Origin of the sequence: Natrinema gari JCM 14663 (assembly GCF_000337175.1) — an archaeon.
In the GTDB taxonomy this organism is placed as follows: domain Archaea; phylum Halobacteriota; class Halobacteria; order Halobacteriales; family Natrialbaceae; genus Natrinema; species Natrinema gari.
Genome location: NZ_AOIJ01000032.1, coordinates 113,037 through 162,781 on the forward strand (window position 1 = coordinate 113,037; position 49,745 = coordinate 162,781).

Consider the following 49,745-nt stretch of genomic DNA (forward strand, 5'->3'; position numbering starts at 1 on the left):
CCAGTCCCTCGGACTGGGTCGTGGAACAACCCGTTCTGACCACGCTCGCGTTGATCAGCGTCGCGCTCGGATTCCTCGTCGTGCTCCCCTACTTGCAGTACGTCCTCTTCGGGATCGTCCTCGCGTACATCCTACTCCCCCTTCAGCGGCGACTCGAGGAGTACCTGCGGCCGACGGTCGCCGCGTCGATCACGATCATCGTCGCGGTTCTCGTCATTGTGCTGCCGCTCGTCTACATCCTCACCGTCGCACTCAGGCAGACGTCACAGCTCGTGACCGCCGTCCGGAACGGGGGCGTCGACCTCGAGATGGTCGAGCGGACGCTCGCCGAGCGCGGGTATTCGGTGAATCTTACCGGGCTGTACGAATCGTACCAGGACGCGATCACGAGCGGCGTGCAGGGATTGGCGACCGGGGTCCTCGATATCGTCGGCGGGTTGCCCGGCATCGCGATCGGAGTGACGATCACGCTGTTCGTCTGCTTTGCGCTGTTACGGGACGGGGAACAACTGGTCGAATGGCTGTACCGCGTCGTCCCGATCGACGACGCGATCCAGCGGGAACTGCTCGCGGAACTGGACCACCTCATGCAGGCGTCGGTCATCAGTAACGTCCTCGTGGCAGCGATTCAGGCCGTACTGCTCGGGGCCGGACTCGCGGTGCTGGGGATGCCCGCCGTCGTCCTGCTCACCGTTTTGACCTTCGTGCTCACGCTCCTCCCGCTGGTCGGCTCGTTCGGCGTCTGGCTTCCCGTCTCGATCTATCTGGTCGCGCTCAACCGGCCGGTCGCCGCGGTCGGGCTCACGCTCTATGGCCTGCTCGTCATGATTTCCGATACGTATCTTCGGCCCGCGCTCATCGGCCGGACGAGCGCGTTCAACTCGACGATCGCCGTCGTCGGTATCTTCGGCGGACTCATCACGTTCGGCGCTGTGGGGCTGTTCATCGGTCCCGTCGTCCTCGGCGGCGTGAAGGTCGTCCTCGATATCTTCGCTCGAGAACACACTGGCGGTCCCGGTCCCGAACCTGGAGCGGCGGGCGGGACCGGAACATCCGCCGACGCGTCGGACTCCGACGCCCCACCCGTGACCAGGGATGCCGAAACAGGGCCGCCACCTGACGGGACTGACGTTGACACCGACGGTGACGATACCGGCACCTGAGTCGGGTGATCGACGGGCGGCCGATCCGAGCCAGCACACCGGGGACGTGGCTGCTATCACTGGGCTGATCGGTTCCAGCCGGCAAGGCACTGCGCGTCGGCACCGAAACGGGTGCGTTCATTACCCCGTACCCGCTAGGGGCCAGTATCGTGTCTCGAATCGAACGCCGTCACCGACGCTGGTGGGATGCGGACCGATCGCTCGCTCGAGACCACTGTTAAGCATGCACGGATCACACGCCACGGGGAGCCCCTACGCTCCCTACACGGAGGAGGACCGGACGGCAATGCTCGAGACGGTCGGTGCGGAGGCCGTCGACGAACTCTTCGACATTCCGGCCGATGTCCAGTTCGACGGCCGGTTCGACATCGATGCGCGAACGGAACGGGAAACGAGACGACTGGTTCGCTCGATTTTGGACCGCAACGACGACGTGACGGAACTGCTCGGCCGCGGCCACTACGGCTACTACGTCCCGTCGCTGGTTGACCACCTTGCCGATCGGTCGGAGTTTCTCACGTCGTACACGCAGTACCAGCCCGAGATCTCACAGGGGTTCCTACAGGCCCTGTTCGAGTACCAGTCGCTGCTGGTCGAGTTGACCGGCCTCGGGGTCGCGAACTGCTCGATGTACGACGCCGCGACGGCCCTGGGCGAGGCCGCCACGCTGGCCGACCGCGTCCGCGACACCACGGGCCACCGCGTGCTCGTTCCCGAACTGCTGCGCGAGGAACGGCGAAGCACGCTCGAGAACTACGTCGCCGGCACCGACCTCGCGGTCGAGACCTACCCCGTAGCGGACGGGACCGTCGACCTCGCAGGCCTCACCGACCTCGTCGACGACGGCGTCGTCATGATCTACGCCGAGAGCCCGACCGTTCGCGGGACCATCGAGGAGGACCTCGCGGCCATCGGCGACCTCGCGGCCGACACCGAGGCCCTCTTCGTGCTCGGTTCCGACCCGGTCGCCCTCTCCCTGCTCGAGCGGCCCGTCGACGTCGGTGCGGACGTGGTCGTCGGCGACGCGAGCGTGCTCGGGCTGCCGACGAGCTACGGGATGGGGCTGGGACTGTTCGCGACGCGGGAAGACTACCTCCGCCAAGTCCCCGGCCGGCTGGTCGGGGCCAGCGAGGACGCGACAGACCGCCGGGCGTTCACCCTCACCCTGCAGACCCGCGAACAGCACATTCGCCGGGAGCGCGCGACGAGTAACATCTGTACGAATCAGGCCTGGGTGGCGCTTCGAACTGCCATGCACGCCGCCGTGCTCGGGCCGAGCGGGCTGGTCGAGCTCGCGGAACGGGACGTTCAGCGGGCACGGGACCTCGCGGCCCGTCTCGACGATTTTGTCGGCGTCATCGCATCGGTCCACGATCGCCACCACCTCCGGGAGTTCGTCGCCCGCGTCGACCGGCCCGCTCGAGCCGTCGCGGACGACCTCGAGAAGCGGGGCTTTGCGGTCCACGTCGTCGGCGATCACGAGATTCAGATCTGTATCGCCGGCGTCTGCGACGAGCGGATCGATGAGTTCGTTGCGGCGGTCGAGGAGGTGACACGATGAGCGGCGACCGACCCGATGTCTCCGACGACGGTGACGCCCCACAGTCGCGGTACGATCAGGCCCGATACGTCGAGAACGGCGAGTACGAACCGCTGCTCTCGGAGAAAGATCGGACGCGCGTCAAGATCGGCGGCGATGATGCCGATACCGACGGCTCGCCGCTTCCCGACGACCTCACCCGCGACTCCCTCGAACTCCCCGAACTCTCCGAACCGGAACTGGCCCGCCACTACACGCGCCTCTCCCAGATGATCTACGGGATCGACAGCGGCCCCTACCCGCTGGGCTCGTGTACGATGAAGTACAACCCCAAGTTCACCGAAGACGTGGCCACGTTGCCGGCGGCGGCCGTCCACCCCGACCGTACTGAGGCGTCCGTCCAGGGCACCCTTGAACTCCTCTATCGACTGCAGGACTATCTCGGCAGAATCGGCGGGATGGACGCCGTGACGCTCCAGCCGCCCGCGGGCGCGGCGGGCGAGTTCGTCGGCATTCGCGTCGCCGCGGCCTACCACGAGCACAACGACGAGGGCCACCGAGACGAGGTCATCGTCCCCGAGAGCGCCCACGGTACCAACTTCGCCAGCGCCGCCCTGGGCGGCTACGACGTCGTGTCGTTGCCCAGCGACGACGATGGCCGGGTCGATCTCGAGGCGCTCGAGGCCGCCCTCTCCGAGGACACCGCGGCGCTCATGCTGACCAACCCGAACACGCTCGGACTGTTCGAGCGTGATATCACGACGATCGCCGACATGGTCCACGAGGCGGGCGGACTGCTCTACTACGACGGCGCGAACCTCAACGCCTTGCTCGGCCGCGCCCGACCGGGCGACATGGGGTTCGACGTGATGCACTACAACGTCCACAAGACGTTCGCGACGCCCCACGGGGGCGGCGGGCCGGGTGCGGGTCCCGTCGGCGTCGTCTCCGACCTCGCGCCGTTCCTGCCCGCGCCCCGCGTCCGCGAGCGCGCCGCGGAATCGACGGCCGAGGACCCGGTCTACGAGCGCTTCGACCCCGAGCACACCATCGGCAAGGTTCACGGGTTCGACGGCAATTGGCTCGTGTTGCTCAAGGCCTTCGCCTACATCGCCCGCCTCGGTGACGAGGGGCTCGCGGACGCGAGCGCGTCGGCAGTGCTCAACGCGAACTACCTCGCCGAGCGGATCGAGTACGACGTCCCCTACGGCCCGTTCCACCACGAGTTCGTCGCCAGCGCCGGCGAACAGGACGCCGCCGACGTGGCCAAACGGATGCTCGACTACGGCGTCCACCCGCCGACGACGAAGTGGCCCGAGATCGTCCCCGAGGCGCTGATGACCGAACCGACCGAAGTCGAGAGCAAGGACACGCTCGATCGCCTCGCCGCCGCGTTCAACGCCGTCGCCGGCGAGGACGACGACGCCCTCGAGACCGCGCCGGAACGGACCACCGCCCGCCGGATCGACCAGACGACCGCCGCACGGACCCCGCGGCTGGCGTGGCAGGCGCTCGAGGACGACGCCTGATCGCGGAAGCGGCCACGCTCACCGCCATCCCCTGCCGTCGGACCGCTCGAGAGCGACACCCCGGGCGGCCCGTACTCGGAACACGTTACGCGTGAGTGGGATTCGAGCCCTCGGGAGCGATGCGCCGAAACACATGTAAACTGGTATCAGTTTCGATCGTGTTACTCAGCACAAATCTTTTTACGCTGCCCCGGTGTTTCCATCGACAATGTCTAGCCAATCAGACTCGGTCGACGACAGCCGAAGTGATGTCCTCCAGCGCCACCAGGAGACAGCCGATGCCGTCGTTCCCGAACGGACGGCCCTGTATATCGGCGGCGAATTCACGGAGCCAGCCGATGGCAAAACGTTCGCAACGACCGATCCGACGACGAATCAGGAACTCGCGTCGGTCGCCCGCGGCCGATCGGCGGACGTAGACCGTGCAGTCGAGGCCGCGTGGGACGGGTTCGAAACTGAGTGGTCGGGATACGACGCCGGGGACCGCCAGCGCGTACTGCTGGCGATCGCCGACGCGATCGAGGCACACGCCGACGAACTCGCCCAGTTAGAGACGCTCGATAACGGGAAACCGATCACGGAGGCGACGATCGACGTCCACTCCGCCGCGGAACAGTTCCGATACTTCGCGGGCATCGTCCGCGAGAACGGCGGCGAGACGATGACCGACGGCTCGAGGCACGGCCAGGTCATCGCGGAACCGTACGGCGTCGTCGGACAAGTCATCCCGTGGAACTTCCCGCTGTTGATGGCCTCGTGGAAGCTCGCACCGGCACTCGCTGCCGGTAACTGTTCGGTGTTGAAACCGGCCGAACAGACGCCGCTTTCCGCGCTGCGGCTCGCCGAATTGATCGACGACATCGTCCCGGACGGCGTCGTCAACGTCGTGACCGGGTTCGGTGAGGAAGCGGGCGAACCGCTGACCCGCCATTCCGACGTTCGGAAGGTCGCGTTCACCGGCTCGACGGCCGTCGGCAAACAGGTCATGAAAAACGCCGCCGAAAACGTCACCGACGTGACGCTCGAACTCGGCGGCAAAAGCCCCGTCGTCGTCTTCCCCGATGTCGATGTCTCGACGGCCGTCCAACTGGTCACCGCCGCGATCTTCTACAACACCGGCGAGTGTTGCGAGGCCGGCTCGCGGCTGTTCATTCACGACGACGTTGCCGACGATGTCCTCGAGGGCCTCGTCCAGGCGATCGACGACATGGAAATCGGGGACCCGTTGCGCGACGAGACGGATCTCGGCCCGAAGGTGTCTCGCGAACAAGTCGATCGAACCATCGACTACCTCGACGCGGCGCGGGACGCCGGCGGGGAGTTCCTCGCCGGCGGCGATCGCCCCGACGACGAGGTCCTATCCGAGGGCTGTTACGTCGAACCGACCCTCATCGAGGGACTCGATCACGATCACGCCGCGGTCCAAGAGGAGATTTTCGGCCCGGTTCTCGAGGTGTTCCGCTGGGACGACTACGAGACGATGATCGAGTTGGCAAACGACGTCGACTACGGGCTCGCCGGCGGCGTGATCACGGACGATCTCGCGCAAGCGAATGACGCGGCACGGGATATCGAAGCGGGGTACATCTGGGTTAACAGCTATCACGACCTTGTGCCCGGCCTCCCGTTCGGCGGCTACAAACAGTCCGGAATCGGCCGCGAGCTCAGTGCCGAGACGCTCGACCACTATCAGCAGACGAAAACGATCAATCTCTCTCTGTAACTAAGCGCGCGTCGTCTCCATCCCGTGAGTCCGAACGCGTCGAATCGCCGCCCCCGACGCGTTACGCCGTACTCGAGTCGACGGCGGTGCCGTTGTCGCCGATGCGGACGAACCCGTAGTCGCAGTCCGGACAGTGCCACTTGACCTTCTCGCCGAGGTGCAGCGTCGTACTGGCGGCGCGATAGAACGTCTTTTCGCCCCCGCAGTTCGGACACTCGTGCTCGAGTTCCAAAGCCATAGCCGAGGGTAGCGAGCGAAGCGAGTTTAACGTACTGGTTCCGACGGCGACGAGCGGGCGGTCGGGACGACTGCCCGTCACAGCACCGCAGGTGACAGGGAAGTTAAGTGGAGTCCGGCCGTCGATCCAGCTATGTCGATTTACACCGGCCGCGGCGACGACGGGGAGACCGACCTCCGGGACATGACTCGTGTCTCGAAGGCGAGCGCCCGCATCGAAGCCTACGGGACCGTCGACGAACTCAACGCCCTGCTCGGGACGGTTCGTCCGACCGCTCACGATGACATCAACGACCGACTGTCCGCGATCCAAAACCACCTCCACGTCGTGCAGGCGGATTTCGCGAACCCCGACCCCGACGAGGACGACCCCGCAATCCGCCCCGCCCACGTCGAAACCGTCGAGGACTGGATCGACGCGTACGACGAGGAACTCGAGCCGCTGACCGCCTTTATTCTGCCGACCGGCAGCGAACACGGCGCGGCGCTACACCACGCCCGTACCGTCTGTCGGCGCGCCGAACGCCGTGCGGTCGCGCTCGCAGCCGAGGAGCGGATCAACGAGGACGCGGTCCAGTACCTCAATCGGCTCTCGGACGGTCTGTTCACTTTCGCCCGCGTCGTCAACGCTCGCGACGGGGAGCCGGAGGAAGCTCCCGAGTACTAGCGCGACGGCTGCCGATTTCGACTGTGGATTCGCGGGCCCGTCCTCGAGCACTGCAGGACAGGCCCGCCGCGATCGTGCTCGATGGGTCGGCGACCGACCGGCCAACCGAGACCGGAAACCGGGAGTGTGCGACTCGAGACGGCACAGCGCGTAGCGCACGCACGCTCCGCTAGTCTATCGCGTGTCGGTTCCGGGGGCTCGACGTGTGCGATCCGCTCTCGTTACAGCCCGATATTCAACGCGTAGCCCCAGGGCTCACCGGCGAGGACGAACACGAGCAGAGCGGTGCCCAGCAGTTCGACGTTCTTCATGAAGTGGATCAGTTCGTCTTGTTGCTGGTCCTCGGGGACCGCCCAGAAGTCATGCATGAACGGGGTCACGAAGACGAAAAACACCGCGAGCATCCCCGCAGCGACGACGGGGTAGATGCCGAGTACGATCCCAAGGCCTCCGAGAACGAGCATCACGCCCGACGCGACCACGCCGAACCTTGCCGCGGGAACGCCCTTTGCCTCCGCGTAGCCGGCCATCGTATCCGTCGCCATGAAGTGATTCAGACCCTGGTAGACCAGCAGGCCACCGAAGAGCAGTCGGCCAACGAGCAGGACTCCCGCACCGAGACCGCTCTCGAACGCCATTAGTCGCTCACCTCCGGTCGCGAGGCGGTGGCGTCTCCTTCGGTCAGTTGGTGGAATCGATTCCGATCCGCGAATCGCAGTTGTAGTTGCATTACGTTATCTGGTACGTCCTTGAACCAGTTATACTCTCGCTAACGGGAGTGTTACCGGGTGAAAAGCGCGTTATTGGCGACCTCGTGCAGTGGACGTGACGCGAACTCGCGACGCGTTCGGCTTGGTCCGAACCCGGGTAGCCGCGGGCCGCTCGAGCGGGGCCGACGGCGAGCCGTGAAAGGAAGTCTTAAGTCGAAAGCACGGGAAGCACCTCGTGCGGGTTGGTGATCTAGTCCGGTTATGATACCTCCTTCACACGGAGGAAGTCGGCAGTTCGAATCTGCCCCAACCCACTACGCTCCTTCCGTCGCGTGAAGTAGTAAACCACCAGAGGGCAGTGTGTTCGTCTTGCACCCCTCCAGCAATTCACAAAGTCGCTTCCCAATTCTGTGTGGAATCGCAGTACGGCGTCCCGTTGCCCAATAAGTAGTCGGGGAGAATGCTATAACCCCGTCAAGAGGCAAAAACAACCGGCTCCCTATCCAAGTAAGCCTCATGTCAATGTACGGAACTCCCTCCGTCGGGGATATGTGACGGAATCGCTCAATGCTGGTGAGCCTCAAGATGCGACAGCAGACAGAGTGGATATGACTATCGAAGTACTGGATAAGCACTATAATCACGCAACAAAGAGTGAGAAGATGAAACGACAGGAGAAACACCTAATGGATATCTAATTCATTCTGTAGCCCCATCGTAGAACCCCCTTAGATACAACCAGATTTTGTCCACTGAATCTTCATTTATTCCATCTATATCTATCAGGTCCTCTTTTGTAAGTTCATCCAGGGTGTTTACTACTATTTGTTCAAGGATATTCAATGCAGTTACCTCTCCAACACGGTTTATCTCAATTAAACTCTCAAATAGCACCCGTTCGTCAAAGTCCATTCCCACTTCGACATCATCTATGCGTGTAGGGTGGTCAATTGGGCGTTTAGAAAGGGGCTGTCGATCAACTGCCTTACTGGCTTGATCTTCTAACAACCGTAGTTCAGTCTCTTCAAGTTGAAACTTTTGTTCCCCGACTGTTAGCCTCGTATATCCTTCTGATAGATTGCTTATATTTATTTTCAAACGCCCCGTTTTGTCTTCTCTATCAGAAATATCCACAGGACAATATAGCATCGATTGGTGATAGTATTTGGGATGATTAGAAATCAACTGAGCCAGTCACAAGGAATCTATGAGGTCTTCCCGAAGGTTTTGCTACATTGAGGGTGGGGGACATTAACGAGATCAGCTGCTACCAATTCGTATCCCAAGTCCGACGGGAGATCAAGGACGATACCTGACCAATGTGGCGATATTACGGGAGAACCATCTCGAACTTTACGAGGAGCTTCGAGCGGCAGTGTGAACCAGAATGAGCCGGCACATAGAGCGAAGAGGGACGAACAGCCGGCTCAATGAAGTAATCTCTACCGGTTAGAACATTGACCGGCGTATGCGAGCGCGTATTTAGTAACTCCGTCTGCGAAATTTCTGGCTGAGAGTCAGAGTTTTCGCTACACAATTTCACTGTGGAACAGCTGATGAGCAGACGTGAGCAAGAACAGCCAGAACCCGCCGAGTACCTCAGTCTCGTAAGTGGGATTCCTCGACGAGAACGAGCTGAAGTGACGGGAATGGAGCAAAGGGAACTTCGTCGTCCACCAGCTGTTCTAACGGAAGTGGTGTCTCTCGTTCGTCCCAGTACGGGAGATATCCGTCGAGTACATCGAGGGGTACAACAATGACGACATCATCGTCATCGGGGTATTTCGGTGTTCGGTCAGCCAACGTGTCGCCATCGTCGAACTCCCATTCTTCGGCGTCAATTCCGGGGATATTCATCACGACCAGCGCGATGGGCTCATCTGCTTCATCATCATGAACAATGTCCCCGTAGATGAAATCGCATTCATCGTCATCGAGGTCTTCCTCGGAATCCCTTCGGATGACGAGGTCTAGGGACCGTTGGGTTGGCTCATCCGAACCCGGTGGCGTCCATGGTTCTTCGTCGGTTCGTCCGTCCGGTGGTCCGCCAGTCTTTCTGGTCATAGGTAATTGGTGAGGTCCGATTGCCAGGTATTGAGTGCATCAACCCGCTTCTCCAAGACTTCTGGGAGATTCTCCCGCTGAGGATTCCCGCTATTGTCCTCGGTTCTTTTGCGGATGCCCCAGGAACCCGAACATGCCACAACTGATTTCGGGAGTTTCCGGAGTCTCCTCGGGGAATTACACCCGTTTACGAAGATTCGGTCCAAATCCAGGACCTCCTCTGCAGTTTCGACGTGATTGGCGAGTCGTCTTCCAGAGTTGTACTGGGTGGCATCAAACGCAACCGAAGCACCGAGTTCCTCGACGAGTTCACGACATCGCTCGAAGTGCCAGTCTTCCCACCCGAGAATCGTTGGGTAGAGTGGCATATCGATGCCGCGCTCATTGAGCAGGTCCTTCGCTGCTAACTGACGCTTCACGCCCTCGTCGATTTCCTTGACCAGCTCGCGTCGATCGAGGTCGGGGTACGTGAATCGGTCTCCGACGAATGCTCCCTGTGCGATGTCTTCAAGCTCCGCCAGTCTGTCTACCACGGTCGACGTCTCGCGTCCGAGGAGGTTCTTGTCGCTCTCGAACGTCGTGATGAACAGGTCTTGATCTGGGAGAAGAAACGCCCACCGTGGTTGATTCACGAACCACGATGAACGCCGGAACTTGCAGGCAACGAATGGGACGTACTCTGGATTCCGGGCAAACAGCCGCTGATGCACGTGATGGCTCGGGTGAATCTTTGCTCCGAAGTCGTGTGGAAACGGGTCGTCCGTCATGTGGTGTCATAGGTGCTGTCGTTTTTCGTGGCACCTACCCCCATATAGTAGACTTGCATAGAAAAGGTTTTTGCTGAAATTTGCACAAGGTGGGTTATTAGTAGAGCATAGTTACTCACTCCCCCATGTTTTGGTTCGCCTAGTCCACAGACCAGCTAAAGTGCCAAAGGATTATACTCCGGAAAAGACGAGTGGGCGCATATGGCCGAACAAGTCCACTATATTCCAGTTGGATTCGACTTTGAGCGGTTGATACACCCAATTTCGAAGGGAGAGATGGGCGCGAACCGAGTGGTCTTAGTCACTCATGATGGAGATCCAGACAATGATGACACCGAGGAGGCAGCCAGACTTGCAGGCAACATGGCGAACCAACTGGAACGTTCCTTCGACTTGCTTGATGTCGAAGTAGAGTCTATTGGGCTGGAGGTCGACGAGTTGTATAAGTACGAGCGCCTCTACCCGATGGCTTACGATCAGTTACTGGATGAATTAGAGGAGGGAAACGAGGTTTACGTGAATATCTCCTCTATGCCCCGGACGACTGCGTTCGCCTACGCGACTGCAGCTGACTCAATCATCGCCGAGTATCAACAGGAGGTGGAGGGAATCAGAGAGAGACTTCACACGTACTATGTCCCGCCAAAACGGTATCTTGTCCTCGATATGATTCAGAGACTGAGAGAGGCCAAGGGCCTTCTTGAGGATATGGGTGAGGATTTACGAGTTCATCCAGAGTACATCAAAATCCGGGAACTGCTTGATAAAATCGATGAGAACGGTGTGACAGAGGGTGTTCGAGACCTTAACGAGGGGATGCATATTGAGTTCCCATCTTCTCCGGGAAGTAACGTTGAAGATTTTGAGGGGGACGTCTTGCACTTTCTGGGGGCCGAAGGTACATTCTCGTCGACTTCGGAGCTTGCTGAACAAATGGCAGCGTATCTGAACGAAGAGTACAACGAGTCATTTCGGAGTAGAGTCCAATACAATGTCTCGAACTTGGAGGAGAAGGGATACGTTGATCGCGAGAAACATGGGAATCGGCTCGAAACGAAACTATCGAAGGTAGGTGAGATGTGGGTAGAAACCCATCATAGGTGAATAGGTACTCTGTACGAGGAGTTCTTGACGTAGAGGTACTTAGCAGTCCATCAATACATCGGGGGTGTTCATCCCTACCTGAGCCGCTGAAATCTACGGGTGTCGAGGATAGTGGAACAGGGAGTATGGAGGCCCAGAATAGCGCCACTCACACCCTACAGGAGAGTTCATAACGAATCAGCGGGGGAATTATCACGAAATTTCTGGACGCCGCGATTGCCCTGCTGTTGCCGCGAACGGCTACCTCGATACCTGTGGAACGTTGGATACTGGAAGCCGCTAATCTCTTTATAAGCAATAATGACGTAAGGCAGAGTCACCCCGACGCCGTACTGCGTTCTCGCAACATAACTTAGTAGGGGTTGTTGTGTGTATTGTTGGGTGTGTAGAACAGGGAGAGGACTCATTCATTGAGGGAGGATAGAGTAGCCACAACGTTCGTGGACAGGAGACACCGTCTATGGGTTCGGGCAGAGGGGGCGAGAGTGTTACGTTGGTTTCGGGGGGATGTCCACGTGGTCATACTCCGCGAAGTCGGGGTCCTCGACAATTCCCTTGAGGAACCGCCACGTTACCTCCGGCTTGAACGCTGAGCCATACTGTTCCTCGAACCATTCCCATGTCGGTTGCCAGCCGTACTGGAGATGGCGGCATGCAACACGAATCCGCTCGTTATGTATGAGTGTACCAATGCCATCCTGTTCGGCTTTCCGTTGGAGTGCTTCCGCTGTCGTCTGCGGATTTTCTCGAGCAGGCCAGATCGTCCGTGGTTCCTCGTTGGGAGTCGCGGACCTCAATGCAGTCGTCCCCTTCGAGCGGGCTACCGTGGAACCGGACGCGCCAACATTATACCCTTGCTCAGAGAGATAGTCAAGAGCGGTGTCACGCCCACCCTCATCGCTTGTGAGTGCGTGACCAAACTCGGTGGCTTCCCACGACGAGACGCTGAAGATTCGAGAACTTCCGCTTTTCCCGCCGATGAGGACGACCTTCTCACCGTGTTCGTAGTCCCACTTCCGGTAGTCCTTCTTCGACAACTGGAGCGGCGCGTGTACGTCCTGCTTCGTGAACTCGCCGTTACACCCGACAGCACCGTAGAAGTACGCCGGTATCATCGTCGCCCCACCACGCTTTTCCTCTCGGGCGAACGCCCCGCCTTTCACTCGAATTACTGCGACACTCCGGGGGTTCCCCGATGCGTGGGCATACGGGGAGAACTCCTGTGTGTTGTACATCGACCACTCTGGAACATCAGCGGGGTCGTCAGGATATTCATCAACGCGCTCGATGGAGGGAGTCTCGATCTCGCGCTCATCGCACTCCAGTTCCAGCACAGCCGCATCAAGGTCGAGATTCGGGTGAATCTCCGCGTGTGGCTCTACCGTTGGGGACTGTGCCGTTGGCGTTGTCACGCCACCTCGATGCACGAATACGTCGCGTAGTACCTCTGCGTAGGATGCTGGCAGCTCAGTACTCACGCTCGCGGCTTCTGAGATGATACGGTCGTGTTCCCACTCCGGTTCTATCTGTACCTTGGGGAGCGTCGAACTCTCGTGTGTCACGCTGGGGAGCCTGAACAACCGCTTCCGGTGGTAGAGTCCAACGTCCAACTCTGCACCCGTCTCCTCGCAGAACGTCTCTGCTCGCCCCTTGAGGCGTTCCCGTTGTTCCTCACCGTTCACGAAGCGGGGGAGGTGAACGTGGATAGAGCGATTCCCCGAGAAGTAGAGCGAACACTCGTGGAAGGGAACACCAAGCCAATCGTCGGTGAACTCCCGGAACCACTCGATAAGTGTCTGTGCGCTCTCCTCGTGGTACGCGTCAGACTCGATGTGGATAGGGTAGAGTACGCGGTCGTCGTCTTCGCACCCATCCTGTAGCTCCTTGCCGATGAAGCTTGTTCCGCTGACTTCGTATCCGCTCTCGAACTCGTCTTGCCGTTCGTACTCCTCGGGCGTCAGAAGGTACACCGGACTGGCGGTGTTCGCACCTTCAGGAACCGGCTCGAATATCGTCTTAAGTTTCGGAGCGCGAATCGGCCCCTTGTCTTCGGGGAAGCCGTACTGAACACAGGGAACCGCATCCCATTCGGCCGGAAGAGTCGTCGTGCTATACGCTGAGCTACGTGTGGTTGTCGGTCAATCATTGTAACAGCGAAGGCTCTCAGCGGTCGATTTGTTAGCTCATCCTCAATGCGCTGAAACACCCGAGAGAAACCGGACGGTCACGACTGGTCGTGGTGAGTCCCACGAGGATTTGCCTTCGCTCTAAAGACGGAATGCAGTGGGATAGAACTACCGACTTTCGACAGACGGCGTTGGGATTCAGCGTTCAAGAATTACGAATCTAAAGGGTGGTTTTCCACACTAGACTCCAGGGGCGAACCTCCGAAGTGTGCTGTAATCCGGCTTCAGTCCATCTTGAACATCTCCCGCCGTAGGTTTCGCTTCTCAGACTCGGTTCGAGCGTCGTAGTGTTCATCGAGGGTTTTTACTCCGACGTTCATCCGTTCGCTAATGAGTTCCTTACGGTGGCCTTCGTTGAGCCAGTGGGTGATAGCACCTCGCCGGATTGGATGAGGGCTGACGGAGCCGGGACACTGGGAGGCTGCTCGGTAATCCAGTGTGGCTTCGCACTCGTCTTGATCTCGTCCGTGGGGACAGTCTCCGGTATAGTGGCACGGACGGGTTAGACGGCGGATGTGCATCCGTAGGTTCGAACGAGTCATACGACCGTGACGGGATGCGAATATAGGCTCCCGGCCGTGATCGTCAGTCGTTCCTTTGTGGTTCATCTGGAGATAGTCGTCAAGGATCTCGGAAGCCCACGTATGGAGGTTGATCTCTCGATTGGCCTCAGATTCGTTTTTCAGCGGTGTTCCCTGATCGGGACGATGCTGCACCTCAATGTATTGTTCCTCTGGATAGTAGTCATCCACGTCAAGGGAGCGGGCAGTACCAAGCCGTATTCCAGTATCCCATAAGATCGCGAACAGCGCGTGACGGAGCGTAGCGTACTCGAACTGGTTGAGATAGTTGCGGATCATCTCCGCTTCCTCTGCATCGAGCTTGTCGGATCGAACCTTATCGTCCGGTTCATTGAGGACCATATCCTCGACGACCCATGACTCAATGAGTCCCATCGACTTGCACCACTTGAGGAATGCTCGGAGGGTGCTGAGTTCGTTGTAGAGGGTCATCTCGCTGATACCGTCGTTCCGACGGACAGACTTGAAGTCGGAAATGTGGAAGCCGTCGATCTCGCAGATGTTCTCGAGGTTATCGTCTTCGCAGAACTCGAGGAAGCGGGAGAGCGACGAGCTGTAGTTGTAGTAAGTCGAGTCAGCCCACTCTGGTTTCATTTCGGAGAGGAATCGATTCACGGCCCGTTCGGGTTTCATCTGGGTTCGGCGTTCGGACATGGTTATCTTGCGGAACGCCGTGGGCTGATTCACAGAACCGGGTAGAGAGACCTCCACTCTGCGGTTGCGAGCGGAGCGAGCGAGGAAGTCGGCAGTTCGAATCTGCCCCAACCCACTCGCTCACTTCGTTGGCAAGACCCCACGGACACTGGAGGAACGGTTATACCGAAATCCAGTAGTGGTGTCCTGGATTCCACCAGGTTCCTCGTCGGGAGTCGTCGCCGTTGTGCGGTGCTACTGGAATCGGAACTGGGGAGGTCTATGGGTGGACGTTTCCCGGCGGGAAAAGCGAGTGAACGGAGCAGTGGCTGAACGTTATTTTCAAGACAGTACCTAAGGATGGATGGTTGCTTCGGAACAGAGACAACAGTAATCTATCCACGGACTCGCAGTCAAGATGGCCGTCCATTTCGTTTTCGCCACCGTAGTAGGGCCGCGAGTAGCGACTCACGACGATCGCTACCTGCCCGGGAAGGAACTCGAGAACTGCTCGCCGGTCGGGCTCACGGTAGCGATTCGCACTTGGTGTGGCGTGCTAGCGCACATCGTTGGCGAAGAAGTGCGACTGGTTACTCGTCGCCGAACCGCTCCCGAACCTCGAGCGCCGCGTCTTCGCCGTAGCGATCCACGAGCGGGCAGCAAGCGTCGCCGAGCGCCCGCATGCACTGTCCGGCGGAGGGGTACGCGAGGCGGTCGGCGACGGTCTCCCACGTTTGCCCCTGGAGCACGCGCAGGACGAGCAGTCGTTCCTCGCGATCGGTCAGGTCGACGGTATCGGGATCGTCCACGAAGTATCGAACGACGAGCGCTCGGAACGGCCCGGGATCGACGTCGAACAGTCCCGGGCCGTAGGCGGCCCCCGCGACGACGCGCCACTCGTGAGCCGATAGCTCGAGCGGCGGCCCCGCCTCGGCGTCGACGCTCCGGAGCACCGCGCGGGCGACGTCGGGCGCGAGGTCATCGAGCGCGTCCGAACTGAGTGCGGCGAACCGGCGGACGAACCAGTCAGCGTGCCGGTCGTGAAGCGCCCGGCCCTCGTCACTGATCGGCGCGAGCATGAGCGCGGAGTACTCGCCGCTGGCGTCGTTGCGCGTCGTCGAGACGTGGACCGTCCGATAGTCGTTCTTGCGCCAGAACGAGAGGAGGCCGGGCGTCGCGCCGAAACCGGTTCCCAGCCAGTCGACGCCGGCGGGGTCGTCGCCGTCGCCGCTCCCGGCGGCGAACTCCGCGCGGATGCGCTCGAGCAGGTGCGAGCCGAGCCCGCGCGAGCGGGCCGCATGGTGGGTTGCGATCCGGACGACGCGACGACCGACGGGGTCGCTCGCCGCCTCGTCGCGCAACTGGCTCGTCAGCACGTCCGGGAGCATGTTGCCGCGGACGCGGCCACCCTCGTACATCATCGCGCGAGTGGCCGCGGGGAGGCCTCCCTCGCGAGCGAGCAAGGCGACGCTGACGACGTGACCGTCGTGGAGTAACGCGCGCGCAGTGAGGTTTGGGGCGTCGAGCAGGCGTGCGAGGTCGTTCGGTTCGGTCCGGTAGTGGGCGAGGACGAGCAGGCCGAACGCCTCCCGGAGCAGTCGCTCGTCCGCGAGCAGCGCGTCGGGCTCGAGCCGTCGGTACTCGACCGTCTCGGGCGTGGCGTCGGTCACGAGCCCGTCGACTGGCGGCCGAGCGTCGAGCAACAGTGCGCGGAAGGCCCACACCTCTACGGGGTCGCCCGCCGCGTACCGGATCGGCTCGACCAGCGTACAGTCGGTGACCGCGTGATCGCTCTCGGCGAGTCGATCCCGGAATCGGACCGAGAAGCCCCGCCCCGCGCCCTCGTAGCCGTGGATCGTCGTCGCGAAGGCGATCCGGTCGGCCGCGAGCAGCGACTCGAGCGTCGCGACCGGCAGTGCCGCGGCCTCGTCGACGATGACGATGTCGGCCGACTCGAGGGTGTCGACGGCCGCGGTCGGCTCGCGGAATTCGATCGAACCCCCGGCGGCCGTCTCGATCCGACGAGAGTCGACAGTCGCGGCGTCACCCTCGAGTCGCTCACAGAGCGCCCCCGCGCGATCGAACAGTTCCGCGGCGTTCCGGGCGGCGGGAGCGGTTACCAGCACGTCCGCGCCGTCGAGGGCGACCGCTCCCGCGGCCAGTCCGGCGGCGCTTGACTTCCCGCGGCCGCGATCGGCCTCAAGCACGACGGCCCGCTCGGTCCCGCGAAGCGACTCGAAGGCCGCGACCGCATCGACCTGATCGGCCGTGAGACACGCCTCGTAGGCGGCGGTCGGAAACTGGTGGTCCGAGGGCGGAGTCGGGGGCTCCGTCGCCAGCCGCGGGGCCGGGTCGGTGAGTCCGTCGGCCTCGCATCGGTCCCGTTCGAGGTCGACGATCGCGATGCCACGGTGGGCCCGCAGCGTCCGGACGAGACGGCGTTTGAACCGGCCCGTAACGTCGTCCAGTTCGAACGGGGGGACGGCAAGCGAGTCGGCAAACGCACCGCGGTGCTCCGGCCACGACTCGAGCGGCGGCGTCAGCAAGACGAGGAGGCCACCGCCGTCGACCGCGCCGGTGACTTTGCCGAGCGCGTTCGGCTGGAGTTCGTCGTGACCGTCGACGGCGATGACGTCCCGGGTGGTCCCGAGGAGGGCGCTCGCGTCGACCTGTCGACGCTGTTCACACCGGAGTCGATCCTCGGGACCGACGAGCGTCGTGCCGGTGATCGGAACCGGGAGGGCATCGAGGATCGACTCGAGACGATCGTAGCCGCGGCTCCGACTGCCTGCAAGAACGAGCATCCGCCGCTGGTTGGCACGCTCGGCTTCCGCGTGGAGTGCTCGTGCGAGTGGAACGACGTCCGCTTCCGCGTTCATAGGACCGCTTTGTGTGCTCGCATTAAATGAATCTCGCATGCGCGAATCCCGCCGTCGAGGCCATCGGCGACCGTCGCGCGACCACTGAGCCGGTGAAACGCCGCGTCGGGGCGCTGTCGGTGAGGACAATCGCTTCCGAAAACATATAATAGATCTATGATTTCCACGCCGTGAGAATTACTGTCCGTATTCAAGACCACTCGTGTCAATTATCTAGGTGTGATTCCCGATAGACACCAACACGGAAGCGGATTGGCCACACCGACACATCGAGACGACGGTCGAGGGCACGGAGGGCGAGTCGCATGAGTAACGACGGGGTCCGACAGCACAACGACTCCGACCGGGAGGCGTACTTCGTCGGCGGCGGGATCGCGTCCCTCGCCGGGGCCGCGTTCCTCGTTCGTGACAGCGAACTGCCGGGCGAGAACATCCACGTGTTGGAGAAGTTGGACGTGATGGGCGGGGCGCTCGACGGAGCCGGCTCGCCCGAAGAGGGATACGTCATTCGCGGCGGCCGGATGTTCAACTATCCGGCCTACGAGTGCACGTGGGATCTGCTGGAATCGATCCCATCGCTCGAGGACCGCGAACGGTCGGTCAAGGACGTGATGGACGAGTTCAACGAAGCGAACCAGACGTACGCGGTCGCGCGGTTGCTGGGCGACGAGCAGGAGGTGCTCGATGTCTCGTCGTACGGGTTCGAAATGGACCATCGACTCTCGTTGCTCCAACTGGCGTTGACACCCGAGGCGCAACTGGGAGACACGCGGATCGAAGAGTGGTTTTCGGAGTCGTTCTTCGAGACGCCGTTCTGGTATATCTGGGCCACGACGTTCGCCTTCCAGCCTTGGCACAGCGTCGCGGAGATGCGCCGGTACATGCACCGGTTCATGCACGAGTTCCCCCGCTTGAACACCATGGAGGGGATCCATCGGACCAAGTACAACCAGTACGACTCGATGGTCCGCCCCATTCGGCGGTGGCTGGAAGACCACGGCGTCGAGTTCCGGAGCGGCTGTGAAGTGACGGACATGGATATCGTACCCGGCCGCAAGGGCAAGACCGTCGAAACGATCTACTACGAGACGGACGGGTCCACCGAGACGGTCGATGTCGAGCCGACAGACCTCGTCTTCGTGACCAACGGCTCGATGACCGACGGCTCGGATCTCGGATCGATGACCGAAGCCCCCGAACTGAACACGACGGGGGCGTCGTTCCAACTGTGGAAGAACATCGTCGAGGACAACCCCGAGTTCGGGACGCCGTCGGCGTTTGCCGACAACGTTCCGGAAACGAAATGGCCGTCGTACACCGTTACGCTCCACGAACCCGACCTGCTCGAGCACATCGTCGAGGTCACCGGCGAAGCGCCCGGAAACGGATTGATCACGTTCACCGAGTCGAACTGGTTGATGTCCATCGTCGTCGCCGCCCAGCCCCATTTCGCGGACCAGCCCGACGATGTGAAGGTCTTCTGGGGATACGGACTGTTCCCCGAGGAGGAGGGGAACCACGTCGAGAAAAAGATGGAAGACTGTACCGGCGAGGAGATCCTCGAGGAACTCTGTTATCATCTCGGCTACCTCGACGAACTCCCGTCGGTCCTCGAGGATGCGAACTGTATCCCCTGCAACATGCCGTTTATCACGAGCCAGTTCATGCCACGGACCGCCGGCGACCGGCCGGACGTCGTCCCGACGGGATCGAACAACCTGGCGTTTATCGGACAGTTCGCCGAGCAGCCCCGGGACGTGGTATTCACCGTCGAATATTCGGTGCGGTCCGCGATGACTGCCGTCTACGACCTGCTAGACGTAGATCGGGAGGTCCCGCCGGTGAGCACGCATCAGTACGAACCCGAGGTCCTCGTCGAGGCCGGGAAAGCCGCGTTCAGATAGTCCCGGCAGGCAAATCGCGCACCGGCAGCGTCGTCGGTGCGGAACCGCTTCGGTTGGATCGAACACGACCGACCGAATCCGGTCAGTTCTCGCAACCGCACGCCGATCCGAACCGGCCCCGACCGTGCGGACGTGTCTCACTTCGCCAGCCGTTTGAACACGCTTTTAAGGGGGGCAGCGCTATTCGAGTGTACACCCTACGCGGGGTTGATGATGCTCCTAGCTTCACAGGACTTCCGCCGGGATCGGCCCGGCACGGGTACCCAGTGCCCGGACGGCAGGGGAGCGCGAGCCCACGTGTAGGAGAGGTGAACAACCAATGTCAGTTTACGTAACCACCGACATCCCAGCCGACCTCGCCGACGACGCGCTTGAGGCGCTCGAGGTCGCACGAGACACCGGACGAGTAAAGAAAGGAACGAACGAAACCACGAAGGCGATCGAGCGCGGCAACGCCGAGCTCGTCTACGTCGCCGAGGACGTCTCTCCCGAAGAGATCGTCATGCATCTCCCCGAACTCGCCGAGGAGAAAGGCATCCCCGTCGTTTTCATCGAGACCCAGGACGACGTCGGCCACGCCGCCGGCCTCGAGGTCGGCTCGGCCGCCGCGGCGGTCGTCGACGCCGGTGAGGCAGCAGACGACGTCGAGGACATCGCCGACAAGGTCGAGGATCTCGACTGAGGTGATCAGAGATGAGTGCTGAAGAGGAAGAAAGCGGCTCTACGCCCGCCGAGGTCATCGAGGTCGTCGGCAAGACCGGCATGCACGGCGAAGCCATGCAGGTCAAATGCCGAATCAAGGAGGGCGAGAACCAGGGACGCATCATTACCCGTAACTGCCTCGGGCCGGTCCGCGAAGGGGACGTACTCCAACTTCGCGAGACCGCCCGCGAGGCCGACTCCATCGGAGGACAATAATGGTCGAGAAACGAACCTGCGACTACACGGGCGAAGAGATCGAACCCGGCACGGGCATCATGTACGTCAAAAACGACGGCACCGTGCTCCACTTCGTCGACTCCAAAGCGGAGAAAAACTACAAGCTCGGGCGCGAACCCCGAGACCTCGAGTGGACCGAAGAGGGTCGTCGCGGCAAGGGTCCCGCACAGGCGGAGACGCCTGCCGACGAGGACGAGGACCTCGAGACGGAGACCGACGCGGCCGACGAGGACGAGGACCTCGAGACGGAGACCGACGCGGCCGACGACGAGGAAGACTCGCCCGCCGGTGACGAGACGGTCGACGAGGCCGACGAACCCGACGACGCCGAAACCGAGGCTGAAGAGGCATGAGCGATCACGAACGTACCTTCGTGATGGTCAAGCCCGACGCCTTCGCGCGCGGACTCGTGGGCGAAGTCGTCTCTCGACTCGAGGACCGCGGGCTCAAGCTCGTCGGCATCAAAGTCGAGAACATGCCCCGCGAACGGGCCGAAGAACACTACGGCGAACACGAGGACAAGCCGTTTTACGACGACCTCGTGGACTTCATCACCTCGGGACCGGTCGTCCCGATGGTCTGGGAAGGCCAGGACGCGACCCGCCAGGTCCGCCAGATGATCGGCGAAACCGACCCGCTCGAGGCCGCCCCCGGTACGATCCGGGGCGACTACGCGCTCGATCTCGGTCGGAACGTCGTTCACGCGGCCGATCACGAGGACGAGGGCGCGAACGAACGCGAAATCGCGATCCACTTCGACGACGACGAACTGATCGACTACGAACAACACGACGCCGAGTGGCTCTACGAGTAACGCCACCGCAGTAGCGGTTTCCACGCTCGAGCGGCACCCGGCACCCGGCCTGCGGGACGACGAGGCCGAGTCGATCCTTCTCGACGGACTCGCTTCGAGAGTGCCAACGGAACGTTGCAGCCGGCCCTATCGATCGCGTACTGGCGCTGTTTCGCGTTCGGGGCTGCGGTCGCTGCATGCGAACACTCGGTCGGACGCCGACGTTCCGAGCCGCGTCAGTGTGACGGTCGGATGAAACGGCGGCTCGACAACCCGGCTCGGAGGGCCCTTCTCCGGGCGGTCTGACACGCGAGCGCACGCGCTGTCTCCCGAGTGATCGTGGTATTTCCGCCACAACGGTCTTCAGCACCGGTGGCTCGAGGACGAACGCGAGACATCCAGGAGTTATAATCTCTGTCGTTATCTATGGATATAACACAGGTATTTTTCTAGGGAGACGTAAGGCCTAATGTGTCGGCTACTGAAACCACGCTTGGTGGTTTCGAATGGTAACACACGGTAGGTGGTTCGTGGATGCGTGAACAGGAGGGAGCGACCGCGCTGACAGCGGCCGTCCCGCCGTCGCTGGACCTCGTTTTCGACCTGCTTTCGAACAGTCGGCGGCGATACGTCCTCTACGACCTCAACGACCGGCCGGACGGCGTCGCAACGATCGAAAACCTCACCCAAAACGTCATCGCCCTCGAGGAGGCAACGGCATGTGACACCGCTGACGGGGAGTCACCCGCGAGTCGGACGGTCGACTCCGATACGATGGATCAGCGAGCGGGAGTGCAACTGGAACTCCAGCACGTCCACCTGCCGAAACTCGAGGACGCGGGCGTCCTCGAACACGATCGACGGAGCGAGACGGTGCGGTACTGGAACCAACCGTCGCTCGAGGAGTGGCTCGAGCACGCCCATCACAAGGAGTTCGAGTGAGTCGGGGACGGGACTGTCACGCCGGAGCGCGCGACGGAAGCCGCTCGGAAGTACGTTGCTGAAAGGTTTAATACGCAGTCGGTGGTGGGTTCACCGACGTGTCGGGAAATCACGAGACAGGACGGTCGTGCCTTTATGGGGTGTGATATCGTCTCACTCCTCAACACTTAACAGGCGAGATACCGATACGGAACGTGAGGTGCATACTATGACTGACCACGAACTTCCACCACTCCCGTACGATTACGACGCGCTCGAACCGGCACTGTCCGAACAGGTACTGACCTGGCATCACGATACGCACCACCAGGGCTACGTTAACGGCCTCAACGCCGCCGAGGAGACCCTCGCGGAGAACCGCGAGGAGGGTGACTTCGGCTCGACGCCCGGTGCCCTCTCAAACGTTACTCACAACGGCTGTGGTCACTATCTCCACACGCTGTTCTGGGAGAACATGTCCCCCAACGGCGGCGGCGAACCCGAGGGCGACCTCGCCGACCGCATCGAGGAGGACTTCGGGTCCTACGAGGGCTGGAAAGGCGAGTTCGAGGCCGCTGCCGGTGCCGCCGGTGGCTGGGCGCTGCTGGTGTACGATCCGGTTTCGAAGCAGCTTCGCAACGTCGCGGTCGACAAGCACGACCAGGGCGCGCTCTGGGGCGCACATCCAGTGCTCGCGCTGGACGTCTGGGAACACTCCTACTACTACGATTACGGTCCGGACCGGGGGGACTTCATCGACGCCTTCTTCGACGTCGTCAACTGGGAGAAGGCCGAAGAGGAGTACCAGACCTGCCTCGACCACTTCGAGTAAGTCGCCAGCAACAGCGACGAGCCAGTTGATCGCGTCTTTTTATCGCCATGGCCACGGCGACTGTCGGTTGTTCCTCTGATTGACCTGTATAGTAATCCACATAGACATTCATGATTGCTTCATTGAGTTTGTCGATGCTGTACTCGGTCAGTGCAACGGTGACCAGGAAATCCTCCTAATGATCGGTGAAATCTATCACCGATGTTGGTTGTTGCTTTGGGTTGCTGCTTTGTATATAAGCGGTCGCACCACAACGCGTCGTCAAGCACAAGAAACTCTCGAAGAACGAGGAAATCCACTTAGTACAGCTTGGAAGCCAGAGAACACGAACTTGTTCTTCTCAAATCGGCCGAGTTCTGGACTAATCTCTAGGACGACGGTGTCGTTTCACTAGATCGTCTCAGAGCTGATCAACGCTCTCCAAACTTCTCCTATCATATTGTCTGGGTTCAATTAAGTTTGTTATTGAGGTGGCGATATATTACTTATTGATTGTCAATACTATGAACGAGAGACTAGTGGATTTGAATGTGAGTTCATTCGTATCGCCGTAGGTATCATGTGTTGTCACATAGAGTGGGGGCTCTGTTGGGTTCCACCAAGAATCATCAGCTTCTTCATATCCGACTACAGTTTCGGCATGACCAACCGGCATGTCTGGCAAATCCGGAAGACTCCCAGAAGAGCTAGTTGCTGTAGTGTTCGGACTTTTATCGCCAAAGTAACCGACGATACAAGGATTGTCAGAGTCAATTTCACGTTTTATTTCCTGACGTCTCCCATTCAGCTCATAGCCCGGATCATATGCAGAATCATAGTCATTAATGCCACTGTGGAAAGCATCCCCCCGAGGGTCATATGGATACTATTTGAGCAGGAAAGCTGATCAGCTACAGATCAAACTCCTCCAAAGTAGTGAATGAGTCGTTTCGGCTCGATTCGGATTGTTTTGACAGCACAGACCAAAGTCATCTCTGGCGACAGTGACCTGTTCCACTGAGACAAGAACCAAATCCAACTAACATACTTTGACGTGGCTATTGAAGCCGTAGTCTTGCTGTGTCTGCTCCTCTCGAATTGATCGGCGATGGACTCGCTGTCAACTTCGTTGAGCGAGTACAAGACCTCGCGACGGAGTAGGCAGAATTGACGCTTTCCGTGTTCGTTTCTACTGCTAATAATCTGCTACCGACCTATGTCGATTTTTAAATACTAAGAGGTGAACTGGAATAATAGATGGGACAGAACTTTATTACTACCAAAGGGATCCGAATCGGCGAGCTAGTGTTAGCACTCTATATACTAGGAACCAGTGTTCTGTTAGGTATTTTCGGAGACTTCCGAAATGTCTTCCCAAATGTGGATCTGTTCCTTGAACTGGTATTTTGGACTGCGTTCTTCATTGCACCCTTGGCACTCGGAATTACGGTACTGCTTGGGACACTGGTGAACGATACGAGCATTAGCTCATTCGTGATCGGCGGAGTCGCTGGAGTAACATTGTTTGTTGTGAGTTTTTGCACATATTGGTTTATCAATCCTCCATCAAATAATGGGCTGGTAGTTGCTCACCTCATCTCGTATGTGTTCGGAGTAGCGCTCTCTCTTATCATCGGATTAAAACATACGATACGCCGCATATTTTCAAGTGAAGCGAGATCTGAGCCAGTCACTCGTGAGTGACCGATTATACCGACTCGATCTGCGTCCCTGTTAACCTGGCAGAGAACGACCCGGTCTGCATTGTCGATCTGGCTTCGTGTTACGGTGGCTTGAGGTTCCTATTCCTTTGTCGTCTTCACTTCGACCCGAGCATTCCGTCTATCCTGACATGAATTTTTTATATTAGATCCGCTCGTTATACCAGCCAAGTCACTCGCCGAAAATCAACCCCTCTACTGGAAATCGGACCGTCACCTTAGTTTCTTCGAGCATGGGCAGGAGTTCCTCGTAGTACGCTTTTCCTGCGTGAAAGACGAGAACGGTATCCGACTCGAGTAACCCGGGCGACTCGAGTTGCTCGAATGCCTCCTTTGACCAGTCCCGTTTTTGACCGACTCGGGAACCGGTACGTGTCTCGTCGTCTGGTTCGATCGGTGGGCCGTCCGACTCGAGCAGATGGTGCTTCGCAGAGAGAATATACCAGTCGTCGTGTTGCTGTTCACAGTACTGGCTAGCCTTGCTAAACAACGTCGACAGTCCGTATAGCTCACCAGGGGCACTGGTTGCTCGAGTTTCGTCTTCGTGCAGCTCGAGAGTATCATAGAAGTCTTCTCACACCGAGATCACGGTACTTCCTCGATTGTCTCCACGTTCATAGTTGGTGATCGCAACGACGAGACAGAGAGCAAGAAACACCTGCGTTCGTGCATGGACACGGGTTCGGCGCGATGTGGAGGTGTAACTCACGCCCCGTCCTCGACGCCGGCGGCACGCAGGTACTCCTCGAGCAGCGTCGGGAACTGCCCGCCCCGAACGTAGCGGAGCCCGAACTCGTCGGCCCAGGAGATGATCCCCCGGTCCTCAGTGACGACGCCGGCGTCGAGTTCGCGAGCGAGGATCAGGAGGTCGAAGTCCTCGCGGGAATCGAGGACGCCTTGTCGGAGCGCGCGGCGGTACTTGTCACGCATATCCGAGAGGATGCGGTCGGCGTCGGTCATGTACTCCTCGCGGCCGTCGTCGGTCGACCCGCCGGCGAGCGCCTCGGGATCGAGTTGTTCGACCTCGCGGATCGCCTTCTCCGAGACGCGGAGGCCGCGGTCGACCCGATCGCTCATCTCGTCGATGAAGTCGTAGACGATGTCCGCCGGGATCATGACGCCGTACCGGTCCGGGCTCTTGCGGACGACCCACGTGTCGAGCCGCGAGAACACCGCCTCGTCGACATCGCGTTCGCGTAACATCGTCGCGAGTTCGTCGTGGATCGACGGCGGCACGTAACAGGAGATGTTGAGTTCGAGCCGAGCGGTCGCGATGCGTTCGAGTAGCCGGACGACGGCGTCCTCGAGCGAGTCGTCGTCCCGCCGGATCTCCTCGGTGATGAACAGCGACGTGTCGAGGACGAACCGTTGGCGCGGCAGTTCCCCGGGCATGGTCGTCCGTTGCACGGGGCGCTACATAGGCCCTGTCTCTTATACACATCTNCCCGGCCCGGTGTTTTTTACCGGGAACGTGGTCGAACGACGCATGGACCGCGAGGACTACCTCGAGCGGCTCGGGGCCACCACTGACGAGCCCACTGACCTCTTCGAACACTTCGAGCAGCGGTCGGTGGGCGGCCGGACCCACCACGTACTGACCGCCGCCCGCCACGGCGTCGAGCGCGGAACGGTCATCGTCGAGGAGAGCGACGCCGTCGTCCGCGGCTATCCAAGCGTTCCACGAGTCCTCGTGCTCGATCCCGGTCTTCCCTCGTTCTTCGAGGGGACCGATAGCGTCGCCGTCGAGGAGAAATTGGACGGGTTCAACGTCCGCATCGCGCTCGCCGGAGGCGACGGTGATGCTCCTCTCGCATTCACCAGAAGCGGCTACGTCTGTCCGTATACGACGGCACGAGCGCGCGACCGGCTCCCGCTGGCTGCTTTCTTCGCGGAGCATCCGACGAAGATCCTCTGTACCGAGCTGATCGGGCCGGAGACGCCTTACACGAGCCACGACTACGAGGACATCGACTCCCACGAGTTTCGGGTGTTCGACGTTCGGGACCGCGAATCCGGCGATCCCGTTCCCGTAGCCGATCGGCGAATCCTCTGTGCGGAGTACGGCGTCGGGCAGCCGCGATGGTTCGGCCGCTCGGAGCCGTCCGCCGCCGTGGAGACGGTTCGAGACGCCATCGACGAACTCGATGCGGCGGGACGGGAGGGCGTCGTCGTCAAATCCGCGGACGGCGAGTCGATGGTCAAGTACACGACGGAAACCCAGCACCACGCGGAACTCGCCTACGCGTTCTCGTTGCCCTTCGAACACGGTCGGGACTTCGTCTTCTCCCGGATCGTTCGTGACGCGTTTCAGGCCGTCGAGTCGGGCGATTCCGACGACCGACTCCGTGAGCGAGCGCGAGACCTCGGTGAGTCGATCCTCCACCCGATGGTCTCGACCATTCGGGACGTTCGAGACGGCGATCAGGTCGGGGAACGCCATACCGTCAGGGGCGACCCCGATGCGATCGACGCGTTGTTCGAGCACCTCGACGACCAGTCGCTGACGATCGACCGTCGGTCCGACCGCCGCGAGGACGGCACACGCGTCGTCGAGTTCGTGAAAGTGGCCGAATCGAGCCGAGACCGGATCCAGTACTATCTGGACGGTGGCACCAGAGACGAGTGACGGGACCAATGCCGCTTCGTGAGCACTCCCACGAGTCCGCGACCGGGTTAGGGTCCTGCCGAGTCGGCCTCGAGGTCGGGTTCCGAACCGCCGTTCGAGGCCGACGCCTCCCCGGTCGTCTCGACGCCGCGGAACTCGAACCTGGCACCGCCGGTCTCGCTTTCGGTGACTGACGAGGTCCACTCGTGGGCCGTCGCGATTTCGTCGACGATCGAGAGTCCGAACCCCGTTCCGTCCTCGTCGGTCGTGTAGCCGGCCTCGAAGACGTTCTCGCGCTTGGAGGGTGGAATCCCGACGCCGTCGTCCGCGACGTAAAACCCCGTGACCGAGCCGCCGGACGGGTCGGCGACCGTCCCAACCGTGATTTCGAGGTCGGCACTGTCCGCACGCTCGCTGCCGTGCTCGATCGCATTGCGAAACAGGTTCTCGAGCAGTCGCGTGGTCCGCTCGGGATCGGCGAGAACCGTGACGTCGGCGTCGATCGCGATCGACGCCGAACCGGTATCGACGCCGCTCCATGCCCGGTCGGCGATGGCAGCTAGCGCGACCGGCTCCGGATCGGCCACGTCTGCCCCCTCGCGAGCGAGCGTGAGGACGTCCTCGATGATCGTTTCCATCCGGTCGTGGGACTGCTCGATTTCCTCGAGATACTCCGCGTCGTCGTCGGCTTCCCGAGCGAGGTCGAGGTAGCCGTTCGCGACGTTCAAGGGATTGCGGAGGTCGTGGGAGACCAGATCGGCGAACTGCTCGAGGCGTTCGTTCTGTCGCTCGAGTTGTGCTTCCCGGCGCTTGCGGTCGGTGATGTCCCGGATCATGAACAGCCAGCCGACGTGGCGACCGCGGCCGTCCTCGATCGGCGTCGTCCGGAAGTGATAGTGACCGTCACTGAGTTCGAACTCGCGGTCACCCGATGTCGGCGTCGCGGTCAGGTCCCGGTAGCCCTCCCTGAGTTCGGGCCGCCCTGCCAGCAGCGTGTCGATGTCCGCTCCGATCGGGGACGAATCGATGTCCTCGAGGAGGTCCCGACCGACGGGGTTCAGATCGATCAACCGATCCTGCTCGTCGACGACGAAGACGGCGTCCGAAACGTTTGCGAGCACGCGGTCGCGAGCGATCGGGACGATGTCAGTCAGTCGGTAGCGCGTGATCGCGACCGCGTACAGGGCCCCCATCACGAGGAAGCCGACCGGCGATATTTCGACGTCGACGGGGCCGAAAACGTAGAGGGCGTTCGCGGCCCAGGCCGCGACCGTCCCGACGACCAGCATGGCGGTCTGGCCCCGGTAGATGGACTGTGACCGATAGAGGCGTCCGGCGATCAACACCGTGGCGACGGCCAGAATCGCGTAGCCGTAGACCACGTTCGCCCAGAATACGATTCCCCACTCGACGGTTCCGTCGACCACGGTGAAGAACCGCTGCCCGGGATTTACAGCAACGACGACGAGTACCAGTATCGGCTCGAGAGAGAGGAGCGCGATCGTCGCCGGTCTGACGAACTGTTCGCGTCCGGTATACTCGAGCGTGAACACGAGCAACGTCAGCAGATACAGCCCGACGCCGAGAAAGAGGCTTACCAACAGGGCGTGGGCAACGGTGCTCGCTGGGTCGACGGCCGTTCTGGCTAACAGCGATGCGGCCCACAGCCCCGTCGCCAGGACGTTCACGAGCAACGGGATCGCACCGATCCGCTCGCGGTGTCGGTAGAGGACACCGGCGAGCACGACGCTATTGACGGCGACGATCGCGTAGATTGCCTGAATGAGGTTGACTCCCGTCCCGAGGGCCATGGATAAACTCGAAGGTCAACCACGTAAAGTTCACTGGCCGTTTGACCGGCCACGCGGCTGGACTGCGGTCGTCGGGGCCCGGAGACGATCGGCGTCGATCGCGTCGGTTACGACAGCACGGCGTCGATCGCGCCCTCGAGGTCGGCGATCAGGTCGTCGACGTGCTCGATGCCGACGCTCGCACGGATCAGGCTGTCCGTGAGTCCAGCCTCGATGCGCTCCTCGCGGGGAATCGCGGCGTGGGTCATCGGTGCGGGCTGTTCGATCAGGCTCTCGACCCCGCCGAGACTCTCCGCGAGCGTGAACACCTCGGTGTTCGAGACGACCTCGCTCGCTTCCTCAAGGGTCGCGTCGAGTTCGAAGCTCAACATGCCGCCGAAGTCGTCCATCTGTTCGGCGGCGATCTCGTGGCCGGGGTGGGACTCGAGGCCCGGGTAGTAGACCAGTTCGACATCGGGGTGGTCGTCGAGCCATTCGGCGATCGCGCGGGCGTTCTCGCAGTGACGGTCCATGCGGACGGGCAGGGTTTTGGTGCCCCGGAGGACGAGGAACGACTCGAACGGGCCCGGCGTCGCGCCGACGGAATTCTGATAGAAGCCGAACTCCTCGTCTAACTCCTCGTCGTTCGTCAGGAGCGCGCCGCCGACCACGTCCGAGTGGCCACCGAGGTACTTGGTCAGCGAGTGGGAAACGATGTCCGCCCCGAGGTCGAGCGGCCGCTGGAGGTACGGCGTCGCGAACGTGTTGTCGATCGCACAGAGCGCGTCGTTGTCGTGAGCGATCTCGGCCGCGCCAGCGATATCGACGATCGACATGAGCGGGTTCGTCGGCGTCTCGAGCCAGAGCAGTGCCGTCTCCTCGCGAAACGCCGCTTCGATCTCGTCGAGGTCGGTCATGTCGACGAACGAGAACTCGATGTCGTAGTCCTCGTAGACCTGCGTGAAGATGCGGTGTGTGCCGCCGTAGACGTCGTTGCCGGTGATGACGTGGTCGCCGGCCTCGAGCAGATTGAGGACGGTGTTGATCGCGGCCATCCCGCTGGCGAACGCCCGGCCGTACTCGGCGTGTTCCAGGCTCGCGAGGTTCGCCTCGAGGTCCGTTCGGGTCGGGTTGCCGGTCCGGGAGTACTCGTAGCCACGATGTGCGCCGGGGGCGTCCTGTTTGTACGTCGAGTTGGCGTGGATCGGGGTCATCAGCGCGCCGGTTTCGTCGTCCGGGTTCTGGCCGGCGTGGATCGATCTGGTCTCGATTCGTCGGTCGGAGTCGTCGTCCATACCGACCCCAACGAAATCGAGCGGGGTTACTCTTGCTCTCTCGACCGAGGTGTCGACGGTCCCGCCGACCGCGGTTCGACTCCGTTCGGTCTCGGCGACGGATTCGTTCTCATACTGTGTAGCTCCTGCGAGCGTATATCCATCCGATTGTCATTTCACGCCATATGCGCGTTCGGCACATCAAGTCGTCAACCGTGCTCGTCGAATCGGAAGACACGGCAGTCCTCTGTGACCCCTGGATCGTTGACGGCGCGTTCTACGGTGCCTGGGCACACTACCCGCCAGTCGAACTCGAGCCCGAAGATCTCAACCACGCCGATTACATTTACATCTCGCACATTCATCCGGATCACTGCCACCGGGCGACGCTCGAGCGCCTCGACGCCGACATTCCGGTTCTGATACACGACTACAACTGGGACTTCCTCAAACACAACGTCGAAGCGGCCGGGTTCGACGTCCGCGAACTCCCACACGACGAGCGGGTTCACCTCGGCGGGGACCTGTACGTGAACGTGCTCGCGTCGGACGACTGCGACCCGGAGGTCTGTGGGAACCACTTCGCCTGTCCGTGGATGGCCGAGGACGCGAGCACACAGGGTATCGACGGCTCGACACAGATCGACTCCATGGCGGTTTTCGACGACGGCGAACACACCGTCCTCAATCTGAACGACTGTCGCTGGCCGATGTCCCGACACGCCGCCGGCCGCGTGAAACAGCAGTACGGTGAGATCGATCTCGCAATGTTGCAGTACACCTTCGCCGGCGGCTATCCACAAAGCCGGATCGACTACTCCCACGAGAAACTGCTCGCGGAACGCGAGGAGCGCCGACTCCAGTCCCTGGACAACGCCGCCGGCTTCCTCGAGTTGCTCGAGCCCGACTACTACATGCCCTTCGCGGGGAGCTACACGCTCGCGGGCGACCTCGCGGAGCTGAACGAGTACGTCGCGCGATCGACGCGAACGCAGGCGCGGGACTACTTCGCGGACGAGGACCGGGTCAGCGACGACGCAGAGTGTGTGCTCCTCAACAGCGGCGACTGGTTCGATGTCGTCGCCGGCGAGCAATCCGCCCCCTACGAGCCCGTCGATCCCGACTCGCGTCGGGAGTACATCGAGACCGAACTGGCGGACCGGGAATTCACCTACGAGTCGGACCCGATACCAACGCCGGCGGAGTTCCGAGAGTACGTGCCCGCGGCCTACGAGAACTTCGACGCGAAGCGCCGCGGGATCGGATTCGAGTCGGAGACCGAGGTCGTCCTCTCGCTGGTCGACGATCAGTACCTGCGGTTTACAGCCGACGGCGGCGAACACGAGATCGTCGAGGGGCTCCCGGAGCGAACCGATCGGCGACGAGTCCGGCTGGAGATGGACCCCCGGCTGACGCTGCGAATCCTGAAGGGGCCGCGGTACGGCCACTTCAACAACGCCTACATCGGCTCGCATCTGGGGTTCTCGATCGACCCGGACGTCTACGAGCGGCCGCTGTTCTACGCGATGAGTTTCCTCCACGCGTGAGGCCAGGGCCCGCGCGTCCGGGAGGCGATACCCCGATTACCCCACCCGATCCCGTGCGGACGAACGAATCCCACCCCCCGACGGAAACCGGTGGGTGGAATACGTGTGTTTTATAACCGTCACCGGACAAAGCGGTCGTACGACTATGCCGAAATCTAATGGCCCTCGTCAGGGAACCCGGAGAAAGCTCGCGAACGATCCTCGAGACCGCGGTACCTCGCCGCCACAGCGTGCGATTCAGGAGTACGAGGAAGGGGAGAAAGTCCACCTGAAGATCGACCCGAGCACCCCGAACGGTCGCTTCCACCCGCGATTCGACGGTCGCACCGGTGAGGTCGTCGGGAAACAGGGCGACGCCTTCAAGGTCGAGATCGTCGACGGCGGGAAGGAAAAAACGCTGCTCGTGACCGCCGCCCACATGCGCGCACAGAATCAGGAAAAGAGCCGGATCTAACCGCAGGATGACGATCTTCAAAGAGATCGTCGACGAGGAGTTCCTGACGGTCTCGGAAACGAAGGAGCTGCTCGCCGACATCGAAGCCGAACGCGCGATGGACGAGGATCGCGAGCTGCGCTACGAGCTCGCGCGAGCGATCGAACACGCGAACCGATTCGCCGTCCTCGAGCCCGAGGAGGCCCAGGCCCTGGTCGAGGACCTGCAGGACCTCGAGAAGGTCGACGAGCCGACGGCCTACAAGATCGCCAACCTCCTGCCGCGCGACCGGGACGAACTCCGGTCGGTGTACGCAAAGCAGCGCTACTCGCTGTCGGGGGACGAACTCGACGAGATTCTCAACGTCGTCGCGCAGTACGCCTGAACGAAGTTCGCAGTTTCCGTTCGGAGCGTTCCCGCCGCGCCGGTCGACGTTCGACGATCACGACTACAGTAGCAACTGCAAGTCGATACCCACTCGATCCCAGGACAGCGTCGCGATCGATGTACAAATCGGTTCAGTCGCGACGATAGCACCGGCGCTCGAGGCCGCGTTTCCGAGTTGTTTTTAATTCTCGTGTAACTGCCACCGACTGGTATTTCCCGTCGCCTTTCCGTGGCAGGGGAACGAGGGATCAGGGTAGGTGGTGTCGGTCATGGACAGCGCTGAGACGGAGACCGGACCGATGGAGTCACACGAAACCGACTCGCTCGAACGGGATATCGGCCTTCTCGGAGCCACGGCGATCGGGGCGGGAACGATGATCGCCGGCGGCATCTTCGTTCTCTCGGGACTCGCCGTCGCAAACGTCGGCGCGGCGGCGATCGTCTCGTTCGGGCTGGCGGCGATCGTCGCGTCGTTCACCGCCCTGACCTACGCCGAATTCGCGACCATCTACACGGTCGATGGCGGCGGCTACGCCTACGTGGCCGAAGTGTTCGATTCCGACTGGTCGTATGTGATCGGCTGGCTGCTGATTCTGGGGTACCCCGCGAGCGCGGCCTTCTATCTCGCGAGCTTCGCTGACTGGTTCACCCGATTCGTACGGCCCGGGATAGCGCTCCCCGAGGCGCTCCCGTACTGGCTCCCGGGAGTCGTCGTCCTCGCAGTTCTCGTCGGGGTCAACCTCGCCGGTGCCGAGGAGACGGGTCGATTCCAGATCGTCGTCACCGGGCTGAAGATCGCGCTCATCGGGCTGTTCCTGATCGGCGGCCTCCGTGCGTTCAACGCGGACGTCGTGGCGTCGTCGCTTACGGCTAACGCCACGCAGTTCGATGATATCACCCTGACCTCGGCGCTCGTGTTCATCACGTTTTTCGGGTTCGAGGCGATCGCCACGAGCGAGGGTGAGATCGAAACGCCCGAGCGGACCGTTCCGCGGGCGATTTTCCTGAGCATCGCCGTCGTCACCGTCCTCTACGTACTGGTGGTCGTCGTGGTAGTGCTGGCGATCAACGACAGCGGCTTCCTTTCGTTCCTCGCCGAGCGAGCCGGGCTGTCGTCGTCCGGCGCTGCCACGGGGTTCGTCGCCGACCACGGCGAGGTCGCGATGGCGCGGGCGGCCCAGTACTACCTCGGCGACGCCGGGTTCTACGTCTTCATCGTCGGCGCGCTGCTGTCGATGATCTCGGCCGCCAACGCGACCGTGCTGGCCGGCTCTCGAGTGAAACTGGCGATGGCCAGACGCGATCACCTCCCGGAACGGGTCCGACGGATCGACCCACAGTCCGGTGTCCCGACGGTCGCGGTGGTGCTGACCGGCTGTCTCATCCTCGTTTTCTTCCTGCTGTTCGGCGTCGTCTTCGGCGCGTCTCCGGGCCAGGCCGGCGGTGCCCACGATCCCTTGCTCGGCCTCGAGTCGCTGGCTCACTTCGCGGATGTCATGCTCCTCGGCGGGCTGGTGTTCGTCAACGTTGCGTTGATTCGGTCCCGCCGGAAGGAACCCGACCGGGAGCGGCGGTTCCGAGTCCCGGGCGTGCCGTGGGTGCCGCTGCTCGCGATCGGCTCGAACCTCGCGCTGCTGGCGAGCGTCGAACTGACGAGTTTGGCGCTGGGGACGCTGGCCGTCGTCGTCGGGATCGTACTCTGGTTCGGCGTTCTCGACTGATCGCGACGGCGTCGCACCGCGACCCGAAGCGAGTCGCACGCCTTCCGTTCCCTCGAGCAGCGTCTTGAAAGTGGGCCGACTCTTTAAGTACGGCCTCGCCGTACCGTAAACCAATGAGCGAAGCTGATCGCGATGAGATGGACGTTCGTCGGGCGGTCGTGTTGGACTATCTGGCACACGGGCTGTCGGACGACGGCCGACCACAGTACGCGAAGTCACCGGCAGGCTACGCTGTCGGGATCGAGGACTTCCAGCTCTATCAGGTCGCGTTCGACGAGGACGAGCGGCTCACGATCGGTAGCGAAGTCGTCGTCGAACCGCCCGCCGACCGAGGAGTCGTTACCGAGTGTCACCGCGTCGAGTACGACGATCTCTCGTCGGGGGCCCAATCGGAACTCGAGTACGTCGTCGCCGACCTCGTCGAGGAGAACGAGGAGCGGTTCGTCGACTTCTACAACGACGCCCAGCCGATCACGCTGCGACTCCACCAGCTGAACCTGCTGCCGGGGATCGGGAAGAAGCTCCGCAACGGCATCTTAGACGAGCGAAAGCGCAAGCCCTTCGAGAGCTTCGACGACCTGTCCGAGCGCGTCTCGGGACTGCACGATCCCGACGAGATCCTCGTCGACCGCATTCTCGAGGAACTGCGCGACGACGACCTGAAGTATCAGACGTTCGTGGGCCGACGCGAGCAGGAGCAGAATCAGTAACGCGACCCAAAACACCGCGGAACGGCAACGGAAACGAGTGCGAGCCCGTAACCGACGACAACCCGTTAGCGTGGCTTCCGCGGGCGACGCGAACAGTCCCGGGAACGGGTGCCCTGACGGAACGGGACGTGTGAGACGGTGCGTTTACACCGGTCCCAGCCGAAGCGTCGGCAATGAGAGATCCAGACGGACTGATCGCTCGGGCCGGCGTTCGCGGCGATCCGGACCGCGATCAACACTTCCTCGTCGACGACCGCGTGCTGGACCGGCTGCCGACCTACCTCGAAGAAATCGACGCCGACACGAGCCACCTGCTCGAGATCGGCGGCGGAACGGGCGCGCTGACGGATCGGCTGCTCGCGATCGGCGACGAGGTCACCGTCGTCGAGCGCGACCGCGAACTCGCTGCCTTTCTGCACGAGGAGTTCGCCGCGGAGATCGACGCCGGTGAACTGACCGTCATCGAGGGTGACGCCCTGGACGTCGACCTGCCCGACTTTACCGCATCGGTGTCGAACCTTCCCTACGGCGTCTCGAGCGAGATCGCGTTTCGGCTCTTTCCGGAGAAGAAGCCCCTCGTCTTGATGTTCCAACAGGAGTTCGCCGAGCGGATGGTCGCCGAGCCCGGGACTTCGGAGTACGGCCGGCTCTCGGTCTCGAGTCAGCACTACGCCGACATCGACCTCGTCGAGTCGATTCCGAAAGAGGCGTTTTCGCCGCCGCCGGCGGTGCAGAGCGCAGTGGTTCGAGCGGTTCCGCGCGACCCCGACTACGCGGTCGAAAACGAGGCGTTCTTCCTGCGGTTCGTCAAGGCGCTGTTCACCCAGCGACGGAAGACGATCCGCAACGCCATCCGGAACACGGCACACATTTCCGGGCTCGCGGAGCCAGAGGCAGTCGTCGATGCGGCCGACGAGGACGTGTTGAGGAAGCGGGCCGGGGCAATGGCTCCCGCCGAGTTCGCCGCGCTGGCGCAACTCGCGAGAGACGTCGGCGAGCCCGCAGACGAGTAAGTCCTCTCGCGACTCCGGAGAGACCGTTCACTGGGTCAATGAACGGAACGAACCAACCAACGGATACACAAAGCTGCGCGGCCGACGAACTCGAGAGACGAACGCATGCTCGGAGTAGTGACGGGGTTCGACTGGTTGTCGGACCTGTTTCCGACGACGACCCTCAAAATCGCGGTGTCGATCGGCGCAGTCGGCCTCGTCGTCGCCGTGTTGCTCGCCTACCAGCGGATTCACGCGTGGGTAGCCGAGCGAGCGCGGCCGCTGTACGCCGACATCGTCGCGATGACGCTGCTTATCAGCGCGTGTGCGGTCAGCGCCGCCGTCGTCACGGGCGTGTGGGGTCGCGCCGACGAGATCCAACAGCTCTATACGGAACTCGATCCGGGTGGAAACACCGTTCCGCGTGCCGTCTTCTCGTTCATTTTGCTCGTCTTGACGGTCATCGTGACGCGGTTCGTCCGCCGGGTGATCGAGGAGGTACTGGACTCGACGGCGGCCGTCACCGAGCACCAGCGACAGGTCACCCACCGCCTCTCGCAGGTGATCCTCTGGTCGGTCTCGCTCGTCGTGATCTTGGGCATCTGGATCGAAGACCTCGGGAGCCTGCTCGTCGGGGCCGGCTTCCTCGGGATCGTTCTCGGGATGGCCGCCAGACAGACGCTCGGCACCGTGCTCGCGGGGTTCGTGTTGATGTTCGCTCGCCCCTTCGAGATCGGCGACTGGATCGAGATCGAGGACGACGAGGGGATCGTCACCGATATCTCGATCGTCAACACCCGCGTCCGGTCGTTCGACGGCGAGTACATCATGATCCCCAACGACGTGATCGCCTCGAGTATGGTGACCAATCGCTCGAAGCGGGGCCGTCTGCGACTCGAGGTCGAGGTCGGCGTTGACTACGGGACGGACGTGGAACGGGCCGCCGACCTCGCCGAGGACGCGGTCGCCGACATCGACGAGGTGCTGTCCGCGCCGTCGCCGCAGGTAGTGGGGAAGTCCTTCGGTGACTCCGCGGTGGTGCTCGGCGTGCGGTTCTGGATCGACAAACCGAGCGCCAGACGCTACTGGATGGCTCGGACCGCCGCGATCGATGCGATCAAGCGGGCCTTCGAGGGCGAAGACATCAAGATTCCGTTCCCGCAGCGGGAACTCTCCGGGCGAGCCGAGACCGGTGGGGTCCGGATCGCAGACGAGAGAGCGGCGTCCGACGAACGCGAGGAGACATCACGAGAGCACCGTATGACGACACTGGAGGAAAACGAATGACACTCGAAGAGCGACGCGACGCCGAACCGGACGTCTACCAGCCCGCCGAGGATTCCCAACTGCTGGCCGAAGCAGCCTGCAAGCGCCTCGCGGGGGGTGAAACGGTGCTCGAGGTGGGCACCGGGTCGGGCTACGTCGCCGCACGGATCGCCGACGAGACGGACGCTCGCGTCGTCGCGTCGGATCTGAACCCACACGCCGTCCGCCAGGCTCGCACCGAGGGCGTCGAGACGGTCCGGGCGGATCTCGTCTCGCCGTTTCGAGACGGGGCGTTCGACGCGGTTGCATTCAACCCGCCGTATCTGCCGACCGATCCCGAAAACGAGTGGGACGACTGGATGGAGCACGCGCTCTCGGGTGGCGAGGACGGGCGGGCCGTCATCGATCCCTTCCTCGAGCGTGTCGGCCGCGTGGTCGCACCCGACGGCGTCGTCTACCTGCTTGTCAGTAGCCTGACGGGGGTCGACGGGGTGGTCGAAGAAGCCGGTGACCACGGGTTCAGCGCCGTGGCCGTCGCCGACGAGTCGTTCCCCTTCGAGACGCTGACGGTGCTCGAGTTACATTGACGGTTTGAGATGGACACGATAAGATGTCCGATGAGTGGTCCTGAAACTGAGATGACGGATAGTTCAGCTAGTGGTCATGCTGCACTGGGATTCTGCTCTTTCACAGAGTCGTGATGCAGCCGTCGAGGTTAGCACACAGACGAATTCGGTCCCATGATTGATTTATTTACTACATAGGTAACCCCAGACGGTGGATCTTCTAATGAAAATATTTTCATGTGATCCCACACACAATAAGCATATGATATCTAGTATTTCGATAATAGATCTTGTGACGATCGCCATTATATTATTTGGTCTGATATATATGGCTGTGTATTTGGCAGTGAAATCAGCATTACAGGAACAGCACCAAGAAAAGATGGATAACACTGATGATGAATGGTAAAATATGAAAATATATAAACCAAATCCTGATTGGGCTAGATGGCGTAGTCTATTTAGCACTACTGCACTAGTAGTATGATTGCTATTTTTCTATTAGCAGACTAGATAGTGGTTATAGCACGGATCAGAGACTACTCTATAGTCATGATATCGAAGGTACGAAAAGAAGACGACATATCGCTGATGTTTGCAACACGCTTGCTACCCTGTCAGGCTGTCGTCTGATTACTGTAGAGCATTAGTTCCGATGGAAAATATTAAGCGTCGGCATAGCCAACCGGTCCTATGATGACTGAGTACGTTTCGACCACGCCGGGGCTGTATCCGCTGCCGGACTGGGCGAAAGACGATCTCTCGGACCTCAAGGGGCACCAGAAACACGATCTCATCAGCGGCGACGAGGATGTGGCAATCACCGCGACCTACGAGGAGGCTCGCGAAGACGTGATCGACGTCCAGCAGGACACCGGCCTCGACCGCATCGTCGAAGGGCAACTGCGATGGGACGACATGCTCGCACACCCGCTCGCGGTCGCCGACGCCGTCGAAACCCACGGCATCGTCCGCTACTACGATAACAACAACTTCTACCGGGAGCCGGTCGTCACCGACGACCTCGAGCCGACCGGTGACATCGCCTCGGAACTCGAGGCGGCGGCCGAACTGGCCCAGGGTGACGACCTGCAGGCCGTCCTCCCCGGCCCGTACTCGCTGTACGATCTTGCGACGGACGAGCACTACGGCGACGACGGCGACTTCCTCGCGGCGATCGCGGCGTTTCTCGAGGGCGAAGTCGACGCCTTCCCGGCCCACGAGACGCTGTTCCTGCTCGAGCCCTCGCTGGTCGAGACCCCACCCGCGGACGGCGAAGACGCGCGTGCAAGCGAGGCGATCGATCGGGTCGCGAGCGCGACCGACGCCGATGTCATCGTCCAGCCCTACTGGGGCGCACTCGAGGAGAAGGTCTACGCACACCTGCTCGATGCCGACATCGACGCGGTCGGCTTCGACTTCGTCGCGAACCAGGACGACAACCTCTACAACATTCAGGAGTACGGCACGACGGACAACGTCGCGCTCGGCCTCGCGGACGGCCAGAACACGCTCGTCGAGGATCCCGAGGCGATCCGTGACCGAACCGAGTGGGTCGACGGCCAACTCGGCGTCACCGAGTTCGAGACGGTGTATCTGACGACGAACACCGGGACGTTCTACCTGCCGTACGGCAAGTACGTAGCGAAACTCGAGGCCCTTGCCGAAGCCGCGGATCTCGCGGAGGTGACCGCAGCATGAGCACGAACGAGAACAAGGAGCAGTTCCGACAGCCCGACCACGAGCACGACCACTTCCTGCTGACGACCGTCGTCGGCTCCTACCCCAAGCCCAAGTGGCTCAACCGGGCGAAGGACCTGTACGAGGACGAGGACAGCGACTTCGACGCGGACAACTGGCAGGAAGCGAAAGACGACGCGGCCCGCCTGATTACGGCCGAACACGAGCGCGCCGGCTTGGATGTCGTCGTCGACGGCGAGATGCGGCGCAACGAGATGGTCGAGTTCTTCGCCCACCGCATCGAGGGCTACGAGTTCAACGGGCCCGTCAAGGTCTGGGGTCACAACTACTTCGACAAGCCAAGCGTCGTCAGCGAGGTCGAGTACGACGAGTCGTGGCTGGTCGACGAGTACGAGTTCACCGCCGACGCGAGCGACCGGCCGGTCAAAGTTCCGATCACGGGGCCATACACCCTCGCGAACTGGTCGTTCAACGAGGCCTACGAGGACGACGACGCCCTCACCGTAGAGCTCGCCGATCTCGTCAACGAGGAAATCGAGAAGCTCGTCGACGCCGGCGCGCGCTACATCCAGATCGACGAGCCCGCGCTCGCGACCACGCCCGACGACCACGCCATCGTCGGCGAAGCGCTCGAGCACATCGTCGCCGACATCCCCGAGGAGGTCCGTATCGGCCTTCACGTCTGTTACGGCGACTACTCCCGGATCTACCCCGAGATTCTGGAGTTCCCCGTCGACGAGTTCGATCTCGAACTCGCCAACGGCGACTACGATCAGCTGGACGTCTTCAAAGACCCCGAATTCTCCAAGGACCTCGCTCTTGGCGTCTGCGACGCTCACGTCGCCGAGGTCGAGTCCGTCGAGCAGATCGAGGCGAACATCAAGAAGGGACTGGAGGTCGTCCCGCCAGAACAGCTGGTCATCTCGCCGGACTGCGGCGTGAAACTACTGCCCCGCGATGTCGCCTACGGCAAGATGGCGAACATGGTGCAGGCGGCCCGCAACGTCGAAGCCAATCTCGATGCGGGCGAGATCGATGTCGAGCGCGGTGTGCCGACGCCGGCTGACGACTGACCGCTCGGTCCCATCGCTGCGTTCGGCCAGGGGCGTTCGTCGGCCGAAATTGCCGTCGAAGCCGCGCTGTTCTCTCGAGCTACCACACACCGTGTCGGCGACGACACTGGTAACTCAACCATCAGGACCCGGACACGAGTGTTACCTGGTAACCCATTTGTCCGATAATATATACATAGGTGGGGTCCAAATAAATGGCCGATGCAAGACTCACCCGAGACTGGACGCGAGCTCAGTGACGAAGTCGCCGAACACCGCGAGCCCGACCACGATATCGATCCGCTGTTCGTCAACCGCTGGTCGCCGCGCGCGATGACCGGCGACCCGCTCGACGAGGCGGCGTACCTCCCGCTGTTCGAGGCCGCCCGCTGGGCCCCCTCCGCGTTCAACAACCAGCACTGGCGGTTCATCTACGCGAGCCGCGAGGACGACGAGTGGGAGACGTTCCTCGATCTCCTTTCGGAAAACAACCAAACGTGGGCGAGCGACGCCGCCGTCCTCACGGTCATCGTCTCGAAAACGACCTTCGACCACAACGGCGAACCGGCCCCCGTCCACTCCTTCGACACTGGTGCGGCCTGGGAGAACCTCGCGCTCGAGGGCGCACGCCGCGGGCTGGCCGTCCACGGGATGGCCGGGTTCGATTACGAGCGAGCGGCCGATGCGCTCGACATCCCCGACGAGTACGCGGTCGAGGCGATGGTCGCGATCGGCGAGCGCGCACCCGCCGAAACGCTCCCGGAGGAGTTACAGGAACGCGAGCAGCCGAGCGACCGCAAGCCGCTCGCCGAAACGCTCCATCGCGGCGGCTTCGAGTAAGCCGCGCCGCTCGCGTTCGGTCCCGTCACTCCGGGTGCAGGGCTGTGGACGGCCGTCACTGGATCGTCGGGGCGTACACGCTCGACTCGACCGCCGGCGCGGTGCCCGTGGATGCACGGCAAAGCGCTAACTACGGGGCCGATGAAGACCGCCCATGACACTCGAGGTCGGCGTGCTCGGCTATCGGTTCATTGGCACGGCACACGCGAACGCGATGGCGCGACTGCCGATGTTCTTCCCGGACGCGCCCGAGATCGAACGCAGCGTGCTCGTCGGTCGCGACGAGGACGCGCTTACCGAGGCCGCCGACCGTCTCGGGTTCGCGTCGATCTCGACGGACTGGGGCGAGGTCGTCGACGACGTGGACGTGTTCTACAATCTCGGCCCCAATCACGTCCACCGCGAGCCGTCGGTCGCCGCGCTCGAGGCTGGAACGCCGGTCTTCTGCGAGAAGCCGCTCGCGCCGACGCTCGAGGGGGCCAACGTGATGACCGAGGCGGCGCACGCGGCGGGCGACGACGTGCCCGCCGGCTGTGCGTTCAACTACCGGTTCGTGCCGGCGATCAGATACGCAAAGCGGTTGCTCGAGGACGGCGACCTCGGCGACCCCCGACACGTCCGCGGCCGCTACTTGCAAGATTGGCTGGTCGATCCCGAGGTCCCGTGGTCGTGGCGCACCGACGCGGACCTCGCAGGGTCGGGTGCGCTCGGCGATCTCGGCGCGCACACGGTCGATCTGCTCCGCTTTCTCGTCGGCTCGGACGATCTTGCCGGGGAAATCGAGCGAGTTAGTGGTCACCTGAAGACGTTCGTCGACGAGCGGCCGGTCGAGGGCGAAGCTGAAACGAGACCGGTGACGGTCGATGACGCCTACTCCGCGCAACTCGAGTTCGAAAACGGCGCAATGGGGACGATCGAAGCCTCTCGGTTCGCGACTGGCCACAAGAACGACCACACGATCGAGATTCACGGCTCGGACGGCAGTCTGCGCTTCTCCCTCGAGCGCCTGAACGAACTCGAGGTGCTTCGCGAGGGCGACCGCGGCTACGAGACGATCCTGGTCACTGACGAGGACGACCCCTACGTCGACCACTGGTGGCCGCCGGGCCACGTGCTGGGCTGGGAACACACCTTCGTCCACGAGAATTACGAGTTCCTCAGCGCGGTCGCAAACGGACAGGAGTTCGAACCGAACTTCGACGACGGCCTCGCCGCACAGCAGGTACTCGACGCGATCGAGCGCAGCGACGACCGCGGGGCGTGGGTGTCGCCGTAATCGGTTCCTCGGACACGACGGCAACGCAGCCGACGGGATCGACGCCTAGGGACGATAGTTTTTGTACGAACGGGCCCAACTGCAACCAATGAAGATCATCAAGGATAGCGTCCACGACCACATCCAGGTCGACGGCGTCGCCCGGGCTCTGCTGGATACGCCGGCGGTACAGCGGTTGCGACACATCAGTCAACTCGGCACCGTCTCCCTGGTCTACCCCTCGGCCAACCACACTCGCTTCGAACACAGCCTCGGCGTCTACCATCTCGCCTGCGAAGCCCTCGAACGACTCGGGATCGAGGGGCGACAAGCCCACCGAGTTCACGCCGCGGCCCTGCTTCACGATGTCGGTCACGGCCCGTTCAGTCACAACCTCGAGTCGCTGACCTACCGCCGAACGGGGCGCTACCACGACGACGTCGACGACCTGCTCGCCGACGGGGCCGTCGGGGACGTGCTTCGGGAGCACGACCTCGATCCTGCGGCGGTCGCGGGGCTGGTCGCCGGCGAGGGCCGGTTCGGCCAACTCGTCTCGGGCGAACTCGATGTCGATCGGATGGACTACCTGGTGCGCGACGCCCACCACACCGGCGTTCCCTACGGGACGATCGATCACGGCCGGCTGGTCCGGGAACTGACCTTCGCCGACGGCGAACTCGTCCTCGACGAGGGCAACGTCCAGACCGCCGAGAGCCTGCTGGTCGCGCGGGCGCTGATGAACCCGACCGTCTACAGCCACAGCGTCGCCCGGATCAGCAAGGCGATGCTCCGCCGAGCGACCGAACGCCTGCTCGAGGCGTCCGAGCCGGACATCGACGCCGCAACCCTCCAGCGGATGGACGATCACGATCTGATCGCGGCCCTGCGCTCGTGTGCGGCGACGAGCGAGTTCTCCCGGCGATTGGACCAGCGGGATCTGTTCAAGCGGGCGGTGTGGGCCGAGATGAACGACGTCCCCGGAGGAATTATCGAGTCGGATCACGGAATGATCCGCGAGTTCGAGCGCGAGATCAGCGATCGGGCGGGAGTCGATCCGGCACGCGTCATCCTCGACGTGCCGAGTCGCCCGTCCATGACCGAATCGACGACCCGGGTGATGGTCAACGGCGAGATCCGGCAACTCGGCCAGCAGTCGCCGCTCGTGGAGGCGCTGCGGGCGGCCCAGTTCTCCCAGTGGCGACTCGGCGTCTACTCGCCGCGCGAACTGCGCGACCGAGTCGGTCGGGCGGCGGTGGACGTACTCGGGTTGGATATCGACGGGGCGCTGGTCAGCGAGGTCCGGAACGGGATGGACGCGACCCTGGATCAGTTCGTCGAGTAGCGGTGCCCGACGGCTGCGACGGCCGCCGTCTCCGACGGGACGGCAGGGGAGCCGGTGCAGGCTCACCTCTGCTTCTTCGATGAGAGACCGATGCGATGACTGCAGTTGCGAGTCATCTCTCGATCCCGCCCCGAACCGTTGAAGGCACTGACCGAGAACTGACGCGTATGGAACGAACGGGAACGATCCTTCGCGGCCGCGAGTTCGAACCCGTCGAGGGACGGGTCGTCATCGACGACGACGGCCGCATCGAAGCTATCGAGGAGGAGTCCGTCGAGAACGACGATCTCATCCTGCCAGCGTTCGTCAACGCCCACACCCACATCGGTGACTCGATCGCCAAGGAGGCCGGCGGCGGGCTCTCGCTCGAGGAACTGGTCGCGCCGCCTGACGGTCTGAAACATCGGCTCCTGCGGGACGCCTCGCAGGACGACCTCGCCGCCGCGATGCGACGATCGCTGCAGTTCATGCAGCGGGCCGGGACGGCGGCCTGTCTGGACTTCCGCGAGGGCGGCGTCGAGGGAGTCCGAACGCTCGAGAACGCCGCGAGCGACCTCGCGATCGACGCGCTGTCGTTCGCACGCGGGTCGATCGACGCGATGCACGCGGGCGACGGGTTCGGCGCGAGCGGGGCCAACGACGACAGCTTCGATCGGGAACGGACGGCGACGCGCGAGGCGGGCAAGCCGTTCGGCATCCACGCCGGGGAGGTCGACGAGAGCGACATCAACCCGGCGCTGGATCTCAACCCGGACTTCCTGGTACACATGGTTCACCCCGAACGGGTTCACCTGGAGCGGCTCGCGGACAGCGAGGTTCCGATCGTCGTCTGCCCGCGCTCGAACCTCGTGACCGACGTGGGGCTGTCGCCCTACGAAGACTTACACGAGCGGACGACGCTCGCGCTGGGGACGGACAACGTGATGCTCAACTCGCCGTCGATGTTCCGGGAGATGGCGTTCCTCGCGAAACTCTCCACATTGCCGGCCGCCGAGATCCTCCGGATGGCGACGATCAACGGGGCCGAGATCGCCGGTCTCGAGTACGGGCTGGTCGAACCCGGGCGGGAGGCCCGCTTGCTGGTCCTCGACGGCGACTCGGACAACCTCGCCGGTGCCCGCGATCCGGTCCGGGCCGTGGTTCGCCGGGCGGGCGTCGACGACGTTCGCGAGGTCATTTCCGGTGTGGACGACGAGAGCACGCGCTAACGTCGGCTTCAGCCGTCGTCAGTCGAGTCGTTCGGATGTCTCCGCGTGCTCCGTCGAGAGGTCGACGTACCGGTCGGCTGTCGCCTCCAGGTGGGCGTCCTCGAGCTCCGTTTTCGGTTCCGCGGGCGTCCCGGTGACGAGCGTCGATGCCGGGATCTCGGTGCCTTCGGTGACGACGCTGCCAGCGGCGACGACGGCCCCCTCGCCGACGTGCGCGCCGTCGAGGACGACCGCATTCATCCCGACCAGCGCGCGCTCGGCGACGGTTGCGTCGTGGACGATGGCGCTGTGGCCCACCGTCGAGTAGGGCGCGAGTTCGGCCGTCTCGTGGAGGACCGCGTTGTCCTGAACGTTGGCCCCTTCGCCGACGACGATCGTCCCGTGATCGCCGCGCAGCGTCGTGTTCGGCCAGACGCTGGCGTCCGCCTCGATGACGACATCGCCGATGACGACCGCGGCGTCGTCGACGTACGCGGAGTCGGCTACCTGCGGTTCCGTCCCGTCGAACGATCGTAACATAGCCGTTCCTGTCTCGAGAACCGTCTTGAAGCTACCCATCGGCTCCGTCCCGATCGCACCCGGCCGTGCCGTCTCTCGGTCGAGCGAGGGTGGTCGCACCGAACGGAGACGAACGAGTCACCCACCGATACAGTTTGGCACCATTGCTAATGCACACCTCGGAAAAGATGGCCCTGGCGGCACACTGCGGTCCACACGGACAGTAGTCACCGCCTGTCATCCCCCCGAACCATCCCGGTTCGGCCTCCCTCCTGTTCGATTCCGCGTCCGGTCGAGCGGGCTACTCCTCGCCGCGATCGGCGTCCGACGGCCGATCGAACCGCTCCGCGTCGACTCCCGGCGCTCGCGTTCGATAGCCGCCCGGTACGTGGCCTCGAGTCCGAAGATGGCTGTCTCCCCGCCGACGAGACGGTCGAGAACCGCGAGATGGGGACGGACACCGGGCGGACCGGCGCGGAACTGACGGACCGCGGCGATGCTCGAGCCCGTCCCGACCACCCCCGACTGCGGAGCCGCGGGCATATGCATGCTGTATCGATTTCCCTCGACCGGGCGGAGAGTGACGAACAGATGGTATTCAAACCGCCGGTCGAGTGTCCGATCTGCCGCGACGTGCTCGAACTCGACCGGACGCTTGAGGAGCACCTCGTCGAAACCCATACCCACATCGAAGTCGCCCGCTACGTCGCTGCCCGCTCCGATCACGCCGAGGTGCGGCCGGTCTCGGACTGAGACGCCGGACGGACGACCGCCGATACCCGATCGCGTGTCGCTCCCGTCGCCGCCAGCAACGCCGACCCGTCGACCGACCGGCTGCCGGAAGACCGTGAAGGGATCGTTATCGCCGTCGCTCGGCGACGCGTTCCTCACCGGTCTCCTCGCTGACGACCTCGTAGAGCAGCGCGCGTCCGCCGTCGTCGGTCGGCCGCAGGATTCGCCCGAGTCGCTGCGTGAATTCGCGCTCGCTGCCGCTGCCGGAGAGCACGACGGCGACGGTTGCATCCGGCACGTCGACGCCCTCGTCGAGCACATTGGAGGTCGCGATCCGGGTATAGGTCCCTTCGCGAAACCGTTCTAAGATCTCCCGGCGCTCCGCGGCACCGGTCTGATGGGTAATCGTCGGAACCAGAAACCGCTCGCTGACGTCGTACGCGAGGTCGTTGTGGGCCGTAAAGACGATCGTCCGCTCGCCGCGGTGGTCGTCGAGAATCCCCGCCAGCGCCTCGAGTTTGTTCTCGCTGCCGAGCATGAGTTCCCGCGCGCGCTGGCGGGCGAGCAGCGCCTCGCGAGCCTCGGGATCGGTGCCGGATCGCTTGACGAGTTCCTGATAGTCCGACCCGCTCCGCATGTCGATGCCCGACTTCGCGAGGTAGTCCGTGAAAATCCCCTGCGTTCGGTCGTACTCCGCGCGTTCTTCAGGGGTGAGCGAGACCGCGAGTCGCTTGACGTCGTAGTTCGCGAGGTGGTCCCCCGCGAGTTCGTCCACGTCGACCCGATGGATCAGGGGCCCGATGATCCGCTCGATTACCTCGTGGGCCCCGTCAGGCCGCTCGAACGTCGCGGTCAGCCCCAGCCGCGCCGGCGCGGCGAGTAGCCGTGGGATCTCGCGATACCCCTCGCCGCCGAGGTGGTGGACCTCGTCGAAGACGGCGCAGCCGAACCGGTCACCGACTGAATCCGCCTTGAGATACGCCGAATCGTACGTTGAGACGGTGATCGGCTCGAGGCGCTGCTCCCCGCCGCCGAAGCGACCGATCGGTACGTCGAACTCGCGTTCGAGTTCGCGTTCCCACTGCTCGAGGAGGTCGATCGTCGGGACGACGACGAGCGTCGGGACCGAGAGCCGTTCGATCGCCTTTAGCGCGATGACCGTCTTCCCGCTGCCGGTTGGGAGTTCGAGGACGCCGGCGGGTGCTCGCCCGACGGCCTCGAGAGCGGGGCCGTCGGCCCAGCGATCGGTCGCAAGCCAGGTCTCGAGCGCCGTCGCCTGATAGTCGCGGAGTTCGTACGCCGACCGGAACGCCGGAACGGACGCGAGGTCGAGGACGCGATCGTCGACCACGAGATCTGTCGTCGCGATGGCGGCCCGCAAATCGGCGTAGCTGCCGGCGGGAACCCGCCAGCCGTCCGTTCGTGAGTCGGCCTCGAGAGCGGGGACCGATGGTCGGAGCGTCGACGGCGAGACCGATGACTCCCCGAGGCCGTCGATTCGGATCGTCCCGTCCTCGTACCGGAGTGCAATCGCGGTCTCGGTGCCGCTCGCTGCCCTCGTCACGGGCCACAGTCGGGGCAGGGCACACAAATACTGTCCGGTGTCGACGATCTCGAGAGCAGCGAACTCGAGGACCGCGAACCCCCTCCGCGCTCGACCTTACGAGAGATGGGCGGTGACGTCGGTCGAGGAGACCATCCCGACGTAGTCGTCGTCGACGACTGGGAGGTGTTTGATACCGTAGGTAGTCATCATCGCGGCGACTTCTTCCATGTAAAGGTCCGGGGTGGCGGTCTCGACGTCGGTCGTCATCACGTCGGACACAGTCAACTCCGACACGTCTCGGCCGGCAGCGACGGCGTCGAGGACGTCCGTACTGCTGATGATCGCCCGGGGCGAGGTTCGAACGACCAACGCGTTGATATCCGTCTCGCGCATCCGTTTCGTGGCCTCCATTACCGTCTCATCGCCCGAAATCGTCTCCAGTGGAGTTGACATTACGTCTGCGACGGTTTCCCTGTCATCTTGACTCATACGTCTAAAACGGACACAATGGTTATGATGTTTTCCGTCGACGCAGCGACCGCATCGGGTTTCGACCGTCGCACCGGTGCTCGCGGTTACCATCCCTGCACGGCAACGCCGTGTTCCCGCTCGGCCACTGTGATCCGGGTACCTCAACCCTTTTATTACCGCTGTTCGTTGACTGGCATATGAGCGAAGACGAGGGCACGGACACGTCAGCCCAGGGTGTCCCGTCCGCGGAGAACTCCGACGACGGCGAGACGACCGACGTGGGTCCCGCGGCGTCGACGGATGGGGAATCGGAACCGACTCCCGAGGCAGCCGACTCGGAATCGGCAACCACGAGCACCGACGCCGACGCGTCCGACGGAGCGGCCGACGCGGAACAGGATACCGAGACGACCGGAGACGCCGACGACGCGCCCGAAACGAGCGACGACATCCAGCACGTGCTCGATCGGGTCACGGAGTACGACGACGAACTCGCCCGCAAGGTCGGCTCCATCGTCGAGGAGGCCCGTGATCTCAACGGGACCGTCAAACACCAGCGCGAGGAACTCGAGGATCTCACGGAACGCATCGAATCACAGGCCGAAACTATCGGCGATCTTCAGGACGAACTGGAGGAGTACGAGCAGGCCGTCGACGAGCGCGACGAGCGACTCGAGGAGTACAGCGAGGAGATCGAGGACCTCGAAAGTCGGCTCAAGCGCAAGCAGGCGGATTTCCAGAATTACAAGAAACGCGCGAAAAAGCGCCAACAACAGATCAAAGACCGCGCCACCGAGGACCTCGTCGAGCGACTCATCGGCGTCCGCGACAACCTCAAGCGCGCTCTCGAGGAGGACAGCGGCGACGCCGAGAGCCTCCGGGACGGCGTCGAGATGACGCTGCGCGAGTTCGACCCTGTCTCTTATACACATCTCTG

Annotated in this window: 46 protein-coding genes, 1 tRNA gene and 1 pseudogene (1 of these 48 only partly in view); 32 read left to right on the top strand and 16 right to left on the bottom strand. The window is 62.5% G+C overall.

Annotated elements, in window-relative coordinates:
- The 4 genes from C486_RS02805 to C486_RS02820 all read left to right on the top strand — a co-directional run.
- A protein-coding gene (locus C486_RS02805; protein WP_049888491.1) for an AI-2E family transporter crosses the window boundary here: on the top strand, positions 1-1,163 show its 3' portion. The gene continues 13 nt to the left of window position 1, outside the view; the window shows 1,163 of its 1,176 coding nt (coding positions 14-1,176); its start codon lies beyond the left edge, outside the window; the stop codon is at positions 1,161-1,163.
- A 223-nt stretch (positions 1,164-1,386) separates the two neighbouring features.
- Positions 1,387-2,724 carry an aminomethyl-transferring glycine dehydrogenase subunit GcvPA gene (gene gcvPA, locus C486_RS02810; RefSeq protein WP_008452802.1) on the top strand — a complete coding sequence of 446 codons (1,338 nt, stop codon included), beginning with the start codon at positions 1,387-1,389 and terminating at the stop codon, positions 2,722-2,724.
- A complete protein-coding gene (gene gcvPB, locus C486_RS02815) occupies positions 2,721-4,232 on the top strand; it encodes an aminomethyl-transferring glycine dehydrogenase subunit GcvPB (RefSeq protein ID WP_008452805.1) in 1,512 nt (503 codons plus the stop codon). Before gcvPA ends, gcvPB begins: the two co-directional genes overlap by 4 nt.
- Before the next feature lie 208 nt (positions 4,233-4,440).
- The gene (locus C486_RS02820) at positions 4,441-5,955 is read left to right on the top strand and encodes an aldehyde dehydrogenase family protein (protein WP_008452807.1); all 1,515 of its coding nucleotides are present in this window, start codon (positions 4,441-4,443) and stop codon (positions 5,953-5,955) included.
- 61 nt (positions 5,956-6,016) lie between these two features.
- Here the strand turns inward: C486_RS02820 and C486_RS21520 are convergent, their stop codons facing one another.
- A complete protein-coding gene (locus C486_RS21520) occupies positions 6,017-6,193 on the bottom strand; it encodes a DUF7838 family putative zinc beta-ribbon protein (RefSeq protein ID WP_006186796.1) in 177 nt (58 codons plus the stop codon).
- A 132-nt stretch (positions 6,194-6,325) separates the two neighbouring features.
- On the opposite strand from C486_RS21520, the gene C486_RS02825 reads away from it, so the two are divergent.
- Positions 6,326-6,859 (top strand): cob(I)yrinic acid a,c-diamide adenosyltransferase, encoded by a 534-nt coding sequence (locus C486_RS02825; RefSeq protein WP_008452810.1) that lies wholly within the window; start codon positions 6,326-6,328, stop codon positions 6,857-6,859.
- Positions 6,860-7,080: 221 nt separating this feature from the next.
- Here C486_RS02825 and C486_RS02830 read toward each other — a convergent pair whose 3' ends face one another.
- Positions 7,081-7,497, bottom strand: coding sequence for a DoxX family protein (locus C486_RS02830; protein ID WP_008452812.1), 417 nt, complete (start codon positions 7,495-7,497; stop codon positions 7,081-7,083).
- 311 nt (positions 7,498-7,808) lie between these two features.
- Between C486_RS02830 and C486_RS02835 the strand changes: the two genes are divergently transcribed.
- A tRNA-Val gene (locus C486_RS02835) sits at positions 7,809-7,883 on the top strand.
- A 385-nt stretch (positions 7,884-8,268) separates the two neighbouring features.
- On the opposite strand, the gene C486_RS19925 is transcribed toward C486_RS02835, so the two are convergent.
- The 3 genes from C486_RS19925 to C486_RS02850 all read right to left on the bottom strand — a co-directional run bounded on the left by C486_RS19925 (position 8,269) and on the right by C486_RS02850 (position 10,400).
- A complete protein-coding gene (locus C486_RS19925; RefSeq protein ID WP_160164287.1) occupies positions 8,269-8,703 on the bottom strand; it encodes a helix-hairpin-helix domain-containing protein in 435 nt (144 codons plus the stop codon).
- A 465-nt stretch (positions 8,704-9,168) separates the two neighbouring features.
- Positions 9,169-9,633 carry a hypothetical protein gene (locus C486_RS02845; protein WP_008452815.1) on the bottom strand — a complete coding sequence of 155 codons (465 nt, stop codon included), beginning with the start codon at positions 9,631-9,633 and terminating at the stop codon, positions 9,169-9,171.
- Positions 9,630-10,400, bottom strand: a complete 771-nt coding sequence (locus tag C486_RS02850; protein ID WP_008452819.1) for a hypothetical protein — start codon at positions 10,398-10,400, stop codon at positions 9,630-9,632. Before C486_RS02850 ends, C486_RS02845 begins: the two co-directional genes overlap by 4 nt.
- Before the next feature lie 201 nt (positions 10,401-10,601).
- Between C486_RS02850 and C486_RS02855 the strand changes: the two genes are divergently transcribed.
- Entirely contained in the window at positions 10,602-11,504 is a 903-nt protein-coding gene (locus tag C486_RS02855) for an HFX_2341 family transcriptional regulator domain-containing protein (protein ID WP_008452821.1), read from the top strand.
- Between the two features lie 488 nt (positions 11,505-11,992).
- On the opposite strand, the gene C486_RS02860 is transcribed toward C486_RS02855, so the two are convergent.
- From C486_RS02860 to tmcA, 3 genes are all read right to left on the bottom strand, one after another.
- The gene (locus tag C486_RS02860; RefSeq protein WP_008452823.1) at positions 11,993-13,474 is read right to left on the bottom strand and encodes a hypothetical protein; all 1,482 of its coding nucleotides are present in this window, start codon (positions 13,472-13,474) and stop codon (positions 11,993-11,995) included.
- Positions 13,475-13,914: 440 nt separating this feature from the next.
- Complete coding sequence (locus C486_RS02865; protein WP_241432459.1) at positions 13,915-14,958, bottom strand: tyrosine-type recombinase/integrase; 1,044 nt, start codon at positions 14,956-14,958, stop codon at positions 13,915-13,917.
- A gap of 536 nt (positions 14,959-15,494) precedes the next feature.
- Positions 15,495-17,783, bottom strand: a complete 2,289-nt coding sequence (gene tmcA / locus C486_RS02870; protein WP_008452827.1) for a tRNA(Met) cytidine acetyltransferase TmcA — start codon at positions 17,781-17,783, stop codon at positions 15,495-15,497.
- A gap of 305 nt (positions 17,784-18,088) precedes the next feature.
- Here tmcA and C486_RS02875 point away from each other — a divergent pair, with 305 nt between their 5' ends.
- From C486_RS02875 to C486_RS20790, 8 genes are all read left to right on the top strand, one after another.
- On the top strand, positions 18,089-19,687 hold the full coding sequence (locus C486_RS02875; RefSeq protein WP_008452831.1) for an oleate hydratase: 1,599 nt from the start codon (positions 18,089-18,091) through the stop codon (positions 19,685-19,687).
- A 319-nt stretch (positions 19,688-20,006) separates the two neighbouring features.
- Positions 20,007-20,369, top strand: a complete 363-nt coding sequence (gene rpl7ae / locus C486_RS02880; protein ID WP_006184659.1) for a 50S ribosomal protein L7Ae — start codon at positions 20,007-20,009, stop codon at positions 20,367-20,369.
- Positions 20,370-20,380: 11 nt separating this feature from the next.
- Positions 20,381-20,605 (top strand): 30S ribosomal protein S28e, encoded by a 225-nt coding sequence (locus C486_RS02885; protein WP_006184658.1) that lies wholly within the window; start codon positions 20,381-20,383, stop codon positions 20,603-20,605.
- Positions 20,605-20,979 carry a 50S ribosomal protein L24e gene (locus tag C486_RS02890; protein WP_008452836.1) on the top strand — a complete coding sequence of 125 codons (375 nt, stop codon included), beginning with the start codon at positions 20,605-20,607 and terminating at the stop codon, positions 20,977-20,979. Before C486_RS02885 ends, C486_RS02890 begins: the two co-directional genes overlap by 1 nt.
- Positions 20,976-21,440, top strand: coding sequence for a nucleoside-diphosphate kinase (gene ndk, locus C486_RS02895; RefSeq protein ID WP_006184656.1), 465 nt, complete (start codon positions 20,976-20,978; stop codon positions 21,438-21,440). The genes C486_RS02890 and ndk overlap by 4 nt, the downstream gene beginning before the upstream one ends.
- Positions 21,441-21,953: 513 nt before the next feature.
- Entirely contained in the window at positions 21,954-22,361 is a 408-nt protein-coding gene (locus tag C486_RS02900; protein ID WP_008452837.1) for a DUF7344 domain-containing protein, read from the top strand.
- Between the two features lie 208 nt (positions 22,362-22,569).
- Positions 22,570-23,172 (top strand): superoxide dismutase, encoded by a 603-nt coding sequence (sod, locus tag C486_RS02905; protein WP_008452839.1) that lies wholly within the window; start codon positions 22,570-22,572, stop codon positions 23,170-23,172.
- Between the two features lie 1,236 nt (positions 23,173-24,408).
- Entirely contained in the window at positions 24,409-24,855 is a 447-nt protein-coding gene (locus tag C486_RS20790; protein ID WP_152419116.1) for a hypothetical protein, read from the top strand.
- 189 nt (positions 24,856-25,044) lie between these two features.
- Here the strand turns inward: C486_RS20790 and C486_RS02910 are convergent, their stop codons facing one another.
- The 3 genes and pseudogenes from C486_RS02910 to C486_RS02915 all read right to left on the bottom strand — a co-directional run bounded on the left by C486_RS02910 (position 25,045) and on the right by C486_RS02915 (position 26,264).
- On the bottom strand, positions 25,045-25,362 hold the full coding sequence (locus C486_RS02910) for a DUF6884 domain-containing protein (RefSeq protein WP_008452843.1): 318 nt from the start codon (positions 25,360-25,362) through the stop codon (positions 25,045-25,047).
- Between the two features lie 84 nt (positions 25,363-25,446).
- Positions 25,447-25,557 (bottom strand): annotated as a pseudogene (locus C486_RS20795) (IS5/IS1182 family transposase); the annotation flags it as partial.
- A 20-nt stretch (positions 25,558-25,577) separates the two neighbouring features.
- Positions 25,578-26,264, bottom strand: a complete 687-nt coding sequence (locus tag C486_RS02915) for an RNA ligase partner protein (RefSeq protein ID WP_008452845.1) — start codon at positions 26,262-26,264, stop codon at positions 25,578-25,580.
- Positions 26,265-26,358: 94 nt separating this feature from the next.
- On the opposite strand from C486_RS02915, the gene C486_RS02920 reads away from it, so the two are divergent.
- Positions 26,359-27,498 carry an RNA ligase gene (locus tag C486_RS02920; RefSeq protein WP_008452847.1) on the top strand — a complete coding sequence of 380 codons (1,140 nt, stop codon included), beginning with the start codon at positions 26,359-26,361 and terminating at the stop codon, positions 27,496-27,498.
- 47 nt (positions 27,499-27,545) lie between these two features.
- Here the strand turns inward: C486_RS02920 and C486_RS02925 are convergent, their stop codons facing one another.
- Both C486_RS02925 and C486_RS02930 read right to left on the bottom strand, forming a co-directional pair.
- Positions 27,546-29,288, bottom strand: a complete 1,743-nt coding sequence (locus C486_RS02925) for a histidine kinase N-terminal 7TM domain-containing protein (protein WP_008452849.1) — start codon at positions 29,286-29,288, stop codon at positions 27,546-27,548.
- 107 nt (positions 29,289-29,395) lie between these two features.
- Entirely contained in the window at positions 29,396-30,562 is a 1,167-nt protein-coding gene (locus C486_RS02930; protein WP_008452851.1) for a cystathionine gamma-synthase, read from the bottom strand.
- A gap of 164 nt (positions 30,563-30,726) precedes the next feature.
- Between C486_RS02930 and C486_RS02935 the strand changes: the two genes are divergently transcribed.
- From C486_RS02935 to C486_RS03000, 14 genes are all read left to right on the top strand, one after another.
- Positions 30,727-32,088 carry an MBL fold metallo-hydrolase gene (locus C486_RS02935; RefSeq protein WP_008452853.1) on the top strand — a complete coding sequence of 454 codons (1,362 nt, stop codon included), beginning with the start codon at positions 30,727-30,729 and terminating at the stop codon, positions 32,086-32,088.
- A 145-nt stretch (positions 32,089-32,233) separates the two neighbouring features.
- On the top strand, positions 32,234-32,542 hold the full coding sequence (locus C486_RS02940) for a 50S ribosomal protein L21e (protein WP_007109419.1): 309 nt from the start codon (positions 32,234-32,236) through the stop codon (positions 32,540-32,542).
- Between the two features lie 7 nt (positions 32,543-32,549).
- The gene (locus C486_RS02945; protein ID WP_008452856.1) at positions 32,550-32,906 is read left to right on the top strand and encodes an RNA polymerase Rpb4 family protein; all 357 of its coding nucleotides are present in this window, start codon (positions 32,550-32,552) and stop codon (positions 32,904-32,906) included.
- A 271-nt stretch (positions 32,907-33,177) separates the two neighbouring features.
- The gene (locus C486_RS02950; RefSeq protein ID WP_008452858.1) at positions 33,178-34,629 is read left to right on the top strand and encodes an APC family permease; all 1,452 of its coding nucleotides are present in this window, start codon (positions 33,178-33,180) and stop codon (positions 34,627-34,629) included.
- A gap of 113 nt (positions 34,630-34,742) precedes the next feature.
- On the top strand, positions 34,743-35,339 hold the full coding sequence (locus C486_RS02955) for a DUF655 domain-containing protein (RefSeq protein ID WP_008452861.1): 597 nt from the start codon (positions 34,743-34,745) through the stop codon (positions 35,337-35,339).
- 173 nt (positions 35,340-35,512) lie between these two features.
- On the top strand, positions 35,513-36,352 hold the full coding sequence (locus tag C486_RS02960; protein ID WP_008452863.1) for a 16S ribosomal RNA methyltransferase A: 840 nt from the start codon (positions 35,513-35,515) through the stop codon (positions 36,350-36,352).
- Between the two features lie 105 nt (positions 36,353-36,457).
- Positions 36,458-37,618: a mechanosensitive ion channel family protein gene (locus tag C486_RS02965; RefSeq protein WP_008452866.1), complete on the top strand. Its 1,161-nt coding sequence runs from the start codon at positions 36,458-36,460 to the stop codon at positions 37,616-37,618.
- Entirely contained in the window at positions 37,615-38,184 is a 570-nt protein-coding gene (locus tag C486_RS02970) for a HemK2/MTQ2 family protein methyltransferase (RefSeq protein WP_008452868.1), read from the top strand. Before C486_RS02965 ends, C486_RS02970 begins: the two co-directional genes overlap by 4 nt.
- A 675-nt stretch (positions 38,185-38,859) precedes the next feature.
- Positions 38,860-39,864: a 5-methyltetrahydropteroyltriglutamate--homocysteine methyltransferase gene (locus C486_RS02975; protein WP_049910072.1), complete on the top strand. Its 1,005-nt coding sequence runs from the start codon at positions 38,860-38,862 to the stop codon at positions 39,862-39,864.
- Positions 39,861-40,937, top strand: a complete 1,077-nt coding sequence (locus C486_RS02980; protein ID WP_008452871.1) for a methionine synthase — start codon at positions 39,861-39,863, stop codon at positions 40,935-40,937. The genes C486_RS02975 and C486_RS02980 overlap by 4 nt, the downstream gene beginning before the upstream one ends.
- A 201-nt stretch (positions 40,938-41,138) precedes the next feature.
- Complete coding sequence (locus C486_RS02985; RefSeq protein WP_008452873.1) at positions 41,139-41,756, top strand: nitroreductase family protein; 618 nt, start codon at positions 41,139-41,141, stop codon at positions 41,754-41,756.
- Positions 41,757-41,910: 154 nt separating this feature from the next.
- On the top strand, positions 41,911-43,032 hold the full coding sequence (locus tag C486_RS02990; RefSeq protein WP_008452876.1) for a Gfo/Idh/MocA family protein: 1,122 nt from the start codon (positions 41,911-41,913) through the stop codon (positions 43,030-43,032).
- 88 nt (positions 43,033-43,120) lie between these two features.
- A complete protein-coding gene (locus tag C486_RS02995) occupies positions 43,121-44,353 on the top strand; it encodes an HD domain-containing protein (RefSeq protein ID WP_008452878.1) in 1,233 nt (410 codons plus the stop codon).
- Between the two features lie 167 nt (positions 44,354-44,520).
- On the top strand, positions 44,521-45,561 hold the full coding sequence (locus tag C486_RS03000) for an amidohydrolase family protein (protein WP_008452879.1): 1,041 nt from the start codon (positions 44,521-44,523) through the stop codon (positions 45,559-45,561).
- Positions 45,562-45,579: 18 nt separating this feature from the next.
- Here the strand turns inward: C486_RS03000 and C486_RS03005 are convergent, their stop codons facing one another.
- Positions 45,580-46,119 carry a gamma carbonic anhydrase family protein gene (locus C486_RS03005; RefSeq protein WP_193787467.1) on the bottom strand — a complete coding sequence of 180 codons (540 nt, stop codon included), beginning with the start codon at positions 46,117-46,119 and terminating at the stop codon, positions 45,580-45,582.
- Positions 46,120-46,506: 387 nt separating this feature from the next.
- Here C486_RS03005 and C486_RS19945 point away from each other — a divergent pair, with 387 nt between their 5' ends.
- Positions 46,507-46,812 carry a hypothetical protein gene (locus C486_RS19945; RefSeq protein ID WP_145973512.1) on the top strand — a complete coding sequence of 102 codons (306 nt, stop codon included), beginning with the start codon at positions 46,507-46,509 and terminating at the stop codon, positions 46,810-46,812.
- A 106-nt stretch (positions 46,813-46,918) separates the two neighbouring features.
- Here C486_RS19945 and C486_RS03015 read toward each other — a convergent pair whose 3' ends face one another.
- Complete coding sequence (locus tag C486_RS03015; protein WP_008452888.1) at positions 46,919-48,355, bottom strand: DEAD/DEAH box helicase family protein; 1,437 nt, start codon at positions 48,353-48,355, stop codon at positions 46,919-46,921.
- A gap of 96 nt (positions 48,356-48,451) precedes the next feature.
- Complete coding sequence (locus C486_RS03020) at positions 48,452-48,826, bottom strand: CBS domain-containing protein (RefSeq protein ID WP_014863449.1); 375 nt, start codon at positions 48,824-48,826, stop codon at positions 48,452-48,454.
- A gap of 179 nt (positions 48,827-49,005) precedes the next feature.
- On the opposite strand from C486_RS03020, the gene grpE reads away from it, so the two are divergent.
- A partial coding sequence (grpE, locus tag C486_RS03025; RefSeq protein ID WP_008452892.1) for a nucleotide exchange factor GrpE occupies positions 49,006-49,745 on the top strand: 740 nt, incomplete at its 3' end.

Coding starts and splice junctions, on each gene's coding strand:
- gcvPA (WP_008452802.1), top strand. CDS start 1,387: ATGCACGGATCACACGCCACGGGGAGCCCCTACGCTCCCTACACGGAG.
- gcvPB (WP_008452805.1), top strand. CDS start 2,721: ATGAGCGGCGACCGACCCGATGTCTCCGACGACGGTGACGCCCCACAG.
- C486_RS02820 (WP_008452807.1), top strand. CDS start 4,441: ATGTCTAGCCAATCAGACTCGGTCGACGACAGCCGAAGTGATGTCCTC.
- C486_RS21520 (WP_006186796.1), bottom strand. CDS start 6,193: ATGGCTTTGGAACTCGAGCACGAGTGTCCGAACTGCGGGGGCGAAAAG.
- C486_RS02825 (WP_008452810.1), top strand. CDS start 6,326: ATGTCGATTTACACCGGCCGCGGCGACGACGGGGAGACCGACCTCCGG.
- C486_RS02830 (WP_008452812.1), bottom strand. CDS start 7,497: ATGGCGTTCGAGAGCGGTCTCGGTGCGGGAGTCCTGCTCGTTGGCCGA.
- C486_RS02845 (WP_008452815.1), bottom strand. CDS start 9,633: ATGACCAGAAAGACTGGCGGACCACCGGACGGACGAACCGACGAAGAA.
- C486_RS02850 (WP_008452819.1), bottom strand. CDS start 10,400: ATGACGGACGACCCGTTTCCACACGACTTCGGAGCAAAGATTCACCCG.
- C486_RS02855 (WP_008452821.1), top strand. CDS start 10,602: ATGGCCGAACAAGTCCACTATATTCCAGTTGGATTCGACTTTGAGCGG.
- tmcA (WP_008452827.1), bottom strand. CDS start 17,783: ATGAACGCGGAAGCGGACGTCGTTCCACTCGCACGAGCACTCCACGCG.
- C486_RS02875 (WP_008452831.1), top strand. CDS start 18,089: ATGAGTAACGACGGGGTCCGACAGCACAACGACTCCGACCGGGAGGCG.
- rpl7ae (WP_006184659.1), top strand. CDS start 20,007: ATGTCAGTTTACGTAACCACCGACATCCCAGCCGACCTCGCCGACGAC.
- C486_RS02885 (WP_006184658.1), top strand. CDS start 20,381: ATGAGTGCTGAAGAGGAAGAAAGCGGCTCTACGCCCGCCGAGGTCATC.
- C486_RS02890 (WP_008452836.1), top strand. CDS start 20,605: ATGGTCGAGAAACGAACCTGCGACTACACGGGCGAAGAGATCGAACCC.
- ndk (WP_006184656.1), top strand. CDS start 20,976: ATGAGCGATCACGAACGTACCTTCGTGATGGTCAAGCCCGACGCCTTC.
- C486_RS02900 (WP_008452837.1), top strand. CDS start 21,954: ATGCGTGAACAGGAGGGAGCGACCGCGCTGACAGCGGCCGTCCCGCCG.
- sod (WP_008452839.1), top strand. CDS start 22,570: ATGACTGACCACGAACTTCCACCACTCCCGTACGATTACGACGCGCTC.
- C486_RS20790 (WP_152419116.1), top strand. CDS start 24,409: ATGGGACAGAACTTTATTACTACCAAAGGGATCCGAATCGGCGAGCTA.
- C486_RS02915 (WP_008452845.1), bottom strand. CDS start 26,264: ATGCCCGGGGAACTGCCGCGCCAACGGTTCGTCCTCGACACGTCGCTG.
- C486_RS02920 (WP_008452847.1), top strand. CDS start 26,359: ATGGACCGCGAGGACTACCTCGAGCGGCTCGGGGCCACCACTGACGAG.
- C486_RS02925 (WP_008452849.1), bottom strand. CDS start 29,288: ATGGCCCTCGGGACGGGAGTCAACCTCATTCAGGCAATCTACGCGATC.
- C486_RS02930 (WP_008452851.1), bottom strand. CDS start 30,562: ATGGACGACGACTCCGACCGACGAATCGAGACCAGATCGATCCACGCC.
- C486_RS02935 (WP_008452853.1), top strand. CDS start 30,727: ATGCGCGTTCGGCACATCAAGTCGTCAACCGTGCTCGTCGAATCGGAA.
- C486_RS02940 (WP_007109419.1), top strand. CDS start 32,234: ATGCCGAAATCTAATGGCCCTCGTCAGGGAACCCGGAGAAAGCTCGCG.
- C486_RS02945 (WP_008452856.1), top strand. CDS start 32,550: ATGACGATCTTCAAAGAGATCGTCGACGAGGAGTTCCTGACGGTCTCG.
- C486_RS02950 (WP_008452858.1), top strand. CDS start 33,178: ATGGACAGCGCTGAGACGGAGACCGGACCGATGGAGTCACACGAAACC.
- C486_RS02955 (WP_008452861.1), top strand. CDS start 34,743: ATGAGCGAAGCTGATCGCGATGAGATGGACGTTCGTCGGGCGGTCGTG.
- C486_RS02960 (WP_008452863.1), top strand. CDS start 35,513: ATGAGAGATCCAGACGGACTGATCGCTCGGGCCGGCGTTCGCGGCGAT.
- C486_RS02965 (WP_008452866.1), top strand. CDS start 36,458: ATGCTCGGAGTAGTGACGGGGTTCGACTGGTTGTCGGACCTGTTTCCG.
- C486_RS02970 (WP_008452868.1), top strand. CDS start 37,615: ATGACACTCGAAGAGCGACGCGACGCCGAACCGGACGTCTACCAGCCC.
- C486_RS02975 (WP_049910072.1), top strand. CDS start 38,860: ATGACTGAGTACGTTTCGACCACGCCGGGGCTGTATCCGCTGCCGGAC.
- C486_RS02980 (WP_008452871.1), top strand. CDS start 39,861: ATGAGCACGAACGAGAACAAGGAGCAGTTCCGACAGCCCGACCACGAG.
- C486_RS02985 (WP_008452873.1), top strand. CDS start 41,139: ATGCAAGACTCACCCGAGACTGGACGCGAGCTCAGTGACGAAGTCGCC.
- C486_RS02990 (WP_008452876.1), top strand. CDS start 41,911: ATGACACTCGAGGTCGGCGTGCTCGGCTATCGGTTCATTGGCACGGCA.
- C486_RS02995 (WP_008452878.1), top strand. CDS start 43,121: ATGAAGATCATCAAGGATAGCGTCCACGACCACATCCAGGTCGACGGC.
- C486_RS03000 (WP_008452879.1), top strand. CDS start 44,521: ATGGAACGAACGGGAACGATCCTTCGCGGCCGCGAGTTCGAACCCGTC.
- C486_RS03005 (WP_193787467.1), bottom strand. CDS start 46,119: ATGGGTAGCTTCAAGACGGTTCTCGAGACAGGAACGGCTATGTTACGA.
- C486_RS19945 (WP_145973512.1), top strand. CDS start 46,507: ATGGGGACGGACACCGGGCGGACCGGCGCGGAACTGACGGACCGCGGC.
- C486_RS03020 (WP_014863449.1), bottom strand. CDS start 48,826: ATGAGTCAAGATGACAGGGAAACCGTCGCAGACGTAATGTCAACTCCA.